This is a genomic window from Allobosea lathyri (assembly GCF_900108245.1).
Lineage (GTDB): Bacteria > Pseudomonadota > Alphaproteobacteria > Rhizobiales > Beijerinckiaceae > Allobosea > Allobosea lathyri.
Genome location: NZ_FNUY01000021.1, coordinates 1 through 55,859, shown reverse-complemented (window position 1 = coordinate 55,859; position 55,859 = coordinate 1). Strand labels below are relative to the sequence as shown.

Genomic DNA, 55,859 nt, shown 5'->3' with positions numbered 1-55,859 from the left:
GGGCCTGTCACGGCGGTCACGCTCATCGCCCTGATGCCCGAACTCGGGCACGTCTCGCCAAAGGCCATCGCTGCCCTGACGGGCCTCGCGCCCTTCAACAACGACAGCGGACGCAGGCGCGGCCAGCGCATGATCAGGGGCGGAAGGCGCCGCGTCCGGCGAGCCCTCTACATGGCCGCGCTTGCCGCCATCCGGACATCGCCGCGCTTCAAGACCTTCTACGACACCATCCGCGCCCGAAGCGCCGCCGCCAAAGTCGCCATCATCGCCGTCGCAAGAAAGCTCATCACCGTCCTCAACGCCATGCTCAAAACAAACACAGCCTTCCAGACATGACCCCAAACGACACAGTTGCCGGATCGGCGCCGCTTCGCGGCTTGTCCGGGATGACAACGCTCCAAGCCAAGCTATACGCGAACTGATTTAATGCACAGGCGGCAAGCCGCGCGCTTCCCATTGGGACGATGGAACGGCCTCGCCGACGCGGAATTCGAAGGCGGCGACCCGCTTTCGGTCCGAAGTGAACTCGCATTTGAAGCGAAGATTGTACCAGCGCCGCTTGCTGCGGAAAGCAGCCCCTTCGGCCAGCAATATCCGGCCTGAAATTCTCGTGTCGGCCATGGCATAGGCGGCGAGCCTGTCGGGCTCGAACTCCTTCTTCCAGGCATGGATCTGGCTCATCGCCTCGATCGAGCAGAGCTGCTCGACGCGTTCATCTTCTGCGAGGTGGGGAAGCATCTCCCGTGCCTGCCGGCTGCGCGGGTCGGCGAGTGCCGTTTCCGACAGAAGACGTCTTGCCTTGATCATCGCGCCCGGCTCGGCGGGGGGCTCGGGATCAGGCTGCGCACGCACCGGCGGTTCCGGCGTTACTCGCGTAGGGAGAGGTGGCGTTTGAGGCAGCGGGGGCTCGACGGGGGGCGGAGTGATCGCCGCCTGGAACTGTCCGGGTGTCAGAAGCTCGACGTCGACGATGTTTTCCGGAAGCGGAGCCACATTGTCATGTGGCGGCATCACCGCCAGCGCCAGCAGGACCAGGAGAGCCAGATGCAGCAAGGCTGCGGCTGGCAGGCCCGGCATGGGCGCTCTGACCTGTGGGAGCGCCATAGCCGGCACTGCTCAGATTTCCAAGCATGCAAGGGGTGTCAGGCTGGCGAAGAGGGTCTGGATCACCCGACGGTTCCATGCGCTTGCCGTTCGGCGGGCGCAGGAATTCCCATCAACGCGACATTTTTGCGGCGGGTTTCAAAGAGCCGCTTCCGAAGGATCGGATGCTGGCACGGGTTCCTCGGACGGGCCGTTGGCGAGCTGGAAGCGTTCGAAGCGGCCAAGTTCCTCCTCGATGAGCGCTTTCAGCGCGGGCGTTCCCTGGCCATCGAGCCAGGTCCATTGCTGGACGAGCAGCTTCCCGCCGGCTCTATCCGTTTTCAGATCGAGCGCAGCCACGACCCTGTCGCCGACGAGCACCGGCAGGGCGAAATAGCCATAGGTCCGCTTTTCCTTGGGCAGATAGGCCTCGAACAGGTGCTGATAGCCGAAGAACAGGTTCAGCCGCTTGCGCTGGATGATCAGCGGATCGAAGGGCGAGAGGATGTGGACGAGGTCGGCTTCTGGCTGGACGGGCTCCTCAAGCACCTGCCGGCTTGCCCAGTGCGGGACCTTTTCAGCGCCTTCGATCTGTATGGCCAAGAGTTCCCGGCGCTTGACCCGCGCGGCGATCAGTTCGGCGACGTCCTTCTTGCGGGGAGCGTCGAGATGGCAGATCGAATCGAGGCTGACCACGCCTTGTGCGCGCAGCGCCCGGTCGAGCAGATAGGCCGTCACCTGCCGTTCGCTGGCCGGCGTCGGGCGCTTGTCCCAACCAAAATGCCGATCCATCAGCTCGTAGGTCTTGAGCATGCCGGCCCGCGCCGAGATTGCGAGGTCACCATCGTAGAAAGCGCGCTCGAGCAGGCCTTTCGAGGGCTTGCGGCTGGCCCAGAGATGTTCCTTCTCGGTCAGGACGTCGTCATCGAAGTCGCGGATCGTGAGCGCGCCCTCCTTGCGAATGCGGGTGACGAGCTTGCGGATCTCATCTCGGCCGCCGACCGCCGACCAGCGCCGCGGCTCGTCGCGATGCGCTTTCATCGCGCCGAGGAAGAAGCGAATATCGCGGGTCGGCACATAAGAGAGGGCGTGCGTCCAGTACTCGAACACGCTTTTGGCGGTCGATTGCGCCTGCGCCAGGTCGCCGCGCCGATAGGCGGGAATGCGCGAATACAGGATGTGATGGTGGCAGCGCTCGATCACGTTGATCGTATCGATCTGGACATAGCCGAGATGCTCGACCGCAGCCTGCGTGGCCTCTGAGCCGGAGCCGAACGGTTCGCGCGTATCGAGGCGCTGGGCGTGCAGCCAGATGCGGCGCGCCTGTTCCTGAGAGAGCGTGGTGAGCTTGGTCTTGCGGGGTGGCATGGCAGGCCCGTATTCGCGAAAGGCAGCGCCGAACCTAGCCCGGCGCGCCCAAGGTTATGTCAGCAGCATGCCGCGTCGCCCAACGCACGGCCATGCCCTGTCGTTTCTGCCCCACGTCAATTCGCGTCGGTCTGGAGCAGGTCGAGCAGCGCCTCTCGCGTTACCTCCGCCAGTGCCATCTGCAATTTGAACGCCTTGGTCTTTTCGCCCGGATTCATCACCAGGATAACGGTCTCGGTGCCGGGGCAGGCGGGGTCGGCGCAGATGATCTCGTTGACTGCGATTGCGGCAGCTTCGGGCAGGCCGAACAACTCGCGGATTTCTGCCTTGATGCGGTTTGCCGCCTGTGCGGCCTGCGCCTTGTCCGCGCTGCTTTTGCCGAAGAGGCCAAAGCGCATCGCGCGGCTCAGAGGGCCGGCAGGGTGAGCACGCCGGCCGCGCCGTCTTCGGTGCCGAAGGCAAGGCGCTTGCCGAGCTTGTCCCAGGCGAAAGCGGTGATGCCGCTGTCCCTGAGCGCCGGGCGCACTAGCAGTTCGGAGGCGTCGGTCAGCCTGACCAGCAGGATGCAGCCATCGTCATAGCCGATCGCCAGCACCAGCGCCTTTGGGTGGAAGGCCACGCGCGTAACCTTGGCGTGGCGCGCGCCGCATTCGCGCGGGGCCTTTCCGGTCGGCCCCTCGCCCTGGAAGGGCCAGATGATCGCGGCGTCCGCCCCGCTGGAGGCAAGCCAGAGCCCGTCATGCGACCAGGACAGCGAGCGCGGTTTGGCGGGATAGCCGGTCATGCGCATATGCGACGGCTTCTCGCCCAGCCGCCAGCCATGCAGCGCGTTTTCCTGCATCGAGGAGACGACGAAGCGCCCGTCCGGCGACCAGGTCACGTCGAGATGCGAGCCCTTCCATTCCAGGAATTCAGGCTTGGCCTCGGTGTTGGGGTACCAGAGCGAAACGCCGTTCATCTGTGCGATGGCGAGACGATAGCCCTTGGGCGCCAGCACCAGCCCCTGCGGCGTCGTGGTGACGTCGAGCGAGCGGACCCTGCCCTTGTCGTCGCAGGCATTGACCGTCTTGCCGGTGTTCCAGGCGATGCTGCCGGTCGGGGACAGGGTGACGGCGTCGATCCAGCGACGCTTTGGGTCTTTCGCCAGCTCTGCCGGTTCACCGTCCGCGCCGGTCGCGACCATGCGGCCATCATCGCCGCCGCTGATCAGCCGCTCGCCATCGCCGGTGGCACAGAGAATGCCGCCGGCATGGGCCTCGACCGTTTCAGCCGTGCCGTCGCGCCAGCGCAGCACGCGTCCGTCCGCGAGGGCGAGCGCCAGAGTGGTTTTCAGCCAATGGGCCGCCACGACATGCGCCCCGGCTTCGACGGGGACGACATGTTCGCGCAGCGAGACGGGTTTGGTGATGGTGTTCATGAGGCAGGGTCTAGCGCAGCTTGTTTTTCAAGGGAACCACGCCGTCATTCTCGGGCGCCGCAAAGCGGCGACCCGAGAATCTCAGGCAGGAGATGCCCGGGTCAAGCCCGAGCATGACGAGCGCACTTCACGCCGCGCAGGCCAAAAACCCCTTGCGCAATTCCGCTTCGTCGAGATCGCGGCCGATGAAGACCAGACGCGAGTTGCGTGTCTCGTCGACCTTCCAGTCGCGCTGGAGATCACCGTCGAGGATCATGTGAACGCCCTGGAAGACGAAGCGGCGCGGCTCGTCCTTGAAGGCGAGGATGCCCTTGGAGCGCAGGATGTTGGGACCCTGCACCTGGCTGATGTCGTTGATCCAGGGCATGAATTTTTCCGGATCGACATCGCCGGGGATGGTGAAGGAGACCGACCGGACATCCTCGGAATGATGGTGATGGTGCCCGGACTCAAGGAAATCGGGCTCGATATCGAGAATGCGGTCGAGATCGAAGGCGTTGCGATCAAGCAGATTGGCTATCGGCAGGTCGCAGCGCGTCGTCTTGTGCAGCTTGGCATAGGGGTTGATGGCGCGGATGCGGGCCTCGACCTCGGCCAGTTCCTCGGCCGAGACGAGATCGACCTTGTTGAGGATGATGACATCGGCGAAGGCGATCTGGTTCTTCGCCTCGGGTGCGTCCTTCAGCCGCTCGGTCAGCCATTTGGCGTCGGTGACGGTGACGACCGCGTCGAGACGGGTTGCATCGCCGACATCCTGGTCGACGAAGAAGGTCTGCGCCACGGGAGCCGGATCGGCCAGCCCCGTGGTCTCGACGATGATCGCGTCGAACTTGCCCTTGCGCTTCATCAACCCATCGAGGATGCGGATCAGGTCGCCACGCACGGTGCAGCAGATGCAGCCGTTATTCATCTCGAAGACCTCCTCGTCGGCGCCGACGATGAGTTCGTTGTCGATGCCGACCTCGCCGAACTCATTGACGATCACGGCGAATTTCTTGCCGTGATCTTCGGTGAGGATGCGGTTCAGGAGCGTGGTCTTGCCGGCGCCGAGATAGCCGGTGAGCACCGTGACGGGGATTTTTTCGGACATGGTCGATCCTGGTTCAGATAGCGGTCCGGGCAGGCCCGCACCCTTGATTATATCCTCCACCCGTCATCCCGGACGGAGCGAAGCGGAGATCCGGGATCCATCATAGGGAACTGCGCTCTACGATGGATCCCGGATCGGCGCTGCTTCGCAGCTTGTCCGGGATGACGATGGGTTGGCGGATATGCCTCTCAGGCCGGACCGGCGGCGAGCGCCTTTTCGATCTGGCTTATATTGTGTTTTATCATCTGGATGTAAGTCCCGGCCGGGCCCGAAGCGTCGGAGAGCGCATCCGAGAACAGCCGGCCGCCGATCCTGGCGCCGGTTTCACGCGCTATCTGCTCGATCAGGCGGGGATTGGTGACATTTTCCAGGAAGACGGCTTGAATCTTCTCCGCCTTCATCTGGCGGATGATGCGCGCGACATCCTTCGCCGAGGCCTCGGCCTCGGTCGAAACGCCCTGTGGCGCGATGAACTCGATGCCATAGGCCTTGACGAAATAACCGAAGGCATCATGCGAGGTGATCGCCTTGCGACGGTCCGCAGGGATACGCACGACCGCAGCCTTGATCTCGGTCTCCAGCGCATCGAGCCTTGCGAGATAGGCGGTGGCATTGGCCTCATAGCTCGCCTTGCCCGCGGGATCGGCGACACCCAGCGCATCGCGGATGTTGGCGACATAAAGCTTGGCGTTGGCGACGCTCTGCCAGGCGTGTGGATCTTCATGGCCATGGTCATGGCTATGCGCGGCGGCACCCTTCTTGCCGGCGGCAGGTTCTTCCTCCGCGGCCTCGATCGGCTTGATGCCGGTCGTGGCGGTCGCGACGACGCCCTTGGCGCCTGAGGATTTGATCAGGCGCGGCAGCCAGCCCTCGAACTTCAGGCCGTTGACGACGATCAGTCTGGCCGCGGCCATGCTCTTCGCATCGGCGGGGGTCGGCGAGTAGACATGCGCGTCGCCATTGGGGCCGACCAGCGTGGTCACTGCGACGCGGTCCCCCCCGATCTCCTTCACGAAGTCGCCGAGGACGGAAAAGCTCGCCACGACCGGCAGTTTCTCCTGCGCCCGCGCCGCGATCGGCGTGGTGGCAAGGATCAATGCTGCGGCAAGGCCCGCGACGAGTTCGCGTCGGTTCGACATGGCGTCTCTCCAGTCAGAAATGAAATACTATAACATTACTAACGCTGGAGATGTGGGCGAGGCAAGAGGCGTCTTGCAAGTCCGCCCTGCGAACCGATCAGGAGCGAGCCGAGATAGAGCGCGCCGGCGGCCAGGATGATCGCCGGGCCGGCCGGGAGATTGGCTCCGGCCGAATAGGACAGCACGAGCCCGCCATAGCCCGAGAGCATGCCAAAGCCGGTGGCCAGCAGGATCAGCCGGGTGATGTCGGCCGTCCAGAAGCGCGCGGCGGCGGCCGGCAGCATCATCAGGCCCACCGCAAGCAGGGTGCCGAGCGCGTGGAAACCAGCGACAAGATTGAGCACGACGAGGGCGAGGAATGTCAGATGGACCACCCCGCCGGAGCGGCTGACAGAGCGCAGGAAACCCGGATCGACACATTCCATCACCAGCGGGCGATAGAGCGCAGCCAGTGTCAGCAGTGAGAGGGTCGCGACGCTGCTCAGCAGGATCAGGACATCGTCGTCGAGCGCGAGGACATTGCCGAACAGCACATGCAGCAGATCGACGGCCGAGCCGCGCAGGGAGACGATGGTGACGCCGAGCGCCAGCGAGATCAGATAGAAGGCGGCCAGCGATGCGTCCTCCTTCAGCACCGTCAGCCGCGCCACCGCGCCGGCCGCGAGCGCCACGGCAAAGCCGGCGGCAAGCCCGCCGATCGTCATGGCCGGCAGCGAGAAGCCGGCGACGAGATAGCCGATCGCGGCGCCGGGCAGGATCGCATGCGCCATGGCATCGCCGGTCAGGCTCATCCGGCGCAGCATCAGGAAGACGCCAATCGGCGCGCCGGAAACCGACAGCGCGATGATGCCAACCAGCGCGCGGCGCATGAAGTCGAATTCGGCGAAGGGGCCGATGAAGAGATCGTAGAGGGAGGACAGCATTTTTCCGTGGCGGTCGGTGGCATCAAGCGTCGTGCGCCACACCCGTCATTGCGAGCGAAGCGAAGCAATCCAGAATGGCGTGTATGCGGCTGGATTGCTTCGCTTCGCTCGCAATGACGGACAGGCCAAAACGGCGGGTTGGAATCAGGCGGCGTCGCGCTCGCAGGGAGCAGCATGGCTGTCGAAGGCCTCGACCATGCGGCGGGCCTTGAGCAGATTGGCGGCGGTCAGGACTTCGCCGGTCTCGCCCCAGGCCACGGCCTCGCGCGCCAGCAGCAGCGTCTGCGGAAAGGCGCGGCGGACGGTCTCGATGTCGTGGAGCACGGCGACGACGGTGCGGCTCTCGCCATGCCAGCGCTGGACCAGCGCCAGCAGGTCGGCGGTGGTGCGCGCATCGATTGCGGTGAAGGGTTCGTCGAGCAGGATGACGTCGGCGTCCTGCAGCAGCAGGCGGGCGAAGAGCGCGCGCTGCATCTGGCCGCCGGACAGCGTTCCGATCGGACGGGTCTCGAAGCCGGTCAAGCCGACGGCGGCAATCGCCTCCTCGACCTTGGCCCTGGCGCTGAATCCGATGCGGCCGAAGATGCCGGCACTGTTCCAAAGGCCCATGGCGACGAGGTCATAGACATGGATCGGGAAGGAGCGGTCGAGATCGGCCGATTGCGGGAGATAGGCCAGACGCTTGCCCTTGCTGACTGCGATGCTGCCTTCCAGCGGCGACAAGGCGCCGGCGATGCCCTTCAGCAGCGTCGACTTGCCGGCGCCGTTGGGACCGACAATCGCGATCAGGCTGCCCGAGGCGATCTCGCCCGACAGATGATGCACCGCCGGATGGCGGTCATAGCCGAGCGTCAGATCGGTGAGACGAATGGCGGACACGGGCGACACGGCTTTCGTTGCGACCAGCGGTTTCACAGGATGACGGCAAGCGTGGCGAGCCAGAGCGCGCCGATGATCACGAGCGCCAGCCCGAGGCGGCTCGATGCCGACAGGCGCAGCAGCGACCAGCCCGGATTTTCCGAGACGGCGCGGCTGGCATGGGCGTGCGGATGGCTCATATGAGATGATATAATGTTACGCGCTTTGGGAAGCAAGCGCTGCTCCAATACCTCTTTGGAAAAGACGAAACCCACAGCCAGGGGTTGCATTTTCGTTCGATGTGTACTCTTTACGTTCTTACGTAACGGCATGGGGGTGTCGGTGAAAATTCCGGTTCTGTCTGTGGTGCGCCGCGCCTGCCGCAATACGCTACGCTTTGCGACGAGGCATCCGGCCCTGTTGCTGACCACCTTGGCTTTATCCATGCCCTTCGAAATTGTGCGTTCCGCGTGGGGGCTAGACGAGATCGACCGAAGCAGCGCGTCAGCCTTCGGCATGTCATGGCTGCTATCGGCGATCCTATTGGTGATCTGGCTCCCTGTTTTCGTCATGGCTGTCCGGGAGACGGTCTGCTCCGAGATCGTGTCGCTTTCGCCGCGCCTGATCCTGTCCGTATCGACGTACCGATACGGACTCTGCGCCTTCGCCGTGCTGCTGATCAGCGAGTTGCTAGCGGCGATTCCCACCGGGTCGTTTGCTGGAGCCAGCTTTGTCTTTGTCGGCTCGATCGCATTGTGCTTCATTATCGTCAGGACAACGCTGACATGTTCGGCGCTGGCTCTCGGCCGGCTCGATCTCGGCCTCGTGCAATCATACAGGCGGACAGCCGGTCAGACGCTGCGAGTGTCTGCGGTCGCAATTCTGCCGATGATCATTGTAGGCCTGATTGGCTTCGCTCCTATCATTGTCGCCGTTCTAGCCGGATTCGACTTGGCAGACCCAGAAAATGCGAAGGAACCCGCCTTGCCTACCCGTGTCGGGCTGGGCGTCGTTTCCCAGGTCATGGCACTGTCGATCGTAATTGCCGGCGGGGAGGTTTACCGCCTGATCGAAGGCGCTCCTGCAGAGCCTCAAAACGGCCGATACTGATAGAGCCAGGTCTCGGTCAAAACCGCATCGCCGCCGCGCAGGAAGCAGCGCATCTCGACCGGCTCGTTGCCCTCGACGGTAAGGTCGAACTGGGCGCGCCAATGGCCGGGCACGTCATTGGGCACTGCTTCGGCGAAGATGTAGGAGAAGCTCCCGCGCGAGGTCGAGAGCACCACCTCAGGCTTCACGCCGAAGGGGATCGACTCCAGCGCCGGCCCCTTGAACTCGATCATGAATTTGCGCACGCCCTTGGGCCGCGCCGTGCCGGGTTGGCCGCCATTGCCGAGCCGGGTGGCGACGACGCGGCCCAGCGTCGACGGGAAGGGCTCGTCGGCAAGCCAGTGCAGCTTGTAGCGGAAGGCATAGGCGGCTCCCGCCTTTGCCGGCGCCTGCGGCACCCACATGGCGACGATGTTGTCGTGGATCTCGTCATCGGTGGGGATCTCGATGAGCTGGACCGCGCCCCGGCCCCATTCGCCCTGAGTTTCGACCCAAAGGCTCGGCCGGCGCTCATAGAAGACGCCATCGAGGAAATGGCCGACCTCGCGGTCGCGCTGCATCAGGCCGAAGCCGCGCGGGTTCTCGTCCATGAAGGAGGAGGCGGTGGTCTGGGAGGGGTTGTTGAGCGGCCGGAAGGCGCGCTCGCCCGCTCCGGTCCAGAGCGCCAGCCCGTCGGAATCATGTACTTCGGGGCGCCAGTCGACGGCGGTCGCCTTGGCCGTTTCGGAATACCAGTACATCGAGGTCAGCGGGGCGATGCCGAGCCGCTCGACATCCTTGCGCAGATGCAGCGCGGTCTCGATCTCCATGGTGACGCCCTTGCCGCGATGCATGCGGAAGCGATAGGCGCCGGCCACGCTCGGACCCGACAGCAGGGCATAGACGACGACATATTCGGCGCTGGCTTGCGGTGTCTCGAGCCAGACATGGGTGAAATCCGGAAATTCCTCGGCCTTGCCTCCGACCGCCGGGTCGATCGCCAGTCCGCGCGCCGAGAGCCCGTACTGGTAGAGTTCGCCGATGGCACGGAAATAGGATGCGCCGAGGAAGGCGACCCAGTCGTTCTTCTGCCAATCGAGTTTTTCGCCCTTGCGACCGGGATGGCCTGAGCGGCTCTCCTGAAAGCGGAAGCCGGCGAAGCCCGCGCCCTGCGGCAGGTCGCGGGCCGGCGAATCCGCGGGCATCTCGAAATAGCTCTCGTCGTAGATGATCTCGCGAGCCTTGCCGTCATCCAGCACATGCATCCGCACCGGCTTCTGGAAGTAGCGGCCGAGATGGAAGAAGGTCACCGGCCAGGGCGAGGGACCGTTCGCCCAGAGTGCCATCTCCGGCTTGAACCTGATCTTGCCGTGGGCGTCGTAGTCGATCCGTTCGAGCACGTCGGGGCGCGGGCTCGGCGGTGCCTGATAGGGCTGGGCGGCGAGATCGCGGGCGCGGGCCTTCAGGCCCTCGAAGGTGAATGCGTCGGCCGAGCCGAGCTTAAGCCCTTGCTGCGCCAGAGCGGCGGGCGAGAAGCCCAGCGCTGCCAGTGTCGCGGTCGCGCCGGCGCTGCTCAGCAAGGTGCGGCGGTCGAGGAGCGGCGGCTTGGCGCGGTCGGGCATGTCTGACGGGGCTCGCTTGCTGTGTGGAGATGGAATTGCCGGGCTAGCCTGTCCAAGGGGCAAGGGCAACCGGGCGGGAGGTCCGGACCTAGGCGTGAATGATGGCGAAACCGTCGCACAGATTGGGCTAAAGGCGGAAGGCCGTTCGTTTTCTTCCGCTTTCCCTTCGTGCCGGGCCTGAACTACAACAGGGCAAGCTGGCCGCACGAGCCGGGATAATTTTCAGGGAGACTCCATGACAACGCTTGCAAGGACCCGGCGTTTTGCCGGGATGGCCGCAGCTGCGCTGCTCGCCCTCGCCCCCGCCACCGCGCGTGCCCAGGACTTCATCAACATCCTGACTGGCGGCACCTCGGGCGTGTATTACCCGATGGGTGTCGCGCTTTCGAAGATCTATGGCGACAAGATCGCCAATACCCGACCCTCCGTGCAGGCGACCAAGGCCTCGGTCGAAAACCTCGTGCTGCTCCAGCAGGGGCGCGGCGAGATTGCGTTCACGCTCGGCGACTCGCTCGATGCCGCCTGGAAGGGTGATGAGGATGCCGGCTTCAAGAGCCCGCTGAAGAAACTGCGCGGCATCACCGCGATCTACCCGAATTACGTGCAGATCGTCGCTTCCAAGGAAAGCGGCATCAAGACGCTGGCCGATCTCAAGGGCAAGCGCCTGTCCGTCGGCGCGCCGAAATCCGGCACGGAGTTGAATGCGCGCGCCATCCTTCATGCGGCGGGGCTGTCCTATAAGGACCTCGGCAAGATCGAATATCTGCCCTTCGCCGAATCGGTCGAGCTGATGAAGAACCGGCAGCTCGATGCGACGCTGCAATCGGCCGGGCTTGGTGTCGCCTCGATCCGCGACCTCGCGACGTCGGTCGAAATCGTCGTCGTCGAAGTGCCCAAGGCCATCGTCGACAAGGCCGGCCCCCCCTTCATCAACGCGCCGATCCCCGCCAACACCTATGGCGGCCAGACAGCGGATGTGAACACGGCGGCCGTGGTTAACTACCTCGTCACCCATGAAGGCGTGAAGGAAGAGCTGGTCTACCAGATGACCAAGAACGTCTTCGAGAACCTCACGGAGCTCGGCGCGTCCCATTCGGCCGGCAAGGCGATCAAGCTCGAAAATGCGCTCGACGGCATGCCGGTGCCGCTGCACCCGGGTGCAGCGCGCTATCTTAAGGAAAAGGGCCTGAAGGCCGGCTCGTAAGGCGTCATTCTTGGGTTTGGCCCGAGAATCTCATGACCAGTTTGCTGGTTTCCAGGATGCTCGGGCCAGGCCCGAGCATGACGGCGGTCGGCTTTCAAGGATAGCGCGATGACACAGCAGACGTCCGTGACGGGAGCCGACACCGATCAGTTGCACGCGCTTTCGGGCGCCACTGGTGCGCCGATCGAGAACGAGGCTCTCGACAATTTCGAGCATGGCTTTCCGCCGGGCTTCGGCCCCGGCAAATGGGGACTGCTCGCCTATGGCATCGCCCTCGTCTTCGCCAGTTTCCAGATCCTGATCTCTGCCTGGCATTTCCTGCCGAGCCAGTCGGTGCGCGGCATCCATGTCGGCTTCCTGCTGCTGCTCTCCTTCGGCCTCGTCGCCAATTTCAAGGCGAAGACGGAGGCCGAGCGCCTGTTCGGCTGGGCGCTGGGCCTGGTCGGTTTTGGCGTCGGGCTTTACCAGCTGATTTTCTACAATGACCTGATCATTCGCGACGGCGACCCCACGACGATGGACCTCGTCGTCGGCTCGCTTCTCGTTATCCTGGTGTTCGAGGCAGCGCGGCGGCTGATGGGCAATGCGTTGCCGATCATGTGCGGCGTCTGCCTGCTCTACTGGTTTTTCGGCCAGTATCTGCCCGCGCCCTTCAACCATCGCGGCTACGGCTTCGACCAGATCATCGGCCATCTTTCCTTCGGTACCGAGGGCCTTTACGGCACGCCGATTTATGTCTCGGCGACCTATATCTTCCTGTTCATCGTCTTCGGTTCCTTCCTCGAGAAGGCCGGGATGATCCATCTTTTCAACGACGTCTCGCTTGGGCTGTTCGGCGGCGCGCGCGGCGGCCCGGCCAAGGTTGCGGTGTTCTCGTCTGGCCTGATGGGCATGATCTCGGGCTCCGGCGTCGCCAATGTCGTGACCGTCGGGCAGTTCACGATTCCTCTGATGATCAAGTTCGGCTACCGCCGCGCCTTTGCCGCCGGTGTCGAGGCCACGGCCTCGATGGGCGGGCAGATCATGCCGCCGGTGATGGGTGCAGCCGCCTTCATCATGGCCGAGACGCTCGGCGTCGAATATTCCGAGATCGTCAAGGCAGCCGTCATCCCGGCCGTGCTCTATTTCGCCTCGGCCTTCTGGATGGTGCATCTGGAAGCCGGCAAGCATGGCCTCAAGGGCATCGAGCGCAGCCTGCTGCCGAAGCCGCTGAAGGCGCTGAAAGAGCGCTGGTATCTGGCGCTGCCGCTGGCCGTTCTGGTCTTCATGCTGTTCCACGGGTTCACGCCGCTTTTTGCCGGCACGATGGGGTTGGCACTGACGGTCGGTCTGCTGCTCGGCGCTGGCGTTGCGCTCGGCCTGAAATCAACGAGCCTGCGGGTGATCTTCTGGGTCGGTCTTGGGCTGATCGCGGCTGCGCTGTTCAAGGACGGCATGGACGTCAAGATCGTCGCCGGGCTGATCGCGGCGCTGATCCTGCTCAATGGGCTCACGATCGGCGGACGCGCCACGCTGCTGATCTGCCGCGATGCACTGGCAGACAGCGCCAAGACGGCGCTTCCCGTCGGTATCGCCTGCGCGATCGTCGGCACCATCATCGGCCTGATGACGCAGACCGGCATCGGCACGACCTTCGGGGCGTGGATCATCGGTCTCGGCCAGCACAGCCTGTTCCTGGCGCTCGTCCTGACGATGATCCTGTCGATCCTGCTCGGCACCGGCATTCCCACGATCCCGACCTACATTATCGTCGCGGCACTGGCGGCTCCGGCGCTGGAAAAGCTCGGCGTGCCGCTGATCGTCAGCCACATGTTCGCGTTTTATTACGGCATCATGGCCGACCTCTCGCCGCCTGTGGCGCTGGCGGCGCTCGCGGCAGCGCCGATCGCCAAGGAAAACCCCGACAAGATCGGCTGGGAAGCCATGCGGGTCGCGCTCGCCGGCTACGTCATCCCCTTCATCGCGGTGTATTCGCCGGCCTTGATGCTGCAGGCGGGCGATCCGATGGCGAATGTGATCGGCTTCTGGCCCGCAGTCGTCTACGCCACCTTCAAGGCCGGGGTCGCGATCGCGCTCTTCGGCATGGTGGCGATCGGCTATCTCTTCAGCCGTCTCACTGTCGTCGAGCGGGTGCTCTGCTTTGCCGCGGCCGTCTTCCTGTTCGGCGAGTTCCCCTATAGCGACCCGCTTGGCTATGCGCTCGCGCTTGCGCTGACGGTCCGCCACTGGTGGGCGTCACGTGCCGAGGAGCGGGCCAGCAGCCTGGCATGAGCCTGTGCCTGGCGGCCGGCATGCTCGTCGTTGCGCTCGGCGGTGACGAGATCACGCTGCGCTGGCGGCATTCGGTGCAGAAGACGCTGTGGGAAGAGGTCTGGCGCGATACGCCCGGCGGCATCCGCCTGATCGAAGCACGCGTAGAGGGCTCAGGTGCGGGCATGGACCCGCCCGATGGCGCAAGGCTGGTCGACGGGTTCTGGCGCTGGACGCCGGCGCTGCCGGCGCAGCGCGAGGTCGTGATGCGCCGCTCTGGCGCCACGGCAGATTGGCAGGTCTGTATTGCCGGGGCGTGCCGGGCGATGGGGAGCTATCTGCCGGCCGAGGCCGACCCGGTCACCTTGCGAGCCTGCGATTGAGGCTCAGCTGGTCAGCCGCTCGACCTTGAGGACCCGGCGCATCAGATTGAACATCGCGTAAGCGGCAAGGGCCGAGAACAGTGCCATCAGCACGTAGCCGACGATATGGCCGAGATCGAACAAGCCGGCCAGGGCCCAGCCCGATGCCAGCGCGACGCCGAACAATTCGACCGCAATCAGGATTCCGAGCGACACCACCATGATCAGGGTGCGCCAGTTGATGTGCCTCGCGGCCATGCTGTCATTCCTCAAACGCGAAGGCCCAAAATGCCCATGCGCAGGACGCACCTAGCGGAGCACGTCGCGGCATGCAACAAAATCGCGCCTCCCGGCCAAGATGGTAGCCCTCGTCGAGATTGAAAAGCCCCTGATGATCGATACGCCTGTTTTCGGCTCGGCCGCCGCTGCCGCCCCCCACCATCTCGCATCGGAAGCAGGGCGCGCCGTGCTCGCCGAGGGCGGCAATGCGATCGAGGCGATGGTTGCCATGGCCGCGACGATCGCGGTGGTCTACCCGCATATGAACGCGATCGGCGGCGACGGGTTCTGGCTGGTGCATCAGCCGGGCGGCAAGGTCCACGCGATCGAGGCTTGTGGCTCGGCCGGCTCGCTTGCCACGATCGAGCGCTATCGCGAGAAGGGCCACGACACGATCCCGGCACGCGGCGCCGACGCTGCCGTGACGGTCGCCGGAGCTGTCGGCGGCTGGCAGGCGGCGCTGGAGCTGTCGCAGAGCCTTGGCGGCAGGATGCCGCTCAGGGATTTGCTGGCGAACGCGATCTCCCATTGCGACGCGGGCTATGCGGTGTCGGCGTCCGAGCTTCGCACCTGGCCACAGCAGGTCGAGGAGGCCAAGCTTGCGCCGGGGTTCAGCGAATTCTTCTGGCCTGGCGGCGAGCAGCCGAAGGCCGGTGCGCGCCGCAAGCCCGATGCGCTTGGCGAGACGTTTAAGCAGCTGGTCGATGCCGGTCTCGACGACTTCTATCGCGGCGATGTCGGCCGCGAGATCGCCAACGATCTCGACGCGATTGGGGCTCCGATCACGCGTGCCGACATGGAAGCCTTCAGGGCGCGTCTCGTCGAACCGCTCGCGATGAAGCTGCCGGGCCTTGCCGTCTACAACTTCCCGCCGCCGACGCAGGGGCTGGCCTCGCTGCTGATCCTCGGCATCTTCGAGAAGCTCGGCGTGAGCCGCGCCGAGGGCTTCGACCACCATCACGGTCTGGTCGAGGCGACGAAGCGGGCTTTCGCGATCCGCGACCGGCACATCACCGATCCCGCTCATATGAAGGTCGATCCCGCGAACTTCCTGACCGATGCGGTCTTTGCCCGCGAGGCCGAGGCGATCGACCGGAAGCGCGCCGCGAACTGGCCGCTGAAGTCGGGCGATGGCGACACCATCTGGATGGGCGCGATCGACGGCAAGGGCATGGCGGTGTCCTATATCCAGTCGCTGTACTGGGAATACGGTTCGGGCTGCATCCTGCCCAAGACAGGCGTGCACTGGCAAAATCGTGGCGTCTCGTTCTCGCTCGACAAGAAGGCGGTCAATCCGCTGACACCCGGCCGCAAGCCGTTCCATACCCTGAACCCCGCCTTCGCCCGCTTCGACGATGGCCGCATCCTGTCCTATGGCGCGATGGGGGGAGATGGGCAGCCGCAGTTTCAGGCGCAGATCCTGTCGCGCTATCGCTTCGGCCAGAACCTCGCCACTGCGGTCGATGCGCCGCGCTGGCTCTTCGGCAAGACCTGGGGGGCGGGCTCGCTGTCGCTCAAGCTGGAGAGCCGGTTCGACCCGATGCTGCTTGCGCGTCTGACCGCCGCCAGCCATCCGGTCGAGGAGTACAGCGAAGCCTATTCCGATCAGTTCGGGCATGCCGGGATGCTTCTGAAACATCCCAAGGGCCATGTCGAAGCGACGCATGATCCGCGCTCCGATGGCGACGCTAGGGGGATTTGAAACCGATGACGTTCGACGATCCGTTTCGCTGCTTCGTTCCCTATCCCGACGCCCATGTGAAAAACGCGGCGACCGGCCCGCTCACCGGGCTGACCCTGGCGGTCAAGGACCTGTTCGACGTCAAGGGCTATCCGACAGGGGCTGGTTCGCCGATCGTGCTGGCCCAGTCCGGCATCAAGACCAAAACCGCGCCGATGGTGAAGACGCTGCTCGATGCCGGCGCGCGTTTCGTCGGCAAGACGCATACTGACGAGCTCGCCTTTTCGCTGAACGGCAAGAACGCGCATTTCGGCTCGCCGATCAATCCGGCCGCGCCCGAGCGCATTACCGGGGGCTCCTCGTCTGGCTCGATGGCGGCGGTTGCGGGCCGCCTGGCTGATATCGCGGTTGGCTCCGACACCGGCGGTTCGGTGCGTGCACCGGCCAGCTATGGCGGCCTCTTCGGCATCCGGCCCACACATGGCCGCCTCTCCCTGAAGCGCGCCTGGCCGCTGGCGGAGAGCCTGGACACGCCGGGCTGGTTCGCGCGGGACGGTGAGACTTTCGCGCGCGTCGCCCTGGTCGTTCTGGGAAAAGACCGCGTCGAGCTGCCCGAGCTGCCGCGCCTGCTCCTGGCGGAGGACCTGTTCGCCCAGGCCGTGCCGGAGGCCGAGACCATTCTGCGCAATGTCGTGCAGCGCACGATCCCCGCGCTTGGACAGCCCGAGGGCGTGAAGGTCGCGCGCGATCTCGATGCGCTCTACTGGGCCTTCCGCTGGATCCAGGGTCGCGAGGCCTGGATCGCGGATGGTGCCATGATCGATCGTTTCGGGCCGCCGCTCGGGCCGGGCGTCGCGGAGCGCTTTGCCTTCTCGAAAGCCGTCGGCGATGCCGACTATGCCAAGGGCGAGACGGTTCGAAAGAGCATCCGCGCCAGGCTGGCAAAGCAGCTTGGCTCCGACGGCGTGCTGATCCTGCCGACGGTGCCCGATATCGCGCCGCTGGTCAGCGCGGCCGAGCCGGAGCTCGAGGATTTCCGCAATAGGGCGCTGCGGCTGCTCTGCCTGTCCGGGCTCACTGGCTTTCCGCAGATCACCGTGCCGGTGGCGCAGCGGGAAGGCGCGCCGCTGGGCCTGTCATTGATCGGCCCCAAAGGTTCCGACAAATCGCTTGTCGCCTTCGCGGTGAAGTTCGAGCGGGCGGCGCGGATCAGGATCGCTTGACGAGGATCGCTTGAGGAGCAGGATCGACTGAGGAGGTTGCCATGAGCGGACACGATCACCACGACCATCATCATCACGACCACGACAATCACTTCACTCCGATCGAAGCGCGGGTGAAGGCGCTGGAATCGCTGATGGTCGAAAAGGGCTATGTCGATCCCGCCGCGCTCGATGCGATCATCGAGACCTATGAGACCAAGGTCGGGCCGCGCAACGGCGCGCGCGTGGTCGCCAAAGCCTGGACCGATCCGGCCTATGCTGAGCGGTTGAAGGCGGACGGCACTGCGGCTGTCGCCGAACTCAGCTATGGCGGGCGCGGCGGCGAACATATCGTGGCGGTGTTCAACACGTGCGAGGAACACAACCTGATCGTTTGCACGCTGTGCTCCTGCTATCCGTGGCCGGTGCTGGGCCTGCCGCCGGTCTGGTACAAATCGCCGCCCTATCGATCCAAGGCGGTGATCGATCCGCGCGGCGTGCTTGCGGATTTCGGCGTAACGCTCCCGGAAGGGCAGCGTATCCGCGTCTGGGATTCGACCGCCGAGACGCGTTTCCTCGTCATTCCCCTGCGCCCGGCCGGCACGGAAGGCTGGAGCGAGGAGCAGCTGGCAGCCATCGTCACGCGCGACTCGATGATTGGCACCGGCCTGCCCCAACTGGACGCTGCATCATGAATGGCGGGCAGGATCTCGGCGGGCAGATGGGGTTCGGCCCGGTAAAGCCCGAGCCCAACGAGCCGATCTTCCATGGCGAGTGGGAGAAGCGGGTGCTGGCGCTCAACGTGGCCGCCGGCGCGATGGGGCAATGGAGCATCGACGAGAGCCGGCATGCGCGAGAAAGCATCCCGCCGGCCGATTATCTCTCGTTCTCCTATTACCAGATCTGGCTTGCGGGCCTGCAGGGCCTGCTGGTGCGGCATGGTTTCGTCAGCGAGCACGAACTGGCGGAGGGGAAGGCGATCGAGACGCCCCGCCAGCCCAAGCGCGTGCTCAAGGGCGAGGACGTCGCCGCCGTGCTGCGTCGCGGCTTCCCCTATGAGCGCGAGCCGAAGGCGCGGCCTGCGTTCTCGGTCGGCGACGCCGTGCGCACCATCGTGATGCATCCGCAGCATCACACCCGGCTGCCGCGTTATGCGCGCGGCAAGACGGGTATCGTCGAGCGCGTCAGCGGCTGCCATGTCTTTCCGGATACCGGCGCACATGGTGCGCCGGAGACGGCGCAGTGGCTCTACACGGTCGTCTTTACCGGCCCCGAACTCTGGGGTCGGGATGCCGATTCGGCGACTAGCGTCAGCATCGAAGCCTGGGAGAGCTATCTTGAACCGGCCTGATGCGGCTTTGTCCGAGGCGCTGTTCGCGGGCACGCCGATCCCGCGCGACGCTGAGGGCCCCGTCTTTGCCGAGCCATGGCAGGCGCAGGCCTTTGCGCTTGTCGTTGCCCTGCAGAACCGAGGCGTGTTCACGGCCGACGAATGGGCGCAGGCGCTCGGCGCCGAAATACGTGAGGCGGTTGCGGCTGGCGGCTGTCGCGATGGCTCCGATTATTACGAGCGCTGGTGCGAGGCGCTGGAACATCTGCTGATTGCCAAGGGGCTGACCTCGCATGACGGGGTCGACGCTCTGGCGGCGTCATGGGCGCGCGCGGCGGAAGCGACGCCGCATGGCAAGCCGATCGTGCTTGCGAACGACCCTCTTGCCGGCTAATTTTAGCGGGCTTGGCGCTACAGCGGTCGAATGCTGTTCGCTCCGTTGTCTCAGGGTTGTTACCCGAGCCGGGTAACTGCTCTCCTGCATGGATGCGGGCATCGCTCACAACCAGATCGCATGGCGGAGCAGGGAGCGACCATGAAGATGTGGATCAAGGGGCTGATCGCGGCGGGAAGCCTGGCGCTTAGTCAACCGGCCTTCGCAGCCGATTCCGCACTCAACGGGCTCGTCCAGACGCTTACGCGCGCGACGCCATGGCAGCAGACCGCTGCGGTCACGCTGCAGTTCCCGACCTTTCATCCGCAGGGCATGCTCAAGATCGGCGATGCCTTCTACGTTTCGTCGGTTGATATCAGGAAGCCGACCACGCGCTACCCCGCCCTGCAGGATGGCTATGATCGCGATACCGGAGAGGGCGTCGGCCATCTCTTCAAGTTCGACGCGCAGGGCAAGCTGCTGGCCGACATCACGCTGGGCGAAGGCTCGATCTATCATCCTGGCGGCATCGACTTCGACGGCAAGGATATCTGGGTACCCGTCGCCGAATACCGGCCCAACAGCCAGTCGATTATCTACAAGGTCGATCCGCAGACGATGAAAGCGACCGAGGTCTTCCGCTACAAGGATCATATCGGCGGTATCGTCCACAACACCGACGCCAAGTCGCTTCACGGGGTCAGCTGGGGCTCTCGGCGCTTCTATGCCTGGCCGCTCGACGCGGCCGGCAAGGTGACGAATGCCGCGACACCGCCCGAGCAACTGCGCGTCATCAACCCGGCGCTTTATATCGACTATCAGGACTGCCATTTCATCGGCACGAGCCGGATGCTCTGTTCCGGGCTGAACAACTACCGGGCCTCCAAGGATGGCCCGATTTTCCGCCTTGGTGGATTCGAGATCGTCGACCTCAAGGACAACCGGCCGGTCTTCCAGGTCCCGATCGAGCTCTGGTCGCCATCAGGGCTGCCGATGACGCAGAACCCGTTCTGGGTGGAGCCGACGGGGCAGGGCGTGCGGGCCTATTTCATGCCCGACGACGACAACTCGACGCTGTTCACCTATGAGGCTGTGACGAAGTAGGGCGTGGCTGCTCGAGGGCGCATGTGCCGTCTCGGGTCGGAAACACAGTGTCATCCTGGACAAGCGGCAAAGCCGCGCAGATCCGGGATCCATCATAGGGCAATGTCCGGCCCTTTGATGGATTCCGGGACGCCCTTCGGGCGCCCAGGATGACGGCGGGCTTCCGCGTTAGATGCGGCTTCCTCTAGCTACCTGCCCCGCCGGCAAGCAGCCCAAGAAACAGCGCCGCGCCCAGCACCGCGACGAAGGCCGCTGCCAGCAATTCCAGCCCGGCGATGATCCGGGCGCTGCGCAGGCTGCCGCCGCCGGCAAACTTGAGCGCCGCGAATTTGAAGAAGACGGCCACTGCGGCCAGTGCGCCCGTGGTCAGCGCCGTGCCCAACGCCATTGCGAAGGTTCCGGCGATCCCGGCCCAGAGCAAGCCTTGTGAGGCCGCGAAGACCAGGATGATCAGCGCACCGGCGCAGGGGCGCAAGCCGGCGGCGAAGACGATGCCCGCCATTTCGCGCCAGTTGCGCAGGCGGGCGATCTCGTCGGGACCGGGCATATGAACATGGTCGCAGGTCGGGTCATGCGCCTGCGCGCCATGGCCGAGCGCGAGCAGGGCACCGGCCTTGCGCCAGAGCACGAGCATGCCGACCAATGCGACGAGGGCGAAACTCGCCTGCTCGATCAGGTTCGTGGTGGCGCTCATGGTCTGTGCTGTCGCCCGCAGCACCAGGGTGAGCACGCCGACCAGCGTGATCGCGACCAGCGCCTGAAGGATCGCGGCCGCGAAGCTCAGCCCCAATCCGCGCCGCAGGCTGCGGTTGTCGGCGACGATATAGGCCGAGATCACCGCCTTGCCATGGCCGGGGCCGGCCGCGTGGAAGACACCATAGCCGAAGGCGAGGGCGAGCAGGCTCCACAGCGCGGCGGGGCTCTCCCTGACGGCCTTCAGGGTCGCGGTGAGCTCACGATAGAAGCTGGATTGCCAGGACAGGATCAACCCGCTCAACCCCGTCGTCGAGGGCAGCGCCTCGCGCGGCAGGGCCGTGCCGAACGGGTTGCGCGGCGGGGGCGGGGGTGGTGGGCTCACGGTGGCGATGAGATAGGCCAGCAGCGCCAGCGCGCTTGCGACGACAGCCAGCGCGATGCCGATGACGATCAGGCGGCGCGACAGCGCGGGCCATTGCAGCGGGGCAGGGCGCGGAGGATTCAGGGACATGCGACCAGCGCGCGCGTGGTGACCTGGAGGCCGCTCGTGTCGGGCGTGGCGGTGATGTCCTCCTGGGCCAGTTTCTGCTGGGTTTCCGCGTCGAGCTTGGGCGGCCGTGCGATGCGCACGACGCAGCCCTTCGGCGCATCCTTCGTGATCACGGCGTCCGCCCCGTCGACGATATCGAAGGCGACGAAATAGGTGGGATCGCCGATCTCCAGCCCTATGGACCGAATGGCGCGCACGGGCGTCTTCAGCGGCAGCGTGTAGGTCAGTGTCAGGATCTTGTTCTCGAAGGACAGGCTGGCGTCATGGGGCACGCCGAACTCCTGCGGCCTGCCATTGGCCTTGGCCGTGGTGAAGAAGCCGACATCGGGAAGCGAATCCATGTTCACCTTGGCAAGTTCGACCAGTTCGTCGGGCGTGAGCTTGCCGTCGCCGTTCTTGTCGAGCCCTTGCGTGATATAGGCGGAATAGGCCTCGTCGAAGCTCCAGATGTGCTTCAGCGCCGTTACCGCGCCGTCCGGCGCGAAGACGATTTCGGCACGTGCGGAAACGAAGACGTGGGGGTGGGCGCGTGCCGGCCCAGCGAGCCCGATCACCATCGCCACAGCTGCAAGCAAGGCCGAAAGGGTCATGCGTCGCGTCAAAAACGGCTTCCTCTGCATGAGGCGGGAACCTGGGCGATCATGGTTAACGCATTGTGAATGCGCGGCGCCCGGCACCACTGGCACTCCCGGCGAAGCCATCGCCCGTAATAGGGGCCAAATCGCGGCGCAGCGGGATTGGACCTGCCGCCGGAATCTGGAATGATGCCAATCTGGTTGACCGCATGCCCAGTAAATGTCAGCAATGCTGACTTATTAACCTGTCTCTTCGCAGGCCCGAGGCCGGACCAACCGGCCCGTATTCCAGGAAACGGACGATCGGGAGGTCGGCCATGGCCGAGATGACGCGGAATTCCGGCGCGGGCACCGACGCTGCGAGCGGCGGTCTGCGCGAGGTTGCGCTCGACGACAAATACGACCTGTCCAAGCAAAGCATCTTCCTGACGGGCACGCAGGCCATCGCGCGCATGCTGCTGGTCCAGCGCGAGCGCGACAGGCGGGCCGGATTGAATACGGCGGGCTTCGTCTCCGGTTATCGCGGCTCGCCGCTCGGCGGGCTCGACCAGCAGCTTTCGCGCGCGGCCAAGCCGCTCAAGGCCGCGAATATCGTCTTCCAGCCCGGCCTCAACGAGGATCTCGCGGCAACTGCCGTCTGGGGCACGCAGCAGGCCGAGCTTCAGGGCGAGGGCCGCTATGACGGCGTCTTCGCGCTCTGGTACGGCAAGGGGCCGGGCGTCGATCGCAGCGGCGACGTCTTCCGCCATGGCAATATGGCGGGAACCTCGCCCCATGGCGGTGTCATCTGCCTGATGGGCGACGACCACACCGCCGAATCCTCGACCAATGCGCACCAGACCGAATTCGTCCTGGTCGACCGGATGATGCCGATCCTGAATCCTGCCGGCGTGCAGGAGATCATGGACTACGCCCTGCACGGCATCGCGCTCTCGCGTTTCGCTTCGGTCTGGGTCGGCATCAAATGCGTCAAGGATAACATCGAATCGACCGCTTCCGTCGACGGTTCCGTCGATCGCGTCGAGATCGCGACGCCCGATGATTTCGCGATGCCGCCGGGCGGCCTGAGCATCCGCCGGGAGCTCGACTTCCTCGAACAGGAGAAGCGGCTGCATATTCACAAGCGCGCCGCGATCCTGGCCTATCTGCGCGCCAACAAGCTCAACCAGGCGATCACCTCGGGCGGCAAGAAGCCGCGCATTGGCATCATCACCGTCGGGAAATCCTATCTCGATGTCCGCCAGGCGCTGGAGGACCTCGGCATCGACGAGGTCAAGGCGAATGATCTGGGCCTCCGGCTGTTCAAGGTCGCCTGTCCCTGGCCGATCGACCCAGGCGAGCTCAAGCGTTTCGCCGGAGGGCTCGACCTGATCATGGTGGTCGAGGAGAAGCGCTCGCTGATCGAGGTTCAGGTCCGCGAGGAGCTTTACGGCGCGAAGTCCCAGCCGATGGTAATCGGCAAGAAGGATGAGAACGGCGAGTGGCTGTTTCCTGTCCATGGCGCGCTCGATCCCAATGATGTCGCAATCGCGCTCGGCGCAAGACTGCTTCAGTACAAGGACGATCCCGCCTTGCGTGGTCGGCTGGACGAGATCGCTGGCGCGCAGGGGCGGCTCGCGGAAGCGCAGGACATCGCCAAACGCACGCCCTATTACTGCTCGGGCTGCCCGCACAGCACCTCGACGGTGGTGCCCGAAGGCTCGCGCGCCTATGCCGGCATAGGCTGCCACTACATGGTGCAGTGGATGGACCGCTCGACCGCCGGCTTCACCCAGATGGGGGGCGAGGGCGCAAACTGGATCGGCGAGGCGCCGTTCTCGACCCGCAGCCATGTCTTCCAGAACCTCGGCGACGGCACCTATACCCATTCCGGCTCGCTCGCGATCCGCTGGGCCGTCGCATCGGGCGTCAACGTCACCTACAAGCTGCTCTACAACGACGCCGTCGCGATGACGGGCGGACAGCAGGCGGAAGGGCATCTGACGCCCGACCAGATGGCGCGGCAGGTCGCTGCCGAGGGCGTCAAACGCATCGCCATCGTGGCGGATGATCCCGACAAATATCCGGCTGGCACGCAGTGGCCGCCGGGCACGACGATGCACCATCGCGACGATCTCGACGCCGTGCAGCGGGAGCTGGCACAGGTCGAGGGCGTCTCGCTGCTGCTCTACGACCAGACCTGTGCAACCGAGAAGCGCCGCCGCCGCAAGCGCGGCAGCTATCCCGACCCCGACAAGCGCGTCGTCGTCAACGAGCTGGTTTGCGAGGGCTGTGGCGATTGCGGCGTGCAGTCGAACTGCGTCTCGGTGCAGCCGCTGGAAACGGAATTCGGCCGCAAGCGCCAGATCGACCAGTCGAACTGCAACAAGGATTTCTCCTGCCTGAAGGGCTTCTGCCCGTCTTTCGTCACCGTGCACGGTGCAAGGCTCAAGAAGGCGGCGCCGCGCCAGCTCGATGCGGGCGGTCTGGCGCAAACCGCGATTCCGGAGCCGCAGGTTCCGGCGCTCGACCGCAGCTTTGCGGTGGTTGTGACAGGCGTCGGTGGCACCGGCGTCGTGACGATCGGCGCAATCCTCGGCATGGCCGCTCATCTCGAGGGCAAGGGCTGCGGCATGATCGACATGGCTGGCCTCGCCCAGAAGGGCGGCGCCGTGTTCAGCCACGTCAAGCTGGCGCCAAGGCCGGAGGACATTCACGCCATCCGCGTCTCCGCCGGTCAGGCCGATCTCGTGCTGGGCTGCGATCTCACCGTCACCGGCTCGAAGAAGGTGCTGGGCGCGATCAAGCCGATGGGCGCTACCGTCGTCGTCAACACCGCCGAGAGCATGCCGGGCGACTTCACCCGCAATGCCGATTTCTCGCTACCGATCGAGCGGCTGAAGCGGGCCATTGTCTCGGCCTCGGGCCGCGAGCAGACGCATTTCGTCGATGCCACGGCTGCGGCCGTCGCCTTCCTCGGCAATGCCATCGCCGCCAACATGTTCATGCTCGGCTACGCCTGGCAGTTCGGCGGCGTGCCGCTGTCGCTGGCGGCATTGATGCGGGCGATAGAGCTCAATGGCGAAGCTGTGCCGATGAACAAGCAGGCGTTCGAACTGGGCCGCCGTGCGGCACATGATCCGGCTGCGCTGGCTGCTGTGCTGAGGGAGGCGAGCGCGCCGACGCAGGCGCGGCACATCTCCGAAACGCTCGAAGAGATCATCGCGCGTCGCGTCGACTATCTCACCGCGTACCAAAACGCGGCCTATGGCGCGCGCTATCGCCACCTCGTTGCGCGCGCACAGACAAAGGAGGCCGGCGTGCTGCCCGGCCAGACCGCGCTCTCGGAGAGCGTCGCGCGTTACCTCTTCAAGCTGATGGCCTATAAGGACGAGTATGAGGTGGCGCGGCTTTACGCTGATGGCGCCTTTCAGAAGCAGATCGCTTCGACTTTTGAGACGACCGATGGGGCCGGCAAACCTCTGCGCTACGATTTCCATCTGGCGCCCCCGCTGATGGCGAAGCTCGATCCGAATACCGGCCTGCCGCGCAAGATGAGCTTCGGGCCGTGGATGATGACGGCCTTCGGCTGGCTCTCAAAGCTCAAGGGCCTGCGCGGGACGGCCTTCGACATCTTCGGCTACAGCCCCGAGCGCAAGACCGAGCGCCAGCTCATCGCCGATTACGAGGGGCTGATCGGCGAAATCGTCAGCAGGCTCTCGGTGGAGAACCACGCGATCTGCGTGGCTCTGGCGGCGATCCCGGAGAAAATCCGCGGCTTCGGCCATGTGAAGGAGCGCCATCTCAAGCAGGCGAAGGCGGAGGAGGCCGAACTGCTGGAAAGGCTGCGCGACGGCTCGGCCGCGGCGCTGGCGATGCCCAGGGCGGCGGAATAGGCCACCGCCTCCCTTCTCCCCTCGCGGGAGAAGGTGGCGCGCAGCGCCGGATGAGGGGGCGCCGTGCCTTATCCGGCTGGTGTCCCCCATGAACATGGAAAGCTCACGGCGCCCCCTCATCCGTCAGCGCTACGCGCCGCCACCACCTTCTCCCGCGAGGGGAGAAGGCAGTTCGCGCGTTCTGCAATCTTGAGTTTTGCGGCGGCGGCGCTGCATATTGCGGAGACGTCAGATTCAATTCGCCGCGAAGGACAGCCCCCGCCTTGATCCCAGCCGAAGAGTTGCGCCGCATAGCCGTCTGGTCGCGCGACCTTGCGGAGGGGGAGTTCGAGGAAGCGCGGCGCGGCATCACCATGAAGCTCTACGGCAAGGGCAATTATATCTGCCATGTCGGCGACACCCTCGAATCCTGGACCGGCGTCGCCGAGGGCCTGGTCAAGATGAGCGCAACGTCAAAGACCGGCAAATCCGCGACGCTGGCGGGCATGCGCGCCGGCGCCTGGTTCGGCGAGGGCACGGTGATCAAGGCCGAGCCGCGCCGCTATGAACTGGTCGCGTTGCGCGAAACACGGCTGGCGCTGATGCGGCGCTCCACCTTCCTCTGGCTGTTCGAGCACAGCGCGGCGTTCAACCGCTTCCTTGTGCACCAGTTCAACGAGCGCTTGGCCCAGTTCATCGCATTGGCCGAATATGACCGCATGCTGGGCTCGACCGGCCGGCTGGCGCGCAATCTCGCCTGGCTGTTCAATCCGATCCTCTACCCCGGACAGGACCGGACGCTGGCGATCTCGCAGGAGGAGCTCGGCCTGCTCGCCGGCATGTCGCGGCAGGTCGCCAATCAGGGACTGGCAAAACTCGCCGATCTCGGCCTGATCGAGGTCGGCCATGGCAGCGTCACGATCATCGATCTCGACCGGCTGGCGCGGTATGAGGGCTAAAATCGCCTGATCCGCGCAGATCGATTATGACCGCAGCAGGTCACGATCATGTGCAAGAACGTCAATGCACACTTCGGCTGACAATATCGACCAAATGCTGGATTGTCTGTCAAGGCCCCCCTTGCGAAGATGTCACGTGGCTGCAAGATTTGCATGAAGAACAAGGGCTGGAACCGGCCCGAATGAAAGCCGCCGCAAAGTACGGCGGCTCGTCAGGGAGAACGCGACCGTGGCAAGCGCAACCGCCGGCCAGGCGGATACCTTTCCGAAATTGCTGCTGCGCAATGCGCGCGAGCGGGGTACGCGCGTCGCATTCCGGCACAAGGACCTCGGCATCTGGCAGTCCTGGAACTGGGCGGAGGTCGCCGAGCATGTCCGCAACTATGCCCAGGGTCTGCGCGATCTCGGGCTGAAGCGCGGCGATAAGGTGGCGATCATCGGCTACAATCGCCCCAGGCTCTACTGGTCCATGTGCGCCGCGCAGTGGATCGGAGCCGTACCGGTACCTGTCTATGCCGACAGCGTCGCCGAAGAGATGGCCTATGTGCTGGATCATGCCGAGGCGGTTTTCGCCTGCGTGCAGGACCAGGAGCAGGTCGACAAGATACTCTCCATCGCCGAGCGTCTGCCGAAGCTGCGGCATATGCTCTATGACGAGCCCCGGGGCTTGCGCGACTACGACCACAACAAGCTGCATGCGATCGGGGACGTGATCGATTCAGGCTGCAAGGCCCTGCGGGCATCGCCTGAGGTCAGCGCGGCGCTCGAACGCGAGATGGAGGCGGGCGCCGGTGCCGATCTCGGCATCATCCTCTACACCTCCGGCACGACGGGGCGTCCCAAGGGCGTCATGCTCAGCCATTTCAACGTCATCACGGCCGCCGAGATCGGCTGCCAGTTCGACGGGCTGAACGAAAGCGACGAGATCATCGCCTATCTGCCGATCGCCTGGGTCGGCGACCATGTCTTCTCCTATGCGCAGGCGATCGTCGCCGGTTTCTGCGTGAACTGCCCGGAAGGGCCGGAAACCGTCATCGACGACCGCCGCGAGGTAGGCACCACCTACGCCTTCGCGCCGCCGCGCGTCTTCGAGACCATGCTGACCGTGACCATGGTGCGCATGGAAGATGCCGGGCCGCTGATGCGGAAGCTATTCCACTACTTCCTCGGCGTCGCCAAGCAGCATGGCGAGAAGATCCTCAATGGCGAGAGCGTGCCGCTGGGGGCCAGGCTGCTCTACAAGCTCGGCGACATCGTCATCTACGGGCCGCTGCGCAACCGTTTCGGTCTCAGCAACATCAAGGTCGGCTACACTGCGGGCGAAGCGATCGGCCCGGAACTGTTCAAGTTCTACCGCTCGATCGGCGTCAACCTGAAGCAGCTCTACGGACAGACCGAGGCCGGCGTCTACATCACCATGCAGCCCAATGGCGAGATCAAGGCCGACACCGTCGGCAAGCCTGCGCCGCTGGTGGAGATCCGCATCGACGATAATGGCGAGGTGCTCTACCGCTCGCCCTCGATCTTCGGCGGCTACTACAAGGATCCGGAGAAGACGGCGGAGACGATGACCGCCGACGGCTATGTCCGCTCGGGCGATGCCGGGTTCTTCGACGATGCCGGCCATCTCAAGATCATCGACCGGGCCAAGGATGTCGGCAAGCTCAATGCCGGCGACCTGTTCCCGCCGAAATACATCGAGAACAAGCTGAAATTCTATCCCAACATCAAGGAGGTCGTGGCCTTCGGGCAGGGCCGCGACTACGCCACCGTCGCGCTCAATATCGACCTCACTGCCGTCGGCAACTGGGCCGAGCGCAACAATGTCGTCTATGCCTCCTATCAGGAGCTCGCCGGTCACGATCTCGTCTACGACATGATCGCCAAGCACATCGACGAGGTGAACCGTTCGCTGGCAGCCGAACCGCTGATGGGCGGAGCGCAGATCAAGCGCTTCCTGATCCTGCACAAGGAACTCGACGCCGACGATGGCGAACTGACGCGGACGCAAAAGGTGAGGCGCGGCTTCATCGCCGAGCGCTACGCGCCGCTGGTGAACGCTCTCTATGACGGCTCGGAGGCCGCCGACATCTCCACCGAAGTCACCTTCGAAGACGGCCGCAAGGGTGTGATCTCGGCACGCGTCAAGGTTCGCGACGCCAAGACCTATCCCGTCACGGCAGCTGAGCGTCCTGCGACAGCGAGGGCGGCATGAACGCGGAACCCATGAACGTGACCGGCGAACCGATGACCGGGAAGGGCGAGGTTCTCCTCGCCGTCGAGAACGTCTCGCTGCGCTTTGGCGGCGTGAAGGCGATCTCGGACGTCTCCTTCGATATCCGCAAGGGCGAGGTGCGTGCCATCATCGGCCCCAACGGCGCCGGCAAGACCTCGATGCTGAACTGCATCAACGGCTTCTATCATCCGCAGGAAGGCCGCATCACCTATAAGGGCGCGCGCCGCGACAAGATGAAGCCGCATCGCGCTGCAGCCGCAGGCATCGCGCGCACCTTCCAGAACGTCGCCCTGTTCAAGGGCATGTCGACGCTCGACAACATCATGACCGGGCGCACCCTCAAGATGAAGCGCGGCTTCTTCTGGCAGGCGCTGCGCCACGGCCCGGCAATGCAGGAGGAGATCGAGCACCGGCGTGTTGTCGAGGACATTATCGACTTCCTGCAGATCGAGCACATTCGCAAATTGCCGGTCGGCAAGCTGCCCTATGGCCTGCAGAAGCGCGTCGAGCTTGGGCGGGCGCTGGCGATGGAGCCGGAGCTCTTGCTGCTGGACGAGCCGATGGCCGGCATGAACCTCGAGGAAAAGGAGGACATGTGCCGCTTCATCCTCGACGTGAACAACCAGTTCGGCACGACGATCGCCTTGATCGAACACGATATGGGCGTGGTCATGGACCTCTCGGACCGCGTGGTGGTGCTGGAATACGGCCGCAAGATCGCGGATGGCACGCCCGATCAGGTCAAGTCCGACCAGAAGGTCATCGATGCCTATCTGGGAGTGGCGCATTGATGGCCGATCTCGCGAGCACACTGACGACTTGGCACGACACACTCCCTCCCCCCGCTTGCGGTGGGGAGGGCTGGGGTGGGGGGCAGTTCCGCTCGGCAAGCCGTTCAAGGACAGCGTCCCAGCTTTTCGCCCCCCCATCCCTAACCCTTCCCCACCGCAAGCGGGGGGAAGGGGACTGGTCGCGCCCGTCCGCTTTGTTCAGCCGAGGTCTCCTGCCATGAGCGACGTCGCCGCGCGGCCTGCGCCCAACCTACTCGCCAATGGCTGGATCAAGGCCGGGCTTATCCTTGCCGGCCTTGTCGTCGTCGCGCTCGTCGGCGCTCAGCTCGACGGCTCCGGAACTTTCTACAAGGTCTTCATCGACCCGTTCCAGCAAATGGTCGCGGCTCCCGACCTGCTGGCGCAGACGATCTGGGAGGGGCTGGTCTCCGGCGTGCTTTATGCGCTGATCGCGCTCGGCTTCGTGCTGATCTTCAAGGCCTCGGGCGTGTTCAATTTCGCGCAGGGCATCATGGTGGTGTTCGCGGCGCTGACCCTGGTCGGTCTCCATGAGAAGGGCGTGCCGGCCTGGCTCGCCGTCATCCTGACGCTGGGCGTCATGTTCGTGCTGGCCGTGACGATCGAGCGCGTGGTGCTGCGGCCGCTGGTGAACCAACCCGACATCATCCTGTTCATGGCGACCTTCGGGATCACCTATTTCCTGATCGGCTTCGGCGAATCCCTGTTCGGTGGCAATCCCAAGCAGATGATCGCCGACGAGCTGTACCTGCCCAAGGGGGCCATCGACCTGCAGATTTTCGGCGGCCTTGTCTCGCTGCAGAAGATCGACATCGCCGCTGCGGTCATCGCCTCGATCATGATCGCGGCACTGGCCCTCTTCTTCCAGTACACCCGCATCGGCCGGGCGCTGCGGGCCGTCGCCGACAGCCATAAGGCTGCGCTCTCGGTCGGCATCTCGCTCAATCAGATCTGGGTCATCGTCTGGTTCACCGCCGGCATCGTCGCGCTGATCACGGGCATCATGTGGGGCGCGCGCTCGGACGTGTCCTTCGCCCTGGAGATCGTCGCGCTGAAGGCGCTGCCGGTGCTGATCCTGGGCGGCTTCACCTCGATCCCGGGAGCGATCATCGGCGGGCTGATCATCGGCATCGGCGAAAAGCTCGGCGAATTCTACTGGGGCCCGCTGATCGGCGGCGGCATCGAGAGCTGGCTCGCCTATTTCATTGCGCTGGGCTTCCTGCTGTTCCGGCCGCAGGGCCTGTTCGGCGACAAGATCATCGAACGCATCTGAGAGGCTGACACCGTGTTCTACCGCGAAGCCGGCCAATTCAAATCGACCTATGCCGCGGATATGGCGGTGTTCCCGATCCGGCAGGACCGGATCGGCATCGCGGTCATCCTGCTGCTCGCCTTTGTCGGCGTGCCGCTGATCGGCAACGACTTCTTCACGTCGACGGTGATGATCCCCTTCCTGGTGTTCTCGCTCGCCGCAATCGGGCTCAACATCCTGACGGGCTATACCGGGCTGATCTCGTTGGGTACCGCGGCCTTCATGGGGGTCGGCGCTTATGCGGCTTACAAGCTGACGACCTTCTTCCCGGGCGTGAACATCATCGTGCTCGTGCTGGTCTCGGGCCTGTTCTCGGCCGCGATCGGAGTCCTGTTTGGCCTGCCCTCGCTGCGGATCAAGGGGTTCTATCTGGCCGTCGCGACGCTGGCCGCGCAGTTCTTCCTGCAATGGGCCTTCGTGCGCGTGCCCTGGCTGTTCAACTACAATGCGTCTGGCGCCATCGAAGTGCCGCAGCGCCTGTTCTTCGGCATTCCGGTCACGGGCGCCTCGGCTTCGCCGGAGACACGCTATTTCGTCTGCCTTGTGCTGGTGGTCGTGCTGACCTGGTTTGCCTCGAACCTCGTCCACGGCAAGCTCGGCCGCTCCTGGATGGCCGTTCGCGACATGGATATCGCTGCCGAGTTGATGGGCATCAAACTGCTCAACGCCAAGCTGCTCGCCTTCGCCGTGTCGTCCTTCTATGCCGGCGTTGCCGGGGCGATGATGATCTTCTTCTGGTATGGCGGCGGCGAAGCGGCCGATGTGTTCAACATCCGCCTCTCCTTCAACATCCTGTTCATGGTGATCATCGGGGGGCTCGGCTCGCTGATCGGCTCGTTCTTCGGGGCCGCCTTCATCGCCAGCCTGCCGACGATCCTGAAATTCGGCCTGCCTGCGCTGGGTGTCCCGCTCTCGGGAGCCACGGCCGAGCATGTCACCTTCATGCTGGTCGGCGCGCTGATCATCGTTTTCCTGATCGTCGAACCCCACGGTCTGGCCCGGCTCTGGCAGATCGGGAAGCAGAAATTGCGGACGTGGCCATTCCCCTATTGAGGCTCAAGGGAAGGCCCAAGAAACGACCTTCGTCGGTTTTCAAGACGCAGGCGAAAGCAGACCGGCCCGGCTCCAAGACCGGCCCGGAGGAAACGAACGGAGGAAGTCCATGAAGACAAGCAAGCTGATGAAGGGTGCCGCTCTCGGAGCGTTGCTCGCGGCAGGCGCGGTCGTTGCCCCCGCCTATGCCCAGGATAGCGTCTACTTCGCCAACAATGCCTATCGCACCGGCCCGTTCTCGGGCTCGGGCATCCCGATCGGCGACGGCATGCGCGACTATATCACGATGATCAACGAGCGCGACGGCGGCGTGAACGGTGTCAAGATCGTCTATGAGGAATGCGAGACCGGCTACGACACCAAGAAGTCGATCGAGTGCTACGAGCAGGCGAAGTCGAAGAACACGATCGTCTACTCGCCCTGGTCGACCGGCGCGACGCTGGCTGCGATCCCGCGCGCCCATATCGACAAGATCCCGATCCTGTCGATGGCCTACGGCCTCTCGGCCTCGGCTGACGGCACCCAGTTCCCCTGGGTCTTCATTCCGCCCTTCACCTATTGGGACGGCGCGTCCGTCATGGTGAAACACATGGCCGCCGAACTCGGCGGCATGGACAAGCTCAAGGGCAAGAAGCTCGGCCTGATCCATCTCGACGCCCCCTTCGGCAAGGAGCCGATCCCGGTTCTCGAGAATCTCGCCAAGAAATACGGCTTCGAGCTCAAGATCTATCCGGTCGCCGCGGCCGACATGCAGAACCAGGGCTCGCTCTGGCTGTCGATCCGCCGTGACCGGCCCGATTACCTCTACAATCAGGGCTGGGGCGCGATGAACCCGACCGCGGTGAAGGAGGCGATCAAGAACAACTTCCCGATCAACAAGCTGGTCGGCGTCTGGTGGGCGGGTGGCGATGACGACGCGCGCGCCGGCGGCGAGCAGGCCAAGGGCTACAAGTCGCTGAGCTGGGCCAATGCCGGCACCGGCTTCCCGGTGATGCAGGACATCCTCAAGCACGTCGTCGAGAAGGGCAAGAGCACCACGCCGAAGGATAAGGTCGGCGAGGCTCTCTACAATCGCGGCGTCTACAACTCGATGCTCGTCGTCGAGGGCATCCGCAACGCACAGAAGCTGACCGGCAAGAAGGTCGTCACCGCCGAGGACATGCGCCGCGGCCTGGAGAGCCTCAACATCACCGAGGCGCGGCTGAAAGAGATCGGCATGGACGGCTTCGCGACGCCGACCTCGATCTCCTGCACCGACCATTCGGGCCACAGCAAGATGTTCGTGGCGCAGTGGGACGGCGCGAAGTGGATCAAGGGTTCGGACTGGATCGAGCCGTTGAAGGACGAGGTCCGACCGCTGATCGAGACCAACGCCAAGGACTATGCCGAGAAGGCCGGCAATTGGCCGAAGCGGACCGAGTCCTGCGAGAAGTCGTCCTAAATAGCTCCCGCTCGCTTTCCCTTCTCCCCTCGGGGGAGAAGGTGGCAGCGCGAAGCGCTGACGGATGAGGGAAGTCACGCACTCCCCCCATCCGTCCTTCCCTCATCCGACCCGGCTGACGCCGGACCACCTTCTCCCCCGAGGGGAGAAGGAAGGAGCACGAGATGTCGATCGCCACCCTTGATGCGCCCACGTCCACCACCCCCGCGAGCGACAACATCCTGTCGCTGAACAACATCGAGGTGATCTACGATCACGTCATCCTCGTGCTGAAGGGTGTTTCGCTCACGGTGCCGCGCAAGGGCATCGTCGCGATCCTCGGCGCCAACGGGGCCGGCAAGACCACGACGCTGAAGGCGATCTCCAACCTGCTCAAGGCCGAGCGCGGCGAGGTCACCAAGGGCTCGATCGTGTTCGAGGGCGAGCGCGTCGACAAGATGTCGCCCAACGAGCTGGTTCGGCGCGGCTGCATCCAGGTGATGGAGGGGCGGCATTGTTTCGGCCATCTCTCGATCGAGGAGAATTTGCTGACCGGGGCCTTCACGCGCCGCGACGGCAATGCCGCGATCAAGCGGGACCTGGAGAAGATCTACGAGCTGTTCCCACGCCTCAAGCAGCGCCGCAGCTCGCAGGCCGGCTATACGTCGGGTGGCGAGCAGCAGATGTGCGCAGTCGGGCGCGCGATGATGTCGAAGCCCAAGATGATCCTGCTCGACGAGCCGTCCATGGGGCTGGCTCCGCAGATCGTCGAGGAAATCTTCGAGATCGTGCGCCGGCTGAATGCCGAGGACGGCGTCTCCTTCCTCGTCGCCGAGCAGAACACCAATATGGCGCTGCGCTACGCGACCTATGGCTACATCATGGAGACCGGCCGCATCGTCATGGATGGCGCCGCCAGCATGCTGCGCGAGAACGAGGATGTGAAGGAGTTCTATCTGGGCGTGGCGGAGGGCGACAAGAAGTCGTTTCGCGAGGTGAAGAGCTACAAGCGCCGCAAGCGCTGGCTCTCCTGAGCCGGCAGCGAGGCCGATGCTCTATTTCGTCATCGCCCTGCTGGTGATCCTGCTGATCTTCGCGCCGCAGGCCTGGGTGCGCAGCGAGATGAGCAGGCATGCGGCGGCGCGGCCTGATCTGCCGGGCACCGGAGGCGAGCTGGCCCGGCATCTGCTCGACCGTTTCCAGCTTGGCGCGGTGGCGGTCGAGACGACGCAAGGCGGCGACCATTACGATCCCGATGCCCGCGCAGTGAGATTATCGCAGGACAACCATGATGGACGCTCGATCACGGCGGTTGCAGTCGCAGCGCATGAGGTCGGCCATGCCATCCAGCATGCGCAGGGAAGTACGCTGTTTGCGCTGCGCACGATGCTGGCGCGCTTCCTCGGCGTCTTCGACAAGATCGCCATGGCAGTGCTGATCACCGCGCCGATCGTGGCGATCGTGACGCATGTGCCGGCGATCGGGCTGATGCAGTTCGGGATCGCCATCGCGATGCTCGGCGTCGGCCTCGTCGTGCATCTGGTGACGCTGCCGCTGGAGATCGATGCCAGCTTCGGCAAGGCGCTGCCGATCCTGACCGCGGACGGCTATCTCGACCGGCGCGATGTCCCGGCAGCCCGGGGCGTGCTGCGGGCGGCCGCCTTCACCTATGTCGCCGGGGCTTTGATCGGCCTGCTCAATTTCCTGCGCATCTTGCGCATTATCCGCTGAACCGGGCCATCGACCTGCCCAGAGACATGATCCAGGGACGAGACAGATGAGCGTGCATCACGACGATCTCGAAACCCGCTCGCCCGACGCGCGCGAAACCGATCTCTTTGCCAGGCTGCCGGCCGTGCTGAGCGCTGCGATGGCGGCGCCGGGCTATGGCGCGCATCTCAAGGGCGTCGATCCGGCTGTGGTCACGAACCGCAAGGCACTCAGCCGCCTGCCTATCCTGCGCAAGGCGGACCTGCCGGCACTGCAGAAGGTGGCGCTGCCCTTTGGCGGCTTCGTCCCGACATCGCCTGGCGCCTTCGGTCGGCTGTTCACCTCGCCCGGCCCGATTTTCGAGCCGGAAGGCACGGGCGCGGATATGTGGGGGGCGGCGCGTGGGCTCTATGCTGCCGGTTTCCGCAGCGGCGACGTCGTCATCAACACCTTCAGCTACCATCTGACTCCCGGTGGCTTCCTGATGGATTCCGGTGCACGCGCGCTCGGCTGCGCGGTCATTCCGGCGGGTCCTGGCAATACCGAGCAGCAGATGGAGGTGATCGGCGCCTATCGGCCGAGCGCCTATGCCGGCACACCCGATTTCCTGAAGATCCTGATCGAGGCGGCGGATGCGCGCGGCGTCGACATCTCCTGCATCAAGCGCGCGGTCGTGTCCGGCGCGGCCTTTCCGCCCTCGCTTCAAGCCTGGGTGCGGGAGCGCGGCATCGACGCCTATCAGCTCTACGCCACGGCCGATATCGGCATCATCGCCTATGAGACCTCCGCCCGCGAGGGCATGGTGCTGAACGAGAACCTCATCGTCGAGATCGTGCGGCCCGGTACCGGCGACCCGGTCTCCGAGGGCGAGGTCGGAGAGATCGTGGTCACCAATCTCGATCCGCATCACCCGCAGATCAGGCTCGCGGTGGGCGATCTCACGGCCGTGCTTCCGGGCAAGAGCTCATGCGGCCGGACGAATACGCGCATCAAGGGCTGGATGGGCCGGGCCGACCAGACCGCCAAGATCAAGGGCATGTTCGTGCGGCCCGAACAGGTCGCCGAGATCGCCAAACGCCATGCCGAGATCGCAAAGCTTCGCCTTGTCGTCGGCCGTGCCAACGAGGTCGACACGATGACGCTGAAGGCCGAGATCTATGCTGAACCAGCGGGTCTGGTGGATGCGGTGTCGCAGAGCCTGCAGCAGGTCACGAAGCTCAAGGGCGCGGTGGAGATCCTGCCGCTGGGCGCCCTGCCGAATGACGGCAAGGTCATCGCCGACGAGCGGCCGATCGGGTAGCTTTGCGTCATTCTCGGGCGAAGCAGAGCTTCGATCCGCGAATCTCTCGCCGGACAAGGCGCCTTTTCTTGCGAGAGATGCTCGGGTCAGGCCCGAGCATGACGGTGCTGGCTTCACCAGGCAATCGGCGTCTCCCCCTGTGCTTCCAGCCACTCATTTGCGCGGCTGAACGGCTTCGAGCCGAAGAAGCCGCGCCGCGCCGAGAGCGGGGAGGGGTGGGGGCTGGCGATCACGAGATGCCGGGTTTCGTCGATGAGCGGACGCTTCTTCTGCGCAGGCGCGCCCCAGAGCATGAAGACCACATGGGGCCGGCTGTCGGAAACGGTGGCAATGATCGCATCCGTCACCTCCCCCCAGCCGAGGCCAAGATGCGAGCCTGCCTTGCTTGCGCCCTCGCGCACGGTCAGCGCCGTGTTGAGCAGCAGGACGCCTTGGCGCGCCCATTCCGAGAGATCGCCGTTGGTAGGGGCGGGCTGAGCGAGGTCGTCGGCCCGCTCCTTGTAGATGTTGACCAGGGAGCGCGGCAGCGGCGGCGGGCCGACATAGGAGAAGGCGAGCCCGTTGGCATGGCCCGGCGTCGGGTACGGGTCCTGGCCGAGGATGACGACGCGCACACTGTCGAGCGGCGTCAGCGCAAGCGCGGCGAAGGCGCGCGACGGGCCGGGCGCCACGATCGCGCCGGCTTCTCCATCGCGATCGGCCGCTGCAGCGGCCGTCTTCGCCAAACCGTTCGAGAAGACGCCGAGTTCCCGCCAGCCTTGCGCTTCTGGCGACGTCAGGAAGCGCGTCAGCGCCGCTGCATAGCCGCTCACTTCAGGACGGCCCGTCCTTCGACCTTGGCATCGACGGTGCCGAGGCGGCGCAGATAGACCATCACCTCATTGGCCATCAGCTTGCCATCGGTCAGGCCGATCAGCGTCCTGCCGCGCCCGAGAGCCGTATAGCCGTCGCCACCCTCCAGCATGAAGTTGTTGGAGGCGACGGTGTATTTGGCGGCTGGGTCGATAGGCTTGCCGTCGACGACGACCGTGGTGACGCGCGAACCCTGCGGCTGCTTGAGATCGGCCTCGAATGTGAGGCCGGCGACGACCGGGAAGCGGCCGGCGCCCTGCGGAGCATCGCGCAGGCCGTTCTCGATCGCGTCCTTCACGTCCTTGCCGGTGATCTCGACCATCACGGTCGCATTGCCGAAGGGCAATTCGCTCAAGACGTCTCGGCGCGTCAGCTTCTGGCCTGCGGCATATTGCTTGTTGGCGCGGATGCCGCCGGCATTGGTGATGGCGAGTTGCGCGCCGGTTGCCGCCTTGATCGCGTCGGCGATCAGGTTGCCGATGGCGGTTTCCTGGGTGCGGATGACGCCGGTGCGGGAATCAAGCGGCGCCGCCAGCACCGCGACATCGACGTCGAGCTCCTTCGACAGCTCGCCCTCATAGCCTTTGACGATAGCGGCGACGTCGGGATCGGGCGTAGCCGCCCGGGAATCGTTGACGCGGAAGGTCGGCGTCCACGACACCTGGCGAGCGGACCCTTCGCCCCTGATGCTGACGGCGATGTCGATCGCGGTGACGTAATTCCCCTCCTCGTTGGATTCGACCATCACGACCTTGCCGTCATAGGCGATGGCGAGGTCGTGATCGTGGCCGGTCAACAGCACGTCGACAACGCGCGAACGAACGATCTCGTTGTCCATCCTGCGGTCGGCATGGACGACGGCGACGAGGATGTCGGCGCCCTGGCTCTTGAGCGCCTTCGCCTCGCGGCGCAGCGCATCCATGGTCGAGGAGAATTTGAGGTCGCCGGGATTGGAGATCTGCGGGGTCGGATCATAGGCCGTGCCGATGACGCCGACCTTGATGCCGCCGAGTTCGAAGAGCTGCGAATCCCTGTGCCCCGGCAACATGTTGCCGGCTGCGTCGCGCAGGTTCGCGGCGAAGGTCGGGTAGGTCTGCGCGGCCGTGAGCTTGAGATAGTTGTCCTTGCCGAAATCGAACTCGTGATTACCGGGCACGAAGACGTCGATCCCCATCTTATTCTGCATCGCGACGATATGGGCGCCCTGATCGAAGCCCGACATCAGCGAGGGCGAGTAGCAGTCGCCGGCATGGCAGAACAGCACCGGCACGCCCTTGGCTCGCTCCGCTTTGGCGATGCCGGCCGCCCGCGCGAACCCGCCTTTGCCCTTGTCGTCGCTCATCTTGTAGATGTCGTTGACCAGCAGGAGCGTGAAGGCCGGCGGCGGCGTTTGCGCGATGGCAACCGGCGCAGTGGCAGCGAGCGTGGCCGGTGCGGCGATGACGCCAAGCGCATTGCGACGGGTCAGCTTGGTCATGGAGTAACGCCTCTGCTTGAGAACCCCTCCAGACTAGCAAAGCTTGCGCCGCGCTGGCCAGTGCAGCCGGAGTTTTTAAGGCATGCAGTTCGCCAGTGTCGCACCCCGTCTTCTGCACTGGACGAAAACCGGAACTCGTCTAAATCACAGGCACATGAAAGCCTGCGCCCATGACAGTTGAGATGACGCCGGTTGCCGACCGGCAGACCGTGCCGATGCCGTCCGACCATCCCAGCGCCAGAGGCGGGCGGCTTGGCGTTCTGCTGATGAATCTCGGCACGCCGGAAGGCACCAGCTACTGGCCGATGCGGGCCTATCTCAGGGAATTCCTGTCCGACAGACGCGTGATCGAAACCTCGCGCTGGCTGTGGTGGCCGCTGCTGAACCTGATCATCCTGACGACGCGCCCGGGCCGCAAGGGCAAGGACTACGCGTCGATCTGGAACAAGGAGCGCGACGAGGGGCCGCTCAAAACGATCACTCGCTCGCAGACCGAACAATTGGCTGAGCGCTTGAAGCCGGCCATGGGTGAGCGCGTCGTCTTCGACTGGGCGATGCGCTACGGCTTCCCCGATGTGAAGAGCAGGCTCAAGGCCCTGCTCGCTCAGGGCTGCGACCGCATCCTGCTCGTGCCGCTCTACCCGCAATATGCCGCGCCGACCTCGGCCACCGCCTGCGACCAGGCCTTTCGCGCGTTGATGCAGATGCGCTGGCAGCCTTCGGTGCGGGTCGCGCCGCCCTATCATGATGATCCGGCCTATATAAAGGCGCTGGCTGCCTCGATGCGGGCGTCGCTGGCGAAGCTCGACTTCGAGCCCGAAATCATTCTCTGCTCCTTCCACGGCATGCCGAAGGAGTATCTCCTCAAGGGCGATCCCTATTATTGCCATTGCGCCAAGACCTGGCGGCTGCTGCGTGACGAGCTCGGATTGCCGGCCGAACGCTTCAGGCTGACGTTTCAGTCGCGCTTCGGGCCGGATGAGTGGTTGCAGCCCTATACCGACGAGACGGTCAAGGCGCTGGCAAAATCCGGCACCAAGTCGCTTGCGATCGTGGCGCCCGGCTTCTCCGCCGATTGCCTGGAGACGCTCGAGGAACTCGATGTCGAGAACCGCGAGTTCTTCATGCATAATGGCGGCGAGCGCTTCGCCTATCTGCCCTGCCTGAACGACTCCCAGGATGGCGTCGATGCGCTCGAAGCGGTGGTGCGGCGCGAGCTGATGGGCTGGCTGTAAGCCCAGTTGATCCTCAGGCGCAGACGAAGCGCGTGACAGCTTGCACCACCGGTTTCGCCTGAAGGATGCGGCGATGACCGAAGCCGCTGGTCGCTTCGAGTTCGACGAATGCGCCCGCCTTTGCGAGCGCCTCGGCATGGTGGAAGCCGAGTTCGCGGTCGTCGTGGCAATGCACGAGCAAGGTCGGCTGGCCGATCGCGGCCAACTGGTCCCGGCCTTCGAAGGATTCGACCGGCGCGCCGGCGACGATATGGATGCGGCGCTCCAGGGCCGCCTGCCCGCGCGCGCCGAGCCCGATGGTCTTTCCGAACCCGCGGGTGATCAGGCTTATGGAGGAGGGCGCGGCGATCATGGCGAGCCTGGCTGCCTTGACCTGCGGCTGGGCCGGCACCGAGCCTGCCATAGCAGCCATCGCGATCGCGCCGCCAAAGGAATGGGTGACGATCGCATGGACCGGCGCGAAGGCATGCGCCACGGCGGCAAGGCTGGCGACGCCGAGCGGGATGTTGAGTTCGCGGCCGGTCGAGTTGCCATGCCCCGGCAGGTCGAAGGCGACGACGCGAAAGCCGGCCTCTGTCAGTGGCGAGACGAAAGCCGTCATGAAGGCGGCCTCGCTTGACCAGCCATGCACGAGGATCACGGTCGGTCGGGGGCTTGAAGGGACGCGCCGGCCCGGTGGCTCGAAGAGATAAGCCGAGACGCTGCCGCAGGGAAACGGCACTGCGATGGCTGTTGCTCGCGCCAGGCGGGTCGCTGCGGTTCTGGCCACGCCCTTGCCATTTCCGCTTCGCTCCTTGCGGCGCGGCGGGGTACAGAAGACCTTGAAGGCGAGTGTTCCCGTGGTCGAAGGCGCGATGAAGCTCGCAGCCCGGATCAGCGGGCGGAGCAGGCGGAGTGCAGCAGCGGCCATGGCGCGGATCCAATTTCGTTCAACGCTGAACAAGTATGTTCAACCATGAACAAAAAGCAAGCGCCCCAGCCCGACTTCTCCGGCGAAACGCAGGTCCTGCCCTGGGATCTGCCGCGGTTTCGCAACTGGCTCTCTGTCGCGCGGGCCCATGCTCTCTGGAAGAAGGTCTTTACGGAGGCGCTGGTGCCGCTCGGCATCCAGCTTGCCCATTACGATGTGCTGGCCAATGTGTTTCACACGCCGGGTCTGACCCAGCAGGCGCTGGCCGAAAAGCTGCTGGTCGGGCGCAGCGCGATGAGCATGCTGCTGCCGGAGCTGGAGCGGCGCACATTGCTGGAACGGCGCAGCGACGAGGCCGACAAGCGGCTGCGGCGGCTCTGGCTGACGCCAGAGGGCGAGGCCCTTACGCGCAAGGCGATGGCGATCCATGTCGCACGCATCGAGGCGATGATGACGGTTCTGAGCGATGCCGAATGCGACGCTGTCGGTGAGATGCTGCGCCGTGTCGCCAAGGCCTTGGAGAGTTGAGGCGCTGAAGAGCCCCGAACGAAAGCAAAAGGCCGCTCTCGCGAGCGGCCTTTGTCGTCTTTGGCCCTGATGGTTCGGCTTACTTCGGTGCGAAGATGCCGACGCTGCTTGCGGTGATGTCGAAGGAGAGCGTGCCGACCACGGTCGGGTTGCACCAGTTCGAAGTGTAGCCGCCGCCGGCATTGCCGCGGTCGATGCCGCGTGGATCGGAGGTCAGCAGGAAGCAGTTCGACTTCGACAGGTTGGTGTCGTGGTAGCGGACATCCGCCGTCAGGTTCTTGTAGGTGTAGGACAGGCCGAGGTTCCAGTAATTGTAGTCGGGCAGCCGGATCGCGACGGGGAAGGCGATGTTGGTGTTGGTGGTGCCGAGCCAGTAGCGGCCGAACTCGCCGGATACGGCAAGACCTTCCAGGAAGGGCAGGCTGTATTTGGCGGTCACCGAGGCGTAGGTGCCGTCAGCGCCCGTGCCAAGCCAATCCCAGGCGTGGAAGACGTTGGCGCCGACCGTGACCTTGTCTTCCCAATTGTAGGAGGCCTTGCCGACGACTTCCATGAAGTCGGTGTTGCGGGGCGTCCAGATCAAGCCAAACGAGTCAACGAAGCGCTTTTCGTCGGGATAATAATACTGGATCACGCCGAAATCGAAGGCGACGGGGCCGAATTTCGGGCGAATGCCGGCGTAGAAGTCGATTTCGGCCGGCGGGCTGGTGGCGAGGTCCACATTCGCGCCGAAGACGCCGAGATAAAACAGGTTGTCGTAGAACTGCAGCTCGACGGAGCCCTGAACACCGGGCTTGCGGTCGGTCTGCGAAATGCCGCGGAAGTTGTAGTCGGTCACGGCCTTGAGGCTGACGGCAGCATCGATCCAGGTGATGCTCGGCGGCACCGGCGCGATCGGGGCGTCCTTGCGGCTGGGGAGATCGGCGGCTTGTGCCGAGCCGGTCAGCACCGTCAAGGAGAGCGTCAGGCCAGCGATCGAAGACCGGAATAAATCGAAGACCATCATATGCTCCGTGCCAGAAATCCAACAACGCGGTTCACCGCGTTTCCGCCACAATCAAGCGGGGCGATCGGATTTCCGGCAAGGTGAGCTTTTTGGCAGCCTGCCTGTCGAACAGGCAAAGAGCTTCGCAGGCGCGGTATTCGCGCCTGCGAAATGGGCTAAGCCGACAAAGTAGCGGGGTGTTGTATTTCGATCACGCCGGAATGCCGGCGTAACCGTCCTGATCAGCGCAGGGTCGGCTGGCTGGCGAAGGCTGCCGCAGGCTGGTCGAGCTGACTCGTCCGCAGGCCATCGGCACGGCGGGGAGGCACGGGGGCCCGAACATTGGTCGGCGATGCCGGCACGACCGAGGCGACCGGCGCGGCTTCGACCGGGGCAGCCGGACGCGAAGCGCCGATCAGCGGCACGAAGCTCAGCGCGCGCTGGTAGAAGGGCTGGCTCTCTTCCGCAGCCACAGGGGCGGCGGGAGTTGCGCTGGCAAGTACGGGGGCCTGCTGGGCGGCGCCGGGCAGGACCTTGGCGACCTGCGTCGCGGCGGAAGGCGCCGCCTGGCGGATCGTCCCGGTCTTGCTTGGATCGAGCTTGTTCGATTCGGGCTTTGCGGGGTCGGCCTTGGCGGCTTCAGCCTTGGCGACTTCAACCTTGGCCGGCTCTTCGGCGGCGGAGGCAATGGCTGCGAGAACGGCGTCGTTATCCGCCGAGGCGGCGCGCACGGTCGCCTTTGCCCTGCCCTTGTCGTCGAGAACAACGACGCGCGGGCCGATCGTCAGAGCGTCAGGCCGGCTCACACCGACGTCACGCGAACCCCAGGAAACCGATTTGTTGAGCGAATCGGAGCCGCTGGCGACGAGTGTCTGCTTGAAGGAGGAGTGCTGGTCGCCGTCGTCATAGACCAGCTTGATCGCGGGCGTTCCCTTGGCGACGAGCGCCGCGACCTGACTGTCGTCCTGCTGGCGCTTCTGCTGCACCGCGGCCGTGGCCGAGCCGCCGTTGAAGACATAGCGCCCGCCGGACACCGACACCTGCGGCTCGTCCCTGGCGACCTCGAAATAGTCGGTGCCTTCCTTGAGGTTCTTCCAGAAGGCGATGTTCGAATCGAGCCGGTGCTTGGCGAGGTTCTCAGGCGTCATGCGGAAGGGCAGGGCCTGCATCTGCACGGCCTTCTGGCCGGCGTTCTGGGCCTCGCGCAGCAGCGCATAGATCTCGCCGATCTGGTCGTCGGTCATGGAATAGCAGCCCGCCGAGGAGCAGGCGCCATGCACCATCAGATGCGCGCCGGTGCGGCCCAGCGACCTGTCATAGGCGTTGGGATAGCCCATGTTGAAAGAGACGTAATAGGAGGAGTTCGGGTTCATCTGCGCCGCCGAGATGGCGTAGAAGCCCTCCGGCGCCATGCGATCGCCCTCGCGGACCTTCGGGCCGAGCTGGCCGGACCAGCGGCACATCGGGAAGGTCTTGAGCAGGGCGTATTCGCCGCTGGGCTTGCGCTTCCAGACTTCGAGCTCCGACTCCTTCTTATAGGAGCGGATCAGCACCGGCTGGTCCTTGCTCATGCCCTTCTCGGCCATGAGCGTGTAGGTCGCCGACGGAATCGGGATGTTGTGCCGAGCAGAGCCGCGATAACGGTCCTCCTCGCAGGCGCCCAGGGTCAATGCAACAAAAGCCACGAGCGCGAGTTGCTTGAATGCCACGTCGTCAATCCCATCCAACGGCCGGCCTCAGAAGCGCGACCTTTGACTTTGCAAGGCGGCCAAATTGTGCCCGCCGCAACGTTGTAGAAGCATTAGCCTTGAGGGTTCCTTACCACAGGGCCATCGGTTCTGGCCACATGGTCAAGGACAGGTTAATCGCGCCTGCCTTCGCACGTGCGAAAACAGGCGATCAAAGATTGCGCCCGATGGCGAGGAATTTGTCCTCGCGCCGGTTGACGATCTGCTCAGGCGTATTGCCCGCGAATTCCGCCAGCGCAGCTGCGATCGCGTCGCCGGCGCGGCCGATCACGGCCTGCCTGTCGCGATGCGCGCCACCTGTCGGCTCGGTCACAATCCGGTCGATGATGCCGAATTTCAGCAGATCCTGCGCGGTGATCTTCATGCCGGTGGCGGCGTCCTGGGCGCGTGCCGTGTCGCGCCAGAGTATCGAGGCGGCACCTTCCGGCGAGATCACCGAATAGATCGCGTGCTCCAGCATCATGACCCGGCTGGCCGCCGCGATCGCGATCGCGCCGCCTGAGCCGCCTTCGCCGATCACCAAGGCCACGCTCGGCGTGCGCAGGCCGAGCCAGGCATCGGTCGAGCGCGCGATGGCCTCGGCCTGCCCGCGCTCCTCGGCCTCGATGCCTGGATAGGCGCCTGCCGTATCGACGAAGCTCAGCACGGGGAGGCCGAAGCGGTCCGCCAGTTCGACGAGGCGCACGGCCTTGCGGTAGCCCTCGGGCTTGGGCATGCCGAAATTGTGCCGGATGCGGGTCTCGGTCGAATCGCCCTTTTCCTGGCCGACGACGCAGACGGGCTCGCCGCGAAAGCGCCCGAAGCCGGCAACGATCGCCTCGTCCTCGCCAAAGGCGCGATCGCCGGCGAGCGGCGTGAATTCACTGATGAGCGTGGCGCAATAGTCCTTGAAATGCGGCCGCTGCGGATGGCGCGCCACCAGCGTCTTCTGCCAGGGCGTCAGCGCCGCATAGATATCCTTCAGCGCCTGGTTTGCCTTGGCGTCGAGCTTGCCGATCTCTTCGGACAGGGAATAGCCGTCGCCCTTCGCCTCGAGGGCGCGCAACTCGTCTGCCTTCGCCTCCAGTTCGGCGACCGGTTTTTCGAAATCGAGATAGCTACGCATCGTGGTCCAGTTCAGGTTTCGCGCCGGATGCCGTCGATAAACGGCTTAGAGCATGATGTCGCCCGAAAACCGGCTCCACTTTTCGGCATCATGCTTGAGACATGAGCGTCATATGGGAGGCCAGGCTCGCGAAAAGCGGCGGACCTTGGCCGCGCCTCGGTCGGCTTGTCAACCCGCCGGGTCGGCTTGAGACGGGCGTGCCGAGCGTGGCGTCGGCGTCGGTTGCGGCAACAGGATGGGGCGGAAGGCGAAGCTGCGCCGTGTCGCGCGCAAAGGCGCCCGGCGGTAGAACTGCTTCGTCGCGTCAATGACGTGCACTCCGGCGAAGGGCAGGGACAGGCCCGCGCCGATCTGCTCCCAGGCGGGGGCCGAGCGCATCAGAAGCCTGCGTTTCAACGGCGGAACATAGAGCGCTTCGGCCCAGTGCTCGGGCGAGAATTCCGCCGCGCGCATCAGTGCGGCAAGCTGTGTGCGGCTGAAAGGACGCCCTTGTCCGAAAGGCGTGCCGTCCATGCGCGCCCAGAGCCCGCGCCGGTTCGGCACGACAAGGATCATCCGGCCACCCGGGCTGAGGACCCGCGCGACTTCGTCGAGCAGGTCGTCGGGGCTCTCTGTTTCTTCCAGCGCATGGACCAGAACCACCCGGTCGATCGAGGCGGTCGGCAGCGGCAGCAGGGTCGGCTCGACCAGTGCGGAAGCTGAAAGCCCGGTCGAGGGCCAGTTCACCACGCCTTGCGCGGCGGGCATGAAGGCGATGACGCGCTCTGCCTCCATTCCGAGAACCGAAAGATAAGGCGTCGAGAAACCCAACCCCAGAACGCGCTGCCGGGCGCAATCCGGCCAGAAACGCAGCATCGTACGCCCGATGAAGCGTCGCGCCACATGGCCAAGCGGGCTGGCATAGAAAGCGCGGAGGTCGACGACGTCGAGAGACATGGAGTGGGAAGATGTGGTGCTGAGCCGGTGCGCGCAAGGGCCCAGGTCGGTCGGCGAGCGACCAACGGGTATTCCGGGCTTGGGCGCGAGGCCGGCTGGGCCGGGCTGGTCTCGGCCGGCGCCATTCGCTATTCGCTATGGGCTATCCGCCAGACGCTCCCGGAGTTCCGCCATGTCGCTTGACCTTCATGTCTTCCGCACGCTCAGCGACAATGCCGGGGCGCTGCTGTTCGATCCCGCTACGAAGGCCTGCGCGGCCGTCGATGTTCCCGATGCCGGGCAGGTGCTGGCTGCGGCCCGGGCGAAGGGCTGGACGATCAGCGACATCTTCGTGACGCATGCTCATCACGACCACACCCAGGGCGTGGCCGAACTTAAGCAGGCGACGGGTGCCAAGGTTTGCGGCCCCGCAGACGCTGCTTCGTTAGCACCGCTCGATCGGATCGTCGGCGAGGGCGACAGTGTGTCTCTTGGTGGCTATGGCTTCGAGATCTGGCATACGCCCGGCCATTCCGACGGGCATCTGACCTTTGTCGGGCGCGAAGCGAAGCTCGCTCTGGTCGGCGATGTCGTCTTCGTCATGGGATGCGGACGCGTCCAGCCCGGCCAGATGGCGGCGATGTGGACCTCGCTTTCGCGCATCATGGCGCTGCCCGGCGACACCCGCCTCGTCGGAGGGCATGACTACACGCTCGCCAATGCCCGCTTCGCCAGCGCGATGGACCCGGCCAATGCCGCCCTGCAGGCCAGGCTGGCCGAGGCGGAAGCCGCCAAGGCGGCAGGGCGTTTCTGGGCGCTGACGACGGTCGGGGAAGAGGCTGCGACCAACCCGTTCTTCCGGGCAGGCGAGGGGGCTCTCGCCGCGGCGGTGGGGCTGGTCGGCGCGCCTGCCGATGAGGTCTTCGCCGCGCTGCGCGAAGCCAAGAACCGGTTCTGAGGCACGTCTCGTGCAGCAGTTCAGCGGCTTGAACGCGGCGGAGGTCATCCGCCTGCTCGATCTGAAGCCCCATCCGGAAGGCGGGCATTATCGCGAGACGTTTCGCGATTCCGCCGGCCCCGCAGGGCGGGGCTTCTCGACGGCGATCTATTATCTGCTCGACACCGGCGAGACCTCGGAATGGCATCGCGTCGATGCCGCCGAGATCTGGCATCATTATGCCGGGGCGCCGCTCGTCATCAGCGTGTCGCCCAATGGGCATGACGCCTCGGCCCATCATCTCGGCACGGACCTCAGAACCGGCCAGCGGCCGCAATTCGTCGTGCCGGCGGGCTGGTGGCAGAGCGCGACCTCGCTGGGCGCCTGGACGCTGGTCGGTTGCACGGTTGCGCCGGGTTTCGATTTCTCCGGCTTCGAAATGGCTGCGCCCGGCTGGCGGCCGACGCCGCGCAAACCCGGAGGGGCATCATGAAGGCGCAGGATACGGACGAAATCGGGCTCGTCCTCGAATGCGAACGGCGCATCGTCAATGCCTGGCCGTCTCCGGCGACATTGCTGATCGGCGACTGGGTCGTGCGTTTCGCCAGCGGCTATTCCGGCCGGGCCAATTCGGCCTCGCCCCTGAAGCCCGGTGCCCAGCTTGACGAGACAACGCTGGAGCTTATCGAGGAACTCTATCGTTCCGACGGGCTCGATCCCTGCATCCGCCTGACGCCGCTCGTCGGCGAGGCGACCCGCGCTGCCGTGCTGGCGCGTGGCTATCGGGTCAAGGACGCCTCTTTCGGCATGATCGTGCCGCTGGAGGGGCTACAGCCCTCGGAGGAGCCGGAACTCCAGATCGAGGCGCGGCCGAGCGCCGACTGGATCGCCGGCGTCGCCGCCCGCCAGAGCGGCGTGAAGACCCATGTGGGCAATCTCGCGGCCATTGTCGAGAAGGTCCGCCTGCCTGCGGCCTTCGCGACATGGCTCGTGGCTGGAGAGCCCGTGGCCTTCGGCATGAGCGTCGCGGAGCGCGGCATGGCCGAGATCGGCGGCATCGTCGTCGATCCCGGCCATCGCGGCCAGGGCCTCGGCCGCCGCATCGTCAAGGGCCTGATGGGCTGGGCGCGTGCGATGGGCTGTGACAGCGCCTATCTCCAGGTCGACCAGACCAATGCGGTCGCTATCGGCCTCTACCGGAGCCTCGGCTTCCGGCAGCTCTACGCTTATGAGACGCGCATTCTCGACATCGCGGCATAAAGCTTCGTCGTCATTGCGAGCGCAGCGAAGCAATCCAGGTCTCGTTGGACGTCCCCCTGGAGTGCTTCGTCGCTAAGCTCCTCGCAATGACGGCTTGCGCTGCCGGCTCGACCTGTCAGTTCAGGTTGGTGCGTTTCATGAAGGCGCCGCCCTTCATGATCACCGGCATGTGCCGGCCTTGATGCGTCAGCAGGCTGAGATCCTTCAGCGGATCGCCGTCGACGACGATGAGATCGGCATGGGCGCCGGGCGCCACCGTACCGATCTTCCCTTCGAGCTTGAGCAGCTTCGCGGCGATATGGGTTGCCGAAGCGATGACCTCATGGGCGGGCAGGGCTCGGCTGCGAATCACGAACTCCTCCGACTGATGGCGGTGCATCTCGCCGAGCAGGTCGCTGCCATAGGCCATGGCGAGCCCGGCCTTCTTCATGATCGCGAGCGAATCCATGCCGGCTATGCGAACGTTCTCGACCTTGGCGACCGAGTCCGGCGGGAAGCCGAGCTTGCGCCCCTCGCTCGCCAGCTTGTCATAGGTCACCAGCGTCGGTACCGCGATAGCGCCCTTTGAGGCCGCGAGCCTGGCCGTCTCGGCCTGGATCAGGTTGCAGTGTTCGAGCGAGTGCACACCGGCCTCGACGCAGCGGCGGATGGCCTCGTCGGTATAGACATGTGCCGAGACGTAGGTTCCGGCCATCCGGGCCTCCTCGACAATCGCTTCCAGCTCGCTCACGGAGAAGCCGAGGAAATGGATCGGGTCGGTCGGCGAGGCGCAGCCGCCATTGGCCATGATCTTGATGAAATCGGCCCCGCCCTTGATTTCCTCGCGGGCGGCGCGCCGGACTTGATCGAGACCGTCGCAGATGCGTCCGAGCGCGCCGAGGCGATGGCGCGTCAGGGCGGTCTCGCGATCGTCATAGCGGCCGCGGAAATCGGCATGGCCGCCGGTCTGGCTCAGGGCCTTGCCGGAGATGACGAGGCGCGGCGTCGGAAAATGGCCTTCCTCGACTGCTGCCTTGAGCCCGAAATCGGCGCCGCCGACGTCGCGCACCGTGGTGAAGCCGCGCATCAGCATGGCGCGCATGATGACGAAGGAACGTGCGGTGACGAGCGAGTCCGGCAATTGAGCGTTGCGGCCGAGATCGGCGACACCGGCGACGACATGAACGTGGGCGTCGATCAGGCCGGGCATCAGCGTGCGGCCCTTGAGGTTGACCGTCCTGGCCTTCTCCGAGGAGACGTTCCTGCCGATCTCGCGGATCGTGCTGCCTTCGACCAGTACGTTCAGGGGCTCGCCGCGCGCCGGGGCGGTGCCGTCGACGATGCGGGCATTGGTGAAGAGGGTGCTGGCCATGGCGGGGTCTCGCGGTTCGAAAGGGAGGGGTGGCTCAGCGGATCAGCAGGGCCGTGCCGTAGAGACCCACGGCGAAGACCGTGTGGCCGATGATGTTGAGCATGCGAAGCTGATTGGCGTTGGGGCGCTTCGAGGCGGCGATCCCTGCGCCCATGCCGGGCTGGAGGATGAACCAGCCGCAGCCGACCGTGGCGAGGCCGACGATCAGCGCTGGCAGGAAGGTCGGGCTGTGGGCCCAGCCGAGCCCCCAGATCGCCAGCACGATGGCGGCGAACAGGATGCCGACGAGGTAGTGCGCGATCCAGCCGATGGCGAGTTCGTTGGGAACGGGCTCGGCGCGCGCGATGTCCTCATGCATGAAGCGGCCGCGGGCCATATGCGCGAACCAGCGCCCGACCATTGCCCAGTTCGGGGCCCCGAGGCCGAAGACGCGCTTGAGGAATTGCGCCCAGATATCGAGCAGCACGGTGGCGCCGATGCCGATCAGCACGGCGCGAACAATAAATTCCAGCATTCCATCCCCCGATCGAGACGTCCGGGCCTGCCTGGCCCGACGTCCGTGGCGTTGCTTGCGCCTGCCGCCATGGAGCGGTGATCGGGCTTCTGGGTCAACCCGTCTCGCGCGCCGGTCCGACGCAAACGGCGCAATCACGCCATGCGCCCGGCGCGTCCGGGGAGCGATGAGCAACCATCGCCGGGAACTTCGCGGCGTGTTCGGGTGTTCCATCCCCTCACAGCAGGGGGAGAGCAGGCATGGTCGCTGCGACGGCAGACAAGGCACGTAGCCATGGCGCGGGAACACATGGATCGGCGGAACTGCCATCCGTCACCATCACCAGTTACAATCTCGAAATCCGCGACGAGGACGGTTTCGTCGGCGACAAGGCGAGCCGGGGCGCTTTCGTCGAGCACCTCGACGCGTTGCGCATGCATCTCAAGAAGAATGGCGACGACCCGCTCAAGGGCGAGACCGCCGATATCAGCAAGAAGGCGCTGGACGCCCTGCTGAAGGATGGCGATGCCCATGAAGCAGCGCTCGTACTCAGCGCCATCGAGCGTTTCGCCCAGTCGCTCGCCTTCGTGATCAGGCGCTTCGTCCGGCTCAAGAGCTGGGCCCCGGTCGAGCGTATCGTCGTCGGCGGCGGGTTTCGCGAAAGCCGCGTCGGCGAACTGGCGATCGGCCGCGCCAGCATCATCCTGCGTACGGATGGCCATGAGATCGATCTCGTACCGATCAGCCATCATCCCGACGAGGCTGGATTGATCGGCGCCGCGCATCTGGCGCCGAAATGGATCTTCGAGGCCTATGACAGCCTCGTGGCCGTCGATATCGGCGGCTCCAACATCCGGGCCGGCATCGTCGAACTGCGCCAGGACAAGGCTGCCGATCTGAGCAAGGCCCGCGCCAGCACCTCCGAGCTCTGGCGGCATGCCGATGACGAGCCCAGCCGTGACGAGGCCATCAAGCGCCTCGGCAAGATGCTGAACGACCAGATCAAGCAGGCGCAGAAGGCCGGCCTGCGTGTCGCGCCCTTTATCGGGGTCGGCTGCCCAGGCCTGATCGAGCCGGACGGCTCCATCGACCGGGGCGCCCAGAACCTGCCCGGCAACTGGGAAAGCAGCCGCTTCAACCTGGTCGAGAGCATCCGGGAACTCGTGCCGGAAATCGGCGAGCATGAGACGCAAGTGGTGATGCACAATGATGCGGTCATTCAGGGCCTGAGCGAGATGCCGGCAATGCAGGACGTCGGCCATTGGGCGGTGCTTACGATCGGCACCGGGCTCGGCAATGCGAGCTACCAGAACCGGGCAAAACCGAAGGCCAAGGGCTGAAGCGGGGGCTTCAGGCGTCGAATTTCCTGAGGATGCCATGATCAGGTCGCGTTTGGCGGCAATGAGGCTTTGCGAGCGTTGGAATCTCGGGCGCTCGCATCTCGGTTGCTGACCCTTCAACGCTGAAAGAGGCCGTCCATTGCCCGTCGTCGCGCATTTTTCTGCTGCGCCTTGCCTTGCGGGCACAGCTGTGACGAGGGTCGATCCTGTACCGAATCATCCGATTGAGCGAGGCGGGACCGGAATGGCTGGGCGCGTGGGGCATATGTTCGGAGACAACCGCCGCTGGCATGGCCTTGTCGCAGCCTTCGCCATCCTGCTGTCGCTCCTGCTCGGATCGCTTCATGCGTTTGCGCAGACGCCCGACGCCGCTGCGGCGCGGGCACGGCTCGACGGTATCCGGCTAGAACTGACGCAGATCGAAACGGGCCTTGCGGCCCCCACCGCCACCGACGCCGAATTGCAGCGGCAGCGCTCGCGCCTGCAGCCTTCGCTCGACCAGCTGCGCCTGATCCTCGACGAGCAGGCTCCCCGCGTCGAGCAGGCGAAGCTGCGGCTCGACCAGCTCGGCGCCAAGCCCGATGCGAATGCGCCGCCCGAAAGCGCCGAGATCGCCCGTGAGCGCGAGGCGCGGACCAAGGCGTTCGTCGACGCCGACGAGACGATGAAGATCGCGCGCGCCGCGCTTCTCCAGGCGGAGCAGCTGCAGACCAATATCGGCGACCGCCGCCGCGATCTCTTTGCCAAGGCACTGTTTGCCGCCGGCCCGTCGATCCTGAGCCCCGATGTCTGGGGCAGTGCGGTCACAGCCCTGCCTGAGGATCTGCGGGCATCCGGCTATATCTTCGGCGGCTGGCTGTCGGGCTTCGGCGATGCGTTCTCGGGCGCGCGCGGCCTGCTCGTGGCGCTCGCCTTCATCGGAGCCGTGCTGCTGTATGTGATCCGGGCGCGCTACATGCCGCGCTTCAAGGAGCGCTTCGGCAGGACGCAGGATGCCGGCAGCCTGCACTGCCTCTACATCGCGCTGGCCCATATCGTCGCTGGCGCGGCGCCGCCGGCGCTGGCGAGCTGGCTGATCTATGCCGCGCTGAATACGGCGGGTCTCCTGCCGCTGCGCGTCCAGCCGGTCGTCGCCGCAGCCGTCGCCGGCCTTGCGATCTTCGCCTTCGTGCAGGCGCTGGCGGATGCGCTGTTTGCGCCGAACCAGCCGCAGCGGCGCCTCATCAGCGTCATGGATTCGACAGCGCGCAGCGTTGTCTGGATCGCCAGCTCGCTCGCTCTGGTGATGTCGGTCAGCAAGGTGCTGGAGGCATGGCTGCAGGCGATCGCGGCCGGGCTTGCTGTCTCGATCATCGTGCGCGGCATTCTCGTGATCATCTTCGCGCTGACGCTGATCGCGGGGCTCTACCAGATACGCGACGACAAGGAGGTCGAGGACGAGGCCTGTCTTGGGCCTTATGTGCCTGTCGACGGTGCAAGCCTCGGTCCGGTCAGGATGTTCGGCTGGGTCGTCGGCATCGTGATCATCCTCGCGGCGCTCTCGGGCTATGTCGTCTTCGCTTCCTTCCTGTCCCAGCAGACGCTGTGGATCGGCATCGTCGCCAGTCTGTTCATGCTGGCCTATCAGTTCATCGACCTCGGCGTGCCCCACGCCCTGACCGGCGACGGGCGTCTCGCCCTGACCCTGAAGGCGGGAATCGGCTTCCGCTCCGGGACGCTGCAGAAGATCGCGGTGGTCGGCGCCGGAATTCTCAAGCTCATCCTGATCGTGATCACGATCCTGCTGGCGCTCGCGCCCTGGGGGCTCGAATCGACCGATTTCCTGACATCGCTACGGGCGGCGTTCTTCGGCTTCCAGGTCGGCGGCGTGACCATCTCGCTGTCGTCGATCATCATCGCGGGCCTGCTGTTTGCACTGGGCCTGACTGCGACCCGTTCGGTGCAGGGCTGGCTCGACAGCAAGTTTCTGCCGACGACGCAGCTCGACACAGGGCTGCGCAACTCCATCACCACGGCGGCCGGCTATCTCGGCTATATCGCTGCGGTGGCGCTGTCGGTCTCGGCGCTCGGCCTCAGCCTCGAGCGGTTGACGCTCGTGGCCAGCGCGCTCTCCGTCGGTATCGGTTTTGGCCTGCAATCGGTGGTGTCGAACTTCGTCTCGGGGCTGATCCTGCTCTGGGAGCGGCCGATCCGGGTCGGCGATCAGGTCGTGGTCGGGGATGTCGAAGGCATCGTCAAGCGCATCAATGTGCGCTCGACCGAGATCGCGACCTTCGATCGCTCGACGGTGATCGTGCCGAACTCCAACCTCGTTTCGGGCGTGGTGCGCAATCGCGTCCGCTCCGACCGGACCGGGCGGGTCCTGATCGCGATTTCGGTGCCGCGTGCGCTCGATGCCTCGGCGGTGCGCTCGATGCTGGCGGACGCCGCCTCGGCCCATGGCGATGTCCTGCAAAAGCCGCCGCCGGCGGTGATGTTCAAGAAAATCGGCACCACGACGATGGATTTCGAGCTCATCTGCATCGTCGCCGAGGTGGATATCGCCGGCCGCGTTAACAGCGATCTCAATTTCTCGATTCACAAGCGCCTGACCGAGATGGAGCCGCCGGCCGCCACGGCGGAGCTTCTGGTCAAGGGGCTGGATGGTGTCGAGCAGTCGCTTGGCGACATCGCGGCTGCGGTCGGGCGCGAGATCAAGGCCCGCAAGCCCGCCAGGACGCCGGCCGCGACCCGCAAGGCTCGCCCGGCGGCGGAAGAGCCGCAGGGCGAAGAAGAGATTGCCGAGCCGCCTGCGCCTGCACCAGCGCCGGAGCCGAGCAAGGACGACAGCAAGGAATGACGCGATGCTCAGCTTCCCCCGTGGCCCGGCGCGAGCCCGCACCATGACCTGCCCGGCTGTCCTTGCCGGTGCGCTCGCTGTCTTCGGGCTGGCAGGCTGTACCGAGCCAGCGCGCACGAGCCAGCCCGCCTTCTATCGCGATCTCGGCTCGGCTTCCGCCCGCGTCGATGCGAACGAGGCCCGGGCGATGATCTCGGCCTATCGCATGAATGCCGGGCTGAAGGCTTTGACGCTCGATCCCGGGCTGGTCGAGGCTGCACAGCAGGAGGCGACGGCGATGGCGGCGGCGGACAAGCCGGTACAGGCGGAGGCCGTGAAGGCCAGGCTGGCGCGCAGCGGGCAGCCGGGCGCCGAGGCCAACCTGTCGGCGGGCTACCGGCGTCTGGCCGAAGCTTTTTCCGGCTGGCGCGACTCGCCGCAGCACGACCGCGTGATGAAGACGCCCGACGCCACCCGCATGGGTATCGCCACGGCCTATGCGCCTGGTTCGAAATACCAGGTCTATTGGGCGCTGATCGTCGCGCCCTGAGAGTTCGCCGCTGTGTCGGTTTTGCGAGCCTCATCCTGTGGAGCCGGGTAGCGGCGTCTCGAAGGCTCGTTCAATAGCATCCCTAGATTACGTTGGGTTTATATTGGTTTAGATCGTTGTCGTCCCGGACAAGCGGCAAAGCCGCGCAGATCCGGGATCCATTCCGGAAGCTTTATCGGAAGCGCTCCGGAATGGATCCCTGTTTGTCAGATTCGTGTCATGTTTGGTGCGGGCGGGAAGCCGTTGGATCCCTGGTGGGGAACACCGTGTTCCGGCTCGGTTCCCGCCCGCGTTTGCGTAACCCCATCCTGAACAGTTGACCGAGGCCGCTAGCACCGGACCTCGCAGCACAGGGACAGGCACCATGACCATACACCCCTGCTTCATCGGTTGCGATATCGCCAAGCATCATCTCGATCTGTTCGACGAGACGAGCGGGCAGAGCCTTCGCATCGCCAATACGGGCGCGGCGATCGCAAGCTGGCTGTCGTCCTTCGACAGCCGCAC

At 65.1% G+C, this 55,859-nt stretch carries 52 protein-coding genes; 30 read left to right on the top strand and 22 right to left on the bottom strand.

Annotation, left to right across the window (positions count from 1 at the left end; all coding sequences use genetic code 11):
* Nucleotides 1-336 (top strand): transposase (locus C4S73_RS27280; RefSeq protein WP_146071522.1); only part of this gene is annotated, 336 nt, incomplete at its 5' end.
* 87 nt (nucleotides 337-423) lie between these two features.
* Here the strand turns inward: C4S73_RS27280 and C4S73_RS28835 are convergent.
* The 9 genes from C4S73_RS28835 to C4S73_RS28405 all read right to left on the bottom strand — a co-directional run bounded on the left by C4S73_RS28835 (nucleotide 424) and on the right by C4S73_RS28405 (nucleotide 8,078).
* The gene (locus C4S73_RS28835; RefSeq protein WP_244595823.1) at nucleotides 424-1,077 is read right to left on the bottom strand and encodes a DUF930 domain-containing protein; all 654 of its coding nucleotides are present in this window, start codon (nucleotides 1,075-1,077) and stop codon (nucleotides 424-426) included.
* 165 nt (nucleotides 1,078-1,242) lie between these two features.
* Nucleotides 1,243-2,451 (bottom strand): winged helix-turn-helix domain-containing protein, encoded by a 1,209-nt coding sequence (locus C4S73_RS27270; RefSeq protein ID WP_103875729.1) that lies wholly within the window; start codon nucleotides 2,449-2,451, stop codon nucleotides 1,243-1,245.
* Between the two features lie 116 nt (nucleotides 2,452-2,567).
* Complete coding sequence (locus tag C4S73_RS27265; RefSeq protein WP_103875728.1) at nucleotides 2,568-2,849, bottom strand: hypothetical protein; 282 nt, start codon at nucleotides 2,847-2,849, stop codon at nucleotides 2,568-2,570.
* A gap of 8 nt (nucleotides 2,850-2,857) precedes the next feature.
* The gene (locus C4S73_RS27260; RefSeq protein WP_103875727.1) at nucleotides 2,858-3,868 is read right to left on the bottom strand and encodes a WD40 repeat domain-containing protein; all 1,011 of its coding nucleotides are present in this window, start codon (nucleotides 3,866-3,868) and stop codon (nucleotides 2,858-2,860) included.
* Between the two features lie 127 nt (nucleotides 3,869-3,995).
* Nucleotides 3,996-4,958: a CobW family GTP-binding protein gene (locus C4S73_RS27255; protein WP_103875726.1), complete on the bottom strand. Its 963-nt coding sequence runs from the start codon at nucleotides 4,956-4,958 to the stop codon at nucleotides 3,996-3,998.
* Nucleotides 4,959-5,146: 188 nt separating this feature from the next.
* Nucleotides 5,147-6,097 carry a metal ABC transporter substrate-binding protein gene (locus tag C4S73_RS27250; RefSeq protein ID WP_103875725.1) on the bottom strand — a complete coding sequence of 317 codons (951 nt, stop codon included), beginning with the start codon at nucleotides 6,095-6,097 and terminating at the stop codon, nucleotides 5,147-5,149.
* A 38-nt stretch (nucleotides 6,098-6,135) separates the two neighbouring features.
* Complete coding sequence (locus tag C4S73_RS27245; RefSeq protein WP_103875738.1) at nucleotides 6,136-7,020, bottom strand: metal ABC transporter permease; 885 nt, start codon at nucleotides 7,018-7,020, stop codon at nucleotides 6,136-6,138.
* 144 nt (nucleotides 7,021-7,164) lie between these two features.
* Nucleotides 7,165-7,899, bottom strand: coding sequence for a zinc ABC transporter ATP-binding protein AztA (gene aztA / locus C4S73_RS27240; protein WP_103875737.1), 735 nt, complete (start codon nucleotides 7,897-7,899; stop codon nucleotides 7,165-7,167).
* Nucleotides 7,900-7,931: 32 nt separating this feature from the next.
* Nucleotides 7,932-8,078, bottom strand: coding sequence for a hypothetical protein (locus C4S73_RS28405; protein WP_160115922.1), 147 nt, complete (start codon nucleotides 8,076-8,078; stop codon nucleotides 7,932-7,934).
* 13 nt (nucleotides 8,079-8,091) lie between these two features.
* Between C4S73_RS28405 and C4S73_RS27235 the strand changes: the two genes are divergently transcribed.
* Nucleotides 8,092-8,988, top strand: coding sequence for a hypothetical protein (locus C4S73_RS27235; RefSeq protein ID WP_146071521.1), 897 nt, complete (start codon nucleotides 8,092-8,094; stop codon nucleotides 8,986-8,988).
* Here the strand turns inward: C4S73_RS27235 and C4S73_RS27230 are convergent.
* Nucleotides 8,970-10,589 carry an OpgD/OpgG family glucan biosynthesis protein gene (locus C4S73_RS27230; protein ID WP_103875723.1) on the bottom strand — a complete coding sequence of 540 codons (1,620 nt, stop codon included), beginning with the start codon at nucleotides 10,587-10,589 and terminating at the stop codon, nucleotides 8,970-8,972. The two genes, C4S73_RS27235 and C4S73_RS27230, sit on opposite strands and share 19 nt — an antisense overlap.
* A gap of 235 nt (nucleotides 10,590-10,824) precedes the next feature.
* On the opposite strand from C4S73_RS27230, the gene C4S73_RS27225 reads away from it, so the two are divergent.
* The 3 genes from C4S73_RS27225 (at nucleotide 10,825) to C4S73_RS27215 (ending at nucleotide 14,426) form a co-directional block, all read left to right on the top strand.
* Nucleotides 10,825-11,793: a TAXI family TRAP transporter solute-binding subunit gene (locus C4S73_RS27225; protein ID WP_103875722.1), complete on the top strand. Its 969-nt coding sequence runs from the start codon at nucleotides 10,825-10,827 to the stop codon at nucleotides 11,791-11,793.
* A 108-nt stretch (nucleotides 11,794-11,901) separates the two neighbouring features.
* Nucleotides 11,902-14,064 (top strand): TRAP transporter permease, encoded by a 2,163-nt coding sequence (locus tag C4S73_RS27220; protein WP_103875721.1) that lies wholly within the window; start codon nucleotides 11,902-11,904, stop codon nucleotides 14,062-14,064.
* Nucleotides 14,061-14,426 (top strand): DUF1850 domain-containing protein, encoded by a 366-nt coding sequence (locus C4S73_RS27215; protein WP_103875720.1) that lies wholly within the window; start codon nucleotides 14,061-14,063, stop codon nucleotides 14,424-14,426. The genes C4S73_RS27220 and C4S73_RS27215 overlap by 4 nt, the downstream gene beginning before the upstream one ends.
* Before the next feature lie 3 nt (nucleotides 14,427-14,429).
* Here C4S73_RS27215 and C4S73_RS27210 read toward each other — a convergent pair whose 3' ends face one another.
* Nucleotides 14,430-14,663: a hypothetical protein gene (locus C4S73_RS27210; protein ID WP_200828111.1), complete on the bottom strand. Its 234-nt coding sequence runs from the start codon at nucleotides 14,661-14,663 to the stop codon at nucleotides 14,430-14,432.
* 133 nt (nucleotides 14,664-14,796) lie between these two features.
* Between C4S73_RS27210 and C4S73_RS27205 the strand changes: the two genes are divergently transcribed.
* The 6 genes from C4S73_RS27205 (at nucleotide 14,797) to C4S73_RS27180 (ending at nucleotide 20,374) form a co-directional block, all read left to right on the top strand.
* Entirely contained in the window at nucleotides 14,797-16,386 is a 1,590-nt protein-coding gene (locus tag C4S73_RS27205) for a gamma-glutamyltransferase family protein (RefSeq protein WP_103875735.1), read from the top strand.
* A gap of 5 nt (nucleotides 16,387-16,391) precedes the next feature.
* Nucleotides 16,392-17,588: an amidase gene (locus tag C4S73_RS27200; RefSeq protein ID WP_103875719.1), complete on the top strand. Its 1,197-nt coding sequence runs from the start codon at nucleotides 16,392-16,394 to the stop codon at nucleotides 17,586-17,588.
* Between the two features lie 41 nt (nucleotides 17,589-17,629).
* Nucleotides 17,630-18,262, top strand: a complete 633-nt coding sequence (gene nthA / locus C4S73_RS27195) for a nitrile hydratase subunit alpha (protein ID WP_103875718.1) — start codon at nucleotides 17,630-17,632, stop codon at nucleotides 18,260-18,262.
* Complete coding sequence (nthB, locus tag C4S73_RS27190; protein WP_103875717.1) at nucleotides 18,259-18,918, top strand: nitrile hydratase subunit beta; 660 nt, start codon at nucleotides 18,259-18,261, stop codon at nucleotides 18,916-18,918. Before nthA ends, nthB begins: the two co-directional genes overlap by 4 nt.
* On the top strand, nucleotides 18,905-19,291 hold the full coding sequence (locus C4S73_RS27185; RefSeq protein ID WP_244595822.1) for a nitrile hydratase accessory protein: 387 nt from the start codon (nucleotides 18,905-18,907) through the stop codon (nucleotides 19,289-19,291). Before nthB ends, C4S73_RS27185 begins: the two co-directional genes overlap by 14 nt.
* A gap of 141 nt (nucleotides 19,292-19,432) precedes the next feature.
* Nucleotides 19,433-20,374 carry a DUF6454 family protein gene (locus C4S73_RS27180; protein ID WP_200828110.1) on the top strand — a complete coding sequence of 314 codons (942 nt, stop codon included), beginning with the start codon at nucleotides 19,433-19,435 and terminating at the stop codon, nucleotides 20,372-20,374.
* A 184-nt stretch (nucleotides 20,375-20,558) separates the two neighbouring features.
* On the opposite strand, the gene C4S73_RS27175 is transcribed toward C4S73_RS27180, so the two are convergent.
* The gene (locus tag C4S73_RS27175; RefSeq protein ID WP_103875715.1) at nucleotides 20,559-21,581 is read right to left on the bottom strand and encodes a nickel/cobalt transporter; all 1,023 of its coding nucleotides are present in this window, start codon (nucleotides 21,579-21,581) and stop codon (nucleotides 20,559-20,561) included.
* Nucleotides 21,572-22,210 carry a DUF1007 family protein gene (locus tag C4S73_RS27170; RefSeq protein ID WP_160115921.1) on the bottom strand — a complete coding sequence of 213 codons (639 nt, stop codon included), beginning with the start codon at nucleotides 22,208-22,210 and terminating at the stop codon, nucleotides 21,572-21,574. The genes C4S73_RS27175 and C4S73_RS27170 overlap by 10 nt, the downstream gene beginning before the upstream one ends.
* A gap of 302 nt (nucleotides 22,211-22,512) precedes the next feature.
* Between C4S73_RS27170 and C4S73_RS27165 the strand changes: the two genes are divergently transcribed.
* The 10 genes from C4S73_RS27165 (at nucleotide 22,513) to C4S73_RS27120 (ending at nucleotide 36,848) form a co-directional block, all read left to right on the top strand.
* The gene (locus tag C4S73_RS27165) at nucleotides 22,513-26,070 is read left to right on the top strand and encodes an indolepyruvate ferredoxin oxidoreductase family protein (protein ID WP_425290382.1); all 3,558 of its coding nucleotides are present in this window, start codon (nucleotides 22,513-22,515) and stop codon (nucleotides 26,068-26,070) included.
* Nucleotides 26,071-26,333: 263 nt separating this feature from the next.
* Entirely contained in the window at nucleotides 26,334-27,008 is a 675-nt protein-coding gene (locus C4S73_RS27160) for a Crp/Fnr family transcriptional regulator (RefSeq protein WP_103875713.1), read from the top strand.
* A 229-nt stretch (nucleotides 27,009-27,237) separates the two neighbouring features.
* Nucleotides 27,238-29,223, top strand: a complete 1,986-nt coding sequence (locus tag C4S73_RS27155; RefSeq protein WP_103875712.1) for an AMP-dependent synthetase/ligase — start codon at nucleotides 27,238-27,240, stop codon at nucleotides 29,221-29,223.
* On the top strand, nucleotides 29,220-30,035 hold the full coding sequence (locus C4S73_RS27150) for an ABC transporter ATP-binding protein (RefSeq protein WP_103875711.1): 816 nt from the start codon (nucleotides 29,220-29,222) through the stop codon (nucleotides 30,033-30,035). Before C4S73_RS27155 ends, C4S73_RS27150 begins: the two co-directional genes overlap by 4 nt.
* A 376-nt stretch (nucleotides 30,036-30,411) precedes the next feature.
* On the top strand, nucleotides 30,412-31,326 hold the full coding sequence (locus C4S73_RS27145; RefSeq protein WP_103875732.1) for a branched-chain amino acid ABC transporter permease: 915 nt from the start codon (nucleotides 30,412-30,414) through the stop codon (nucleotides 31,324-31,326).
* Between the two features lie 12 nt (nucleotides 31,327-31,338).
* Nucleotides 31,339-32,418, top strand: a complete 1,080-nt coding sequence (locus C4S73_RS27140; protein ID WP_103875710.1) for a branched-chain amino acid ABC transporter permease — start codon at nucleotides 31,339-31,341, stop codon at nucleotides 32,416-32,418.
* A 109-nt stretch (nucleotides 32,419-32,527) separates the two neighbouring features.
* On the top strand, nucleotides 32,528-33,859 hold the full coding sequence (locus C4S73_RS27135) for an ABC transporter substrate-binding protein (protein WP_103875709.1): 1,332 nt from the start codon (nucleotides 32,528-32,530) through the stop codon (nucleotides 33,857-33,859).
* A gap of 164 nt (nucleotides 33,860-34,023) precedes the next feature.
* Nucleotides 34,024-34,872 (top strand): ABC transporter ATP-binding protein, encoded by an 849-nt coding sequence (locus C4S73_RS27130; protein ID WP_103875708.1) that lies wholly within the window; start codon nucleotides 34,024-34,026, stop codon nucleotides 34,870-34,872.
* Between the two features lie 16 nt (nucleotides 34,873-34,888).
* A complete protein-coding gene (locus C4S73_RS27125; protein ID WP_103875707.1) occupies nucleotides 34,889-35,569 on the top strand; it encodes a zinc metallopeptidase in 681 nt (226 codons plus the stop codon).
* 46 nt (nucleotides 35,570-35,615) lie between these two features.
* Entirely contained in the window at nucleotides 35,616-36,848 is a 1,233-nt protein-coding gene (locus C4S73_RS27120; RefSeq protein ID WP_103875706.1) for a phenylacetate--CoA ligase family protein, read from the top strand.
* A gap of 113 nt (nucleotides 36,849-36,961) precedes the next feature.
* Here the strand turns inward: C4S73_RS27120 and ung are convergent, their stop codons facing one another.
* On the bottom strand, nucleotides 36,962-37,660 hold the full coding sequence (gene ung / locus C4S73_RS27115) for a uracil-DNA glycosylase (RefSeq protein ID WP_244595821.1): 699 nt from the start codon (nucleotides 37,658-37,660) through the stop codon (nucleotides 36,962-36,964).
* Nucleotides 37,657-39,177 (bottom strand): bifunctional metallophosphatase/5'-nucleotidase, encoded by a 1,521-nt coding sequence (locus C4S73_RS27110; RefSeq protein WP_103875705.1) that lies wholly within the window; start codon nucleotides 39,175-39,177, stop codon nucleotides 37,657-37,659. The genes ung and C4S73_RS27110 overlap by 4 nt, the downstream gene beginning before the upstream one ends.
* A 170-nt stretch (nucleotides 39,178-39,347) precedes the next feature.
* Here C4S73_RS27110 and hemH point away from each other — a divergent pair, with 170 nt between their 5' ends.
* Nucleotides 39,348-40,412, top strand: a complete 1,065-nt coding sequence (hemH, locus tag C4S73_RS27105; protein ID WP_103875704.1) for a ferrochelatase — start codon at nucleotides 39,348-39,350, stop codon at nucleotides 40,410-40,412.
* 13 nt (nucleotides 40,413-40,425) lie between these two features.
* On the opposite strand, the gene C4S73_RS27100 is transcribed toward hemH, so the two are convergent.
* Nucleotides 40,426-41,322, bottom strand: a complete 897-nt coding sequence (locus C4S73_RS27100) for an alpha/beta fold hydrolase (protein WP_103875703.1) — start codon at nucleotides 41,320-41,322, stop codon at nucleotides 40,426-40,428.
* A 45-nt stretch (nucleotides 41,323-41,367) separates the two neighbouring features.
* Between C4S73_RS27100 and C4S73_RS27095 the strand changes: the two genes are divergently transcribed.
* Entirely contained in the window at nucleotides 41,368-41,850 is a 483-nt protein-coding gene (locus tag C4S73_RS27095) for a MarR family winged helix-turn-helix transcriptional regulator (RefSeq protein WP_103875702.1), read from the top strand.
* A 79-nt stretch (nucleotides 41,851-41,929) separates the two neighbouring features.
* On the opposite strand, the gene C4S73_RS27090 is transcribed toward C4S73_RS27095, so the two are convergent.
* The 4 genes from C4S73_RS27090 to C4S73_RS27075 form a co-directional block, all read right to left on the bottom strand.
* On the bottom strand, nucleotides 41,930-42,853 hold the full coding sequence (locus tag C4S73_RS27090; protein ID WP_160115920.1) for a TorF family putative porin: 924 nt from the start codon (nucleotides 42,851-42,853) through the stop codon (nucleotides 41,930-41,932).
* A 224-nt stretch (nucleotides 42,854-43,077) separates the two neighbouring features.
* Nucleotides 43,078-44,544 carry a L,D-transpeptidase family protein gene (locus tag C4S73_RS27085; protein ID WP_103875730.1) on the bottom strand — a complete coding sequence of 489 codons (1,467 nt, stop codon included), beginning with the start codon at nucleotides 44,542-44,544 and terminating at the stop codon, nucleotides 43,078-43,080.
* Nucleotides 44,545-44,734: 190 nt separating this feature from the next.
* Complete coding sequence (locus C4S73_RS27080; protein ID WP_103875700.1) at nucleotides 44,735-45,688, bottom strand: acetyl-CoA carboxylase carboxyltransferase subunit alpha; 954 nt, start codon at nucleotides 45,686-45,688, stop codon at nucleotides 44,735-44,737.
* 168 nt (nucleotides 45,689-45,856) lie between these two features.
* Nucleotides 45,857-46,624, bottom strand: a complete 768-nt coding sequence (locus tag C4S73_RS27075) for a class I SAM-dependent methyltransferase (RefSeq protein ID WP_103875699.1) — start codon at nucleotides 46,622-46,624, stop codon at nucleotides 45,857-45,859.
* A 27-nt stretch (nucleotides 46,625-46,651) separates the two neighbouring features.
* Here C4S73_RS27075 and C4S73_RS28400 point away from each other — a divergent pair, with 27 nt between their 5' ends.
* Genes C4S73_RS28400 through C4S73_RS27060 form a run of 4 tightly spaced genes read left to right on the top strand, consistent with a single transcriptional unit; the run spans nucleotide 46,652 to nucleotide 48,800 of the window.
* Entirely contained in the window at nucleotides 46,652-46,807 is a 156-nt protein-coding gene (locus tag C4S73_RS28400; RefSeq protein WP_160115919.1) for a hypothetical protein, read from the top strand.
* A complete protein-coding gene (gene gloB, locus C4S73_RS27070) occupies nucleotides 46,797-47,561 on the top strand; it encodes a hydroxyacylglutathione hydrolase (protein ID WP_103875698.1) in 765 nt (254 codons plus the stop codon). Before C4S73_RS28400 ends, gloB begins: the two co-directional genes overlap by 11 nt.
* 28 nt (nucleotides 47,562-47,589) lie before the next feature.
* On the top strand, nucleotides 47,590-48,033 hold the full coding sequence (locus C4S73_RS27065) for a cupin domain-containing protein (protein ID WP_244595824.1): 444 nt from the start codon (nucleotides 47,590-47,592) through the stop codon (nucleotides 48,031-48,033).
* Nucleotides 48,030-48,800: a GNAT family N-acetyltransferase gene (locus tag C4S73_RS27060; protein ID WP_103875696.1), complete on the top strand. Its 771-nt coding sequence runs from the start codon at nucleotides 48,030-48,032 to the stop codon at nucleotides 48,798-48,800. The genes C4S73_RS27065 and C4S73_RS27060 overlap by 4 nt, the downstream gene beginning before the upstream one ends.
* Nucleotides 48,801-48,915: 115 nt before the next feature.
* Here C4S73_RS27060 and C4S73_RS27055 read toward each other — a convergent pair whose 3' ends face one another.
* On the bottom strand, nucleotides 48,916-50,151 hold the full coding sequence (locus C4S73_RS27055) for a metal-dependent hydrolase family protein (protein WP_103875695.1): 1,236 nt from the start codon (nucleotides 50,149-50,151) through the stop codon (nucleotides 48,916-48,918).
* 34 nt (nucleotides 50,152-50,185) lie between these two features.
* Nucleotides 50,186-50,665 (bottom strand): DUF2938 domain-containing protein, encoded by a 480-nt coding sequence (locus C4S73_RS27050; RefSeq protein WP_103875694.1) that lies wholly within the window; start codon nucleotides 50,663-50,665, stop codon nucleotides 50,186-50,188.
* A gap of 239 nt (nucleotides 50,666-50,904) precedes the next feature.
* Between C4S73_RS27050 and C4S73_RS27045 the strand changes: the two genes are divergently transcribed.
* The 3 genes from C4S73_RS27045 to C4S73_RS27035 all read left to right on the top strand — a co-directional run bounded on the left by C4S73_RS27045 (nucleotide 50,905) and on the right by C4S73_RS27035 (nucleotide 55,352).
* Nucleotides 50,905-51,984, top strand: coding sequence for an ROK family protein (locus C4S73_RS27045; protein ID WP_103875693.1), 1,080 nt, complete (start codon nucleotides 50,905-50,907; stop codon nucleotides 51,982-51,984).
* 244 nt (nucleotides 51,985-52,228) lie between these two features.
* Complete coding sequence (locus C4S73_RS27040; protein WP_103875692.1) at nucleotides 52,229-54,823, top strand: DUF3772 domain-containing protein; 2,595 nt, start codon at nucleotides 52,229-52,231, stop codon at nucleotides 54,821-54,823.
* Between the two features lie 4 nt (nucleotides 54,824-54,827).
* Complete coding sequence (locus tag C4S73_RS27035) at nucleotides 54,828-55,352, top strand: CAP domain-containing protein (RefSeq protein WP_244595820.1); 525 nt, start codon at nucleotides 54,828-54,830, stop codon at nucleotides 55,350-55,352.
* Nucleotides 55,353-55,859: the final 507 nt, after the last annotated feature.

Coding starts and splice junctions, on each gene's coding strand:
- C4S73_RS27150 (WP_103875711.1), top strand. CDS start 29,220: ATGAACGCGGAACCCATGAACGTGACCGGCGAACCGATGACCGGGAAG.
- C4S73_RS27135 (WP_103875709.1), top strand. CDS start 32,528: ATGAAGACAAGCAAGCTGATGAAGGGTGCCGCTCTCGGAGCGTTGCTC.
- C4S73_RS27080 (WP_103875700.1), bottom strand. CDS start 45,688: ATGCGTAGCTATCTCGATTTCGAAAAACCGGTCGCCGAACTGGAGGCG.
- C4S73_RS27230 (WP_103875723.1), bottom strand. CDS start 10,589: ATGCCCGACCGCGCCAAGCCGCCGCTCCTCGACCGCCGCACCTTGCTG.
- C4S73_RS27090 (WP_160115920.1), bottom strand. CDS start 42,853: ATGGTCTTCGATTTATTCCGGTCTTCGATCGCTGGCCTGACGCTCTCC.
- C4S73_RS27050 (WP_103875694.1), bottom strand. CDS start 50,665: ATGCTGGAATTTATTGTTCGCGCCGTGCTGATCGGCATCGGCGCCACC.
- C4S73_RS27205 (WP_103875735.1), top strand. CDS start 14,797: ATGATCGATACGCCTGTTTTCGGCTCGGCCGCCGCTGCCGCCCCCCAC.
- C4S73_RS27095 (WP_103875702.1), top strand. CDS start 41,368: ATGAACAAAAAGCAAGCGCCCCAGCCCGACTTCTCCGGCGAAACGCAG.
- C4S73_RS27180 (WP_200828110.1), top strand. CDS start 19,433: ATGAAGATGTGGATCAAGGGGCTGATCGCGGCGGGAAGCCTGGCGCTT.
- C4S73_RS27235 (WP_146071521.1), top strand. CDS start 8,092: ATGTTACGCGCTTTGGGAAGCAAGCGCTGCTCCAATACCTCTTTGGAA.
- C4S73_RS27255 (WP_103875726.1), bottom strand. CDS start 4,958: ATGTCCGAAAAAATCCCCGTCACGGTGCTCACCGGCTATCTCGGCGCC.
- hemH (WP_103875704.1), top strand. CDS start 39,348: ATGACAGTTGAGATGACGCCGGTTGCCGACCGGCAGACCGTGCCGATG.
- C4S73_RS27175 (WP_103875715.1), bottom strand. CDS start 21,581: ATGTCCCTGAATCCTCCGCGCCCTGCCCCGCTGCAATGGCCCGCGCTG.
- C4S73_RS27215 (WP_103875720.1), top strand. CDS start 14,061: ATGAGCCTGTGCCTGGCGGCCGGCATGCTCGTCGTTGCGCTCGGCGGT.
- C4S73_RS27245 (WP_103875738.1), bottom strand. CDS start 7,020: ATGCTGTCCTCCCTCTACGATCTCTTCATCGGCCCCTTCGCCGAATTC.
- C4S73_RS27045 (WP_103875693.1), top strand. CDS start 50,905: ATGGTCGCTGCGACGGCAGACAAGGCACGTAGCCATGGCGCGGGAACA.
- C4S73_RS27055 (WP_103875695.1), bottom strand. CDS start 50,151: ATGGCCAGCACCCTCTTCACCAATGCCCGCATCGTCGACGGCACCGCC.
- nthB (WP_103875717.1), top strand. CDS start 18,259: ATGAATGGCGGGCAGGATCTCGGCGGGCAGATGGGGTTCGGCCCGGTA.
- C4S73_RS27100 (WP_103875703.1), bottom strand. CDS start 41,322: ATGGCCGCTGCTGCACTCCGCCTGCTCCGCCCGCTGATCCGGGCTGCG.
- C4S73_RS27225 (WP_103875722.1), top strand. CDS start 10,825: ATGACAACGCTTGCAAGGACCCGGCGTTTTGCCGGGATGGCCGCAGCT.
- C4S73_RS27265 (WP_103875728.1), bottom strand. CDS start 2,849: ATGCGCTTTGGCCTCTTCGGCAAAAGCAGCGCGGACAAGGCGCAGGCC.
- C4S73_RS27145 (WP_103875732.1), top strand. CDS start 30,412: ATGGTCGCGGCTCCCGACCTGCTGGCGCAGACGATCTGGGAGGGGCTG.
- C4S73_RS27120 (WP_103875706.1), top strand. CDS start 35,616: ATGAGCGTGCATCACGACGATCTCGAAACCCGCTCGCCCGACGCGCGC.
- C4S73_RS27110 (WP_103875705.1), bottom strand. CDS start 39,177: ATGACCAAGCTGACCCGTCGCAATGCGCTTGGCGTCATCGCCGCACCG.
- C4S73_RS27220 (WP_103875721.1), top strand. CDS start 11,902: ATGACACAGCAGACGTCCGTGACGGGAGCCGACACCGATCAGTTGCAC.
- C4S73_RS27250 (WP_103875725.1), bottom strand. CDS start 6,097: ATGTCGAACCGACGCGAACTCGTCGCGGGCCTTGCCGCAGCATTGATC.
- C4S73_RS28405 (WP_160115922.1), bottom strand. CDS start 8,078: ATGAGCCATCCGCACGCCCATGCCAGCCGCGCCGTCTCGGAAAATCCG.
- gloB (WP_103875698.1), top strand. CDS start 46,797: ATGTCGCTTGACCTTCATGTCTTCCGCACGCTCAGCGACAATGCCGGG.
- C4S73_RS27165 (WP_425290382.1), top strand. CDS start 22,513: ATGGCCGAGATGACGCGGAATTCCGGCGCGGGCACCGACGCTGCGAGC.
- C4S73_RS27200 (WP_103875719.1), top strand. CDS start 16,392: ATGACGTTCGACGATCCGTTTCGCTGCTTCGTTCCCTATCCCGACGCC.
- C4S73_RS27170 (WP_160115921.1), bottom strand. CDS start 22,210: ATGACCCTTTCGGCCTTGCTTGCAGCTGTGGCGATGGTGATCGGGCTC.
- nthA (WP_103875718.1), top strand. CDS start 17,630: ATGAGCGGACACGATCACCACGACCATCATCATCACGACCACGACAAT.
- C4S73_RS27040 (WP_103875692.1), top strand. CDS start 52,229: ATGGCTGGGCGCGTGGGGCATATGTTCGGAGACAACCGCCGCTGGCAT.
- C4S73_RS27270 (WP_103875729.1), bottom strand. CDS start 2,451: ATGCCACCCCGCAAGACCAAGCTCACCACGCTCTCTCAGGAACAGGCG.
- C4S73_RS27260 (WP_103875727.1), bottom strand. CDS start 3,868: ATGAACACCATCACCAAACCCGTCTCGCTGCGCGAACATGTCGTCCCC.
- C4S73_RS27035 (WP_244595820.1), top strand. CDS start 54,828: ATGCTCAGCTTCCCCCGTGGCCCGGCGCGAGCCCGCACCATGACCTGC.
- C4S73_RS28835 (WP_244595823.1), bottom strand. CDS start 1,077: ATGCCGGGCCTGCCAGCCGCAGCCTTGCTGCATCTGGCTCTCCTGGTC.
- C4S73_RS27075 (WP_103875699.1), bottom strand. CDS start 46,624: ATGTCTCTCGACGTCGTCGACCTCCGCGCTTTCTATGCCAGCCCGCTT.
- C4S73_RS27060 (WP_103875696.1), top strand. CDS start 48,030: ATGAAGGCGCAGGATACGGACGAAATCGGGCTCGTCCTCGAATGCGAA.
- C4S73_RS27130 (WP_103875708.1), top strand. CDS start 34,024: ATGTCGATCGCCACCCTTGATGCGCCCACGTCCACCACCCCCGCGAGC.
- C4S73_RS27125 (WP_103875707.1), top strand. CDS start 34,889: ATGCTCTATTTCGTCATCGCCCTGCTGGTGATCCTGCTGATCTTCGCG.
- C4S73_RS27210 (WP_200828111.1), bottom strand. CDS start 14,663: ATGGCCGCGAGGCACATCAACTGGCGCACCCTGATCATGGTGGTGTCG.